Annotated in this window: 59 protein-coding genes (2 of these 59 cut by a window edge); 23 read left to right on the top strand and 36 right to left on the bottom strand. The window is 41.2% G+C overall.

Annotated elements, in window-relative coordinates; translation table 11 throughout:
* The 4 genes from JWG40_RS13130 to JWG40_RS13115 form a co-directional block, all read right to left on the bottom strand.
* Window positions 1–209, bottom strand: the 5' portion of a protein-coding gene (locus JWG40_RS13130) for a hypothetical protein (protein WP_205286240.1). It extends 175 nt beyond the left edge of the window; the window shows 209 of its 384 coding nt (coding positions 1–209); it begins with the start codon at window positions 207–209; the stop codon falls past the left edge of the window.
* A gap of 56 nt (window positions 210–265) precedes the next feature.
* Window positions 266–487, bottom strand: a complete 222-nt coding sequence (locus JWG40_RS13125) for a hypothetical protein (RefSeq protein WP_205286239.1) — start codon at window positions 485–487, stop codon at window positions 266–268.
* Window positions 488–560: 73 nt separating this feature from the next.
* The gene (locus JWG40_RS13120; protein ID WP_205286238.1) at window positions 561–1202 is read right to left on the bottom strand and encodes a hypothetical protein; all 642 of its coding nucleotides are present in this window, start codon (window positions 1200–1202) and stop codon (window positions 561–563) included.
* A gap of 312 nt (window positions 1203–1514) precedes the next feature.
* Window positions 1515–2048: a gamma carbonic anhydrase family protein gene (locus tag JWG40_RS13115; protein WP_205286237.1), complete on the bottom strand. Its 534-nt coding sequence runs from the start codon at window positions 2046–2048 to the stop codon at window positions 1515–1517.
* Between the two features lie 158 nt (window positions 2049–2206).
* Here JWG40_RS13115 and odhB point away from each other — a divergent pair, with 158 nt between their 5' ends.
* From odhB to JWG40_RS13100, 3 genes are read left to right on the top strand one after another with little or no spacing between them, the layout of a single operon-like run.
* Window positions 2207–3430, top strand: a complete 1224-nt coding sequence (odhB, locus tag JWG40_RS13110) for a 2-oxoglutarate dehydrogenase complex dihydrolipoyllysine-residue succinyltransferase (RefSeq protein ID WP_205286236.1) — start codon at window positions 2207–2209, stop codon at window positions 3428–3430.
* A 6-nt stretch (window positions 3431–3436) separates the two neighbouring features.
* Window positions 3437–4843 carry a dihydrolipoyl dehydrogenase gene (lpdA, locus tag JWG40_RS13105; protein WP_205286235.1) on the top strand — a complete coding sequence of 469 codons (1407 nt, stop codon included), beginning with the start codon at window positions 3437–3439 and terminating at the stop codon, window positions 4841–4843.
* A gap of 34 nt (window positions 4844–4877) precedes the next feature.
* On the top strand, window positions 4878–7646 hold the full coding sequence (locus JWG40_RS13100) for a 2-oxoglutarate dehydrogenase E1 component (protein ID WP_205286234.1): 2769 nt from the start codon (window positions 4878–4880) through the stop codon (window positions 7644–7646).
* A gap of 85 nt (window positions 7647–7731) precedes the next feature.
* On the opposite strand, the gene JWG40_RS13095 is transcribed toward JWG40_RS13100, so the two are convergent.
* The 7 genes from JWG40_RS13095 to JWG40_RS13065 all read right to left on the bottom strand — a co-directional run bounded on the left by JWG40_RS13095 (window position 7732) and on the right by JWG40_RS13065 (window position 13485).
* Window positions 7732–8499: a hypothetical protein gene (locus JWG40_RS13095; protein ID WP_205286233.1), complete on the bottom strand. Its 768-nt coding sequence runs from the start codon at window positions 8497–8499 to the stop codon at window positions 7732–7734.
* Window positions 8499–9620 carry a DegT/DnrJ/EryC1/StrS aminotransferase family protein gene (locus tag JWG40_RS13090; RefSeq protein WP_205286232.1) on the bottom strand — a complete coding sequence of 374 codons (1122 nt, stop codon included), beginning with the start codon at window positions 9618–9620 and terminating at the stop codon, window positions 8499–8501. Before JWG40_RS13090 ends, JWG40_RS13095 begins: the two co-directional genes overlap by 1 nt.
* 17 nt (window positions 9621–9637) lie before the next feature.
* A complete protein-coding gene (locus JWG40_RS13085; protein ID WP_002989327.1) occupies window positions 9638–10060 on the bottom strand; it encodes a hypothetical protein in 423 nt (140 codons plus the stop codon).
* Window positions 10057–11001, bottom strand: coding sequence for a PdxA family dehydrogenase (locus tag JWG40_RS13080; RefSeq protein WP_205286231.1), 945 nt, complete (start codon window positions 10999–11001; stop codon window positions 10057–10059). The genes JWG40_RS13085 and JWG40_RS13080 overlap by 4 nt, the downstream gene beginning before the upstream one ends.
* Complete coding sequence (locus JWG40_RS13075) at window positions 11002–11442, bottom strand: bactofilin family protein (protein ID WP_002989231.1); 441 nt, start codon at window positions 11440–11442, stop codon at window positions 11002–11004. It abuts the gene before it with no gap.
* A gap of 68 nt (window positions 11443–11510) precedes the next feature.
* A complete protein-coding gene (locus JWG40_RS13070; RefSeq protein ID WP_205286230.1) occupies window positions 11511–12284 on the bottom strand; it encodes a hypothetical protein in 774 nt (257 codons plus the stop codon).
* A 1-nt stretch (window position 12285) separates the two neighbouring features.
* Entirely contained in the window at window positions 12286–13485 is a 1200-nt protein-coding gene (locus JWG40_RS13065) for an LBF_1011 family protein (protein ID WP_205286229.1), read from the bottom strand.
* A 48-nt stretch (window positions 13486–13533) separates the two neighbouring features.
* On the opposite strand from JWG40_RS13065, the gene JWG40_RS13060 reads away from it, so the two are divergent.
* From JWG40_RS13060 to JWG40_RS13030, 7 genes are all read left to right on the top strand, one after another.
* Window positions 13534–15801, top strand: a complete 2268-nt coding sequence (locus JWG40_RS13060) for a lytic transglycosylase domain-containing protein (RefSeq protein ID WP_205286228.1) — start codon at window positions 13534–13536, stop codon at window positions 15799–15801.
* Between the two features lie 68 nt (window positions 15802–15869).
* A complete protein-coding gene (locus JWG40_RS13055; RefSeq protein ID WP_002973093.1) occupies window positions 15870–17159 on the top strand; it encodes a citrate synthase in 1290 nt (429 codons plus the stop codon).
* Between the two features lie 66 nt (window positions 17160–17225).
* Entirely contained in the window at window positions 17226–19148 is a 1923-nt protein-coding gene (locus tag JWG40_RS13050) for a SpoIIE family protein phosphatase (RefSeq protein WP_408611522.1), read from the top strand.
* Complete coding sequence (locus JWG40_RS13045; RefSeq protein WP_205286226.1) at window positions 19145–19978, top strand: class I SAM-dependent methyltransferase; 834 nt, start codon at window positions 19145–19147, stop codon at window positions 19976–19978. Before JWG40_RS13050 ends, JWG40_RS13045 begins: the two co-directional genes overlap by 4 nt.
* 24 nt (window positions 19979–20002) lie before the next feature.
* On the top strand, window positions 20003–20836 hold the full coding sequence (locus JWG40_RS13040; RefSeq protein WP_205286225.1) for a TrmH family RNA methyltransferase: 834 nt from the start codon (window positions 20003–20005) through the stop codon (window positions 20834–20836).
* Complete coding sequence (locus JWG40_RS13035; RefSeq protein WP_205286224.1) at window positions 20833–21900, top strand: glycosyl transferase; 1068 nt, start codon at window positions 20833–20835, stop codon at window positions 21898–21900. The genes JWG40_RS13040 and JWG40_RS13035 overlap by 4 nt, the downstream gene beginning before the upstream one ends.
* Window positions 21901–23571, top strand: coding sequence for a DUF342 domain-containing protein (locus JWG40_RS13030; protein WP_205286223.1), 1671 nt, complete (start codon window positions 21901–21903; stop codon window positions 23569–23571).
* Window positions 23572–23578: 7 nt separating this feature from the next.
* Here the strand turns inward: JWG40_RS13030 and JWG40_RS13025 are convergent, their stop codons facing one another.
* From JWG40_RS13025 to pyrB, 12 genes are all read right to left on the bottom strand, one after another.
* Window positions 23579–24343, bottom strand: a complete 765-nt coding sequence (locus JWG40_RS13025) for an LA_1326/LA_4305 family lipoprotein (RefSeq protein WP_205286222.1) — start codon at window positions 24341–24343, stop codon at window positions 23579–23581.
* Between the two features lie 5 nt (window positions 24344–24348).
* A complete protein-coding gene (locus JWG40_RS13020; protein WP_205286221.1) occupies window positions 24349–24708 on the bottom strand; it encodes an STAS domain-containing protein in 360 nt (119 codons plus the stop codon).
* Between the two features lie 54 nt (window positions 24709–24762).
* On the bottom strand, window positions 24763–24951 hold the full coding sequence (locus JWG40_RS13015; protein ID WP_205286220.1) for a hypothetical protein: 189 nt from the start codon (window positions 24949–24951) through the stop codon (window positions 24763–24765).
* The gene (locus tag JWG40_RS13010) at window positions 24948–25742 is read right to left on the bottom strand and encodes a pentapeptide repeat-containing protein (protein WP_205286219.1); all 795 of its coding nucleotides are present in this window, start codon (window positions 25740–25742) and stop codon (window positions 24948–24950) included. The genes JWG40_RS13015 and JWG40_RS13010 overlap by 4 nt, the downstream gene beginning before the upstream one ends.
* A 45-nt stretch (window positions 25743–25787) precedes the next feature.
* Window positions 25788–25988: a 50S ribosomal protein L31 gene (gene rpmE, locus JWG40_RS13005; RefSeq protein ID WP_002989271.1), complete on the bottom strand. Its 201-nt coding sequence runs from the start codon at window positions 25986–25988 to the stop codon at window positions 25788–25790.
* 10 nt (window positions 25989–25998) lie between these two features.
* Window positions 25999–27402 (bottom strand): transcription termination factor Rho, encoded by a 1404-nt coding sequence (gene rho / locus JWG40_RS13000; protein WP_205269047.1) that lies wholly within the window; start codon window positions 27400–27402, stop codon window positions 25999–26001.
* A gap of 140 nt (window positions 27403–27542) precedes the next feature.
* Window positions 27543–28709, bottom strand: a complete 1167-nt coding sequence (locus tag JWG40_RS12995) for a helix-turn-helix domain-containing protein (RefSeq protein ID WP_205286218.1) — start codon at window positions 28707–28709, stop codon at window positions 27543–27545.
* 45 nt (window positions 28710–28754) lie between these two features.
* Window positions 28755–29393: a hypothetical protein gene (locus JWG40_RS12990; RefSeq protein WP_205286217.1), complete on the bottom strand. Its 639-nt coding sequence runs from the start codon at window positions 29391–29393 to the stop codon at window positions 28755–28757.
* A 1-nt stretch (window position 29394) separates the two neighbouring features.
* Complete coding sequence (locus tag JWG40_RS12985; RefSeq protein WP_205286216.1) at window positions 29395–30384, bottom strand: adhesin OmpL37 family surface protein; 990 nt, start codon at window positions 30382–30384, stop codon at window positions 29395–29397.
* 52 nt (window positions 30385–30436) lie between these two features.
* Entirely contained in the window at window positions 30437–31663 is a 1227-nt protein-coding gene (locus tag JWG40_RS12980) for an LL-diaminopimelate aminotransferase (RefSeq protein WP_205286215.1), read from the bottom strand.
* Complete coding sequence (locus JWG40_RS12975) at window positions 31647–32015, bottom strand: DUF2203 domain-containing protein (RefSeq protein WP_205286214.1); 369 nt, start codon at window positions 32013–32015, stop codon at window positions 31647–31649. Before JWG40_RS12975 ends, JWG40_RS12980 begins: the two co-directional genes overlap by 17 nt.
* Window positions 32008–32940: an aspartate carbamoyltransferase gene (gene pyrB, locus JWG40_RS12970; protein WP_205286213.1), complete on the bottom strand. Its 933-nt coding sequence runs from the start codon at window positions 32938–32940 to the stop codon at window positions 32008–32010. The genes JWG40_RS12975 and pyrB overlap by 8 nt, the downstream gene beginning before the upstream one ends.
* 66 nt (window positions 32941–33006) lie before the next feature.
* Here pyrB and JWG40_RS12965 point away from each other — a divergent pair, with 66 nt between their 5' ends.
* Entirely contained in the window at window positions 33007–33420 is a 414-nt protein-coding gene (locus tag JWG40_RS12965) for an acyl-CoA thioesterase (RefSeq protein ID WP_205286212.1), read from the top strand.
* Here the strand turns inward: JWG40_RS12965 and JWG40_RS12960 are convergent.
* The 5 genes from JWG40_RS12960 to JWG40_RS12940 all read right to left on the bottom strand — a co-directional run bounded on the left by JWG40_RS12960 (window position 33404) and on the right by JWG40_RS12940 (window position 37459).
* Window positions 33404–34000, bottom strand: coding sequence for a UbiX family flavin prenyltransferase (locus JWG40_RS12960; RefSeq protein WP_205286211.1), 597 nt, complete (start codon window positions 33998–34000; stop codon window positions 33404–33406). The genes JWG40_RS12965 and JWG40_RS12960 overlap by 17 nt on opposite strands.
* The gene (locus JWG40_RS12955) at window positions 34000–34908 is read right to left on the bottom strand and encodes a UbiA-like polyprenyltransferase (protein ID WP_205286210.1); all 909 of its coding nucleotides are present in this window, start codon (window positions 34906–34908) and stop codon (window positions 34000–34002) included. Before JWG40_RS12955 ends, JWG40_RS12960 begins: the two co-directional genes overlap by 1 nt.
* A gap of 811 nt (window positions 34909–35719) precedes the next feature.
* The gene (locus JWG40_RS12950; RefSeq protein ID WP_205286209.1) at window positions 35720–36364 is read right to left on the bottom strand and encodes an endonuclease III domain-containing protein; all 645 of its coding nucleotides are present in this window, start codon (window positions 36362–36364) and stop codon (window positions 35720–35722) included.
* 21 nt (window positions 36365–36385) lie between these two features.
* A complete protein-coding gene (gene rpmB / locus JWG40_RS12945; protein ID WP_205286208.1) occupies window positions 36386–36676 on the bottom strand; it encodes a 50S ribosomal protein L28 in 291 nt (96 codons plus the stop codon).
* 18 nt (window positions 36677–36694) lie between these two features.
* Window positions 36695–37459 (bottom strand): LOG family protein, encoded by a 765-nt coding sequence (locus JWG40_RS12940; RefSeq protein ID WP_205286207.1) that lies wholly within the window; start codon window positions 37457–37459, stop codon window positions 36695–36697.
* Window positions 37460–37493: 34 nt separating this feature from the next.
* Here JWG40_RS12940 and JWG40_RS12935 point away from each other — a divergent pair, with 34 nt between their 5' ends.
* Complete coding sequence (locus JWG40_RS12935) at window positions 37494–38342, top strand: hypothetical protein (protein WP_205286206.1); 849 nt, start codon at window positions 37494–37496, stop codon at window positions 38340–38342.
* Here the strand turns inward: JWG40_RS12935 and JWG40_RS12930 are convergent.
* Both JWG40_RS12930 and JWG40_RS12925 read right to left on the bottom strand, forming a co-directional pair.
* Window positions 38293–38502 carry a hypothetical protein gene (locus JWG40_RS12930; protein WP_002973090.1) on the bottom strand — a complete coding sequence of 70 codons (210 nt, stop codon included), beginning with the start codon at window positions 38500–38502 and terminating at the stop codon, window positions 38293–38295. The two genes, JWG40_RS12935 and JWG40_RS12930, sit on opposite strands and share 50 nt — an antisense overlap.
* 57 nt (window positions 38503–38559) lie before the next feature.
* Window positions 38560–39456 carry an aldose 1-epimerase gene (locus tag JWG40_RS12925; RefSeq protein WP_205286205.1) on the bottom strand — a complete coding sequence of 299 codons (897 nt, stop codon included), beginning with the start codon at window positions 39454–39456 and terminating at the stop codon, window positions 38560–38562.
* Window positions 39457–39511: 55 nt separating this feature from the next.
* Here JWG40_RS12925 and sppA point away from each other — a divergent pair, with 55 nt between their 5' ends.
* From sppA to JWG40_RS12910, 3 genes are all read left to right on the top strand, one after another.
* Complete coding sequence (gene sppA / locus JWG40_RS12920) at window positions 39512–40510, top strand: signal peptide peptidase SppA (RefSeq protein WP_205286204.1); 999 nt, start codon at window positions 39512–39514, stop codon at window positions 40508–40510.
* Between the two features lie 20 nt (window positions 40511–40530).
* The gene (locus tag JWG40_RS12915) at window positions 40531–41958 is read left to right on the top strand and encodes an MBOAT family O-acyltransferase (RefSeq protein ID WP_205286203.1); all 1428 of its coding nucleotides are present in this window, start codon (window positions 40531–40533) and stop codon (window positions 41956–41958) included.
* A gap of 100 nt (window positions 41959–42058) precedes the next feature.
* The gene (locus JWG40_RS12910) at window positions 42059–42646 is read left to right on the top strand and encodes a hypothetical protein (RefSeq protein ID WP_205286264.1); all 588 of its coding nucleotides are present in this window, start codon (window positions 42059–42061) and stop codon (window positions 42644–42646) included.
* Window positions 42647–42703: 57 nt separating this feature from the next.
* On the opposite strand, the gene JWG40_RS12905 is transcribed toward JWG40_RS12910, so the two are convergent.
* The 3 genes from JWG40_RS12905 to JWG40_RS12895 all read right to left on the bottom strand — a co-directional run bounded on the left by JWG40_RS12905 (window position 42704) and on the right by JWG40_RS12895 (window position 46867).
* Window positions 42704–43144, bottom strand: coding sequence for a tetratricopeptide repeat protein (locus tag JWG40_RS12905; protein ID WP_002973055.1), 441 nt, complete (start codon window positions 43142–43144; stop codon window positions 42704–42706).
* A 347-nt stretch (window positions 43145–43491) separates the two neighbouring features.
* The gene (locus JWG40_RS12900; RefSeq protein WP_205286202.1) at window positions 43492–45909 is read right to left on the bottom strand and encodes a penicillin-binding protein 1A; all 2418 of its coding nucleotides are present in this window, start codon (window positions 45907–45909) and stop codon (window positions 43492–43494) included.
* A 4-nt stretch (window positions 45910–45913) separates the two neighbouring features.
* Window positions 45914–46867 carry an MBL fold metallo-hydrolase gene (locus tag JWG40_RS12895; RefSeq protein WP_205286263.1) on the bottom strand — a complete coding sequence of 318 codons (954 nt, stop codon included), beginning with the start codon at window positions 46865–46867 and terminating at the stop codon, window positions 45914–45916.
* Window positions 46868–46925: 58 nt separating this feature from the next.
* Between JWG40_RS12895 and JWG40_RS12890 the strand changes: the two genes are divergently transcribed.
* Genes JWG40_RS12890 through glyA form a run of 3 tightly spaced genes read left to right on the top strand, consistent with a single transcriptional unit; the run spans window position 46926 to window position 49863 of the window.
* Window positions 46926–47750, top strand: coding sequence for a rhomboid family intramembrane serine protease (locus tag JWG40_RS12890; RefSeq protein ID WP_205286262.1), 825 nt, complete (start codon window positions 46926–46928; stop codon window positions 47748–47750).
* Window positions 47747–48616 (top strand): lipoate--protein ligase family protein, encoded by an 870-nt coding sequence (locus JWG40_RS12885; RefSeq protein ID WP_205286201.1) that lies wholly within the window; start codon window positions 47747–47749, stop codon window positions 48614–48616. The genes JWG40_RS12890 and JWG40_RS12885 overlap by 4 nt, the downstream gene beginning before the upstream one ends.
* On the top strand, window positions 48613–49863 hold the full coding sequence (glyA, locus tag JWG40_RS12880; RefSeq protein ID WP_205286200.1) for a serine hydroxymethyltransferase: 1251 nt from the start codon (window positions 48613–48615) through the stop codon (window positions 49861–49863). Before JWG40_RS12885 ends, glyA begins: the two co-directional genes overlap by 4 nt.
* Here the strand turns inward: glyA and JWG40_RS12875 are convergent.
* Entirely contained in the window at window positions 49860–50663 is an 804-nt protein-coding gene (locus JWG40_RS12875) for an NRDE family protein (protein WP_205286199.1), read from the bottom strand. The two genes, glyA and JWG40_RS12875, sit on opposite strands and share 4 nt — an antisense overlap.
* 104 nt (window positions 50664–50767) lie before the next feature.
* On the opposite strand from JWG40_RS12875, the gene JWG40_RS12870 reads away from it, so the two are divergent.
* The 3 genes from JWG40_RS12870 to JWG40_RS12860 are packed head-to-tail and all read left to right on the top strand — an operon-like array spanning window position 50768 to window position 53591.
* Window positions 50768–51379, top strand: a complete 612-nt coding sequence (locus JWG40_RS12870; protein ID WP_205286198.1) for a DUF4254 domain-containing protein — start codon at window positions 50768–50770, stop codon at window positions 51377–51379.
* Window positions 51376–52434 (top strand): glycosyltransferase family 9 protein, encoded by a 1059-nt coding sequence (locus JWG40_RS12865; RefSeq protein WP_332470722.1) that lies wholly within the window; start codon window positions 51376–51378, stop codon window positions 52432–52434. Before JWG40_RS12870 ends, JWG40_RS12865 begins: the two co-directional genes overlap by 4 nt.
* 47 nt (window positions 52435–52481) lie before the next feature.
* Window positions 52482–53591, top strand: coding sequence for a hypothetical protein (locus JWG40_RS12860; RefSeq protein ID WP_205286197.1), 1110 nt, complete (start codon window positions 52482–52484; stop codon window positions 53589–53591).
* On the opposite strand, the gene JWG40_RS12855 is transcribed toward JWG40_RS12860, so the two are convergent.
* Window positions 53551–54186, bottom strand: coding sequence for a hypothetical protein (locus JWG40_RS12855; RefSeq protein WP_205286196.1), 636 nt, complete (start codon window positions 54184–54186; stop codon window positions 53551–53553). The genes JWG40_RS12860 and JWG40_RS12855 overlap by 41 nt on opposite strands.
* The gene (locus tag JWG40_RS12850) at window positions 54183–55472 is read right to left on the bottom strand and encodes a glycosyltransferase (RefSeq protein ID WP_205286195.1); all 1290 of its coding nucleotides are present in this window, start codon (window positions 55470–55472) and stop codon (window positions 54183–54185) included. The genes JWG40_RS12855 and JWG40_RS12850 overlap by 4 nt, the downstream gene beginning before the upstream one ends.
* Before the next feature lie 49 nt (window positions 55473–55521).
* On the opposite strand from JWG40_RS12850, the gene JWG40_RS12845 reads away from it, so the two are divergent.
* Window positions 55522–56841 carry an O-antigen ligase family protein gene (locus tag JWG40_RS12845; protein ID WP_205286194.1) on the top strand — a complete coding sequence of 440 codons (1320 nt, stop codon included), beginning with the start codon at window positions 55522–55524 and terminating at the stop codon, window positions 56839–56841.
* Between the two features lie 4 nt (window positions 56842–56845).
* Window positions 56846–57671, top strand: the start of a protein-coding gene (locus JWG40_RS12840; RefSeq protein ID WP_205286193.1) for a glycoside hydrolase family 5 protein. The gene runs 1151 nt beyond the window's last position; the window shows 826 of its 1977 coding nt (coding positions 1–826); it begins with the start codon at window positions 56846–56848; its stop codon lies beyond the right edge, outside the window.

Here is a 57671-nt window from a genome sequence, read left to right as displayed (position 1 = left end):
TACCAACGAGAGAGTAGCGCCAAATCATTCAGTCGACGAGAATTATTGATTCGATCATTGGCAACATCCTGGGCAAATAAGCCGATATAAACATTTAGTTCGTCATAAATGTCTCTACCAAGGATAACTTCTTCGCTTATCCCAGATTTTCCAAGATTACTGCATTGAACCAAAAGAAAGATCAAAAAAAACAAATATAAGAATTTCACCAGCTAACAATTAACCAGTTGGTCTATTTTGTCAACGAACAAAATCATTTGATTGGTTATTGAGAATACAAGGCACCCACACAAGTCCCGCAGATATCGGAATCGGCATTGGCAGATTTAGCAACAGCCACTCGTATTTTTTTTAGATCCAACCTTAAAGATGATTTTTCCATTGTATGTTTGGCGGAATCAAAACCACAAGGAAAAGATTTTACGCCGCCCTTCTCTACTTGGATATGTGCTAGTTCAACATTTTCAAAACGAATGAGTGTATACAAAATTTATCCTCTTAGACTTTAGGAAATCAAAAACCTATTCCCTGGTCAAGGGAGTTTTGTGCAGAAACAAAATCTATAACTCCACTAAGTCTCGACCGAGTGATTGAAACTTTTGAAATAACTCTGGATTTTCTTTGCAATCGTGTATAAAATCAGCCTCAAATGATTCCACTAACAGTCGTATGGAGGAGTTAGACGTCGTGTCGTTAATTCCGCCATCGAATGATTTGGAAACTATAGGCAACACTATATAGAACGGAATTGTTAACCAAGAAATGATTCTTCTTCCTTTGATGGGGTAAGTATAATCTCTGATAATTTTCCTAGATTCTCTGTCCGAGATGGTAAATGTTACATTAGAATGAGATTCTTCAAACGATGGGAATATACCTATAGTAAGCAAAAAGAGAAGCGCAGAAATTCCTGCGTTGTTTACTCCTGTCGATGTTGTGTATGTTAAATCTAATTTGGAAGTTCTGCTAAGTCCAAACAATTTTGATTTTGCCAGTTCATACTCTACTGCGGATGAATTATATAAATTGGGTTTTGCGGCTTCTTCCGAACGAATCAAATTGAATCGGATCTTTCCTTGCATCAGAGTTTCACTAGTTTCGGAACTAGAAGAGTTTCTGTTTGCTATGGAGAAATAATGTAGGTTACAGGAAAAACTGAATGGCAAGGCAAACACCAAGGCGAATGAGAAAAATAATTTCATACTTTAGAATGTTCTGCCGTAATCCAGAACCGCTGCAAGCGGATTTCCAACTGGGTACGACACCTAAAAAAATGATCAATGAGAAAACAAAGGCCACAAATGGAAGATTCGGCAGACTGAAAGTCTAAAATGTATGCATAGTCCATCTTTAGAACAGTTCCAGCTTATTCGTAAGACCGATAACGGTGAGAGGCTCTATTAACTAACAAAAACTAGTCGATAACTCCTTTCCCCGCACAAGGGATAGAAGCGGAAATCCTTTCCTTGCAAAAAGCAAGGAAAGATTGGAGCGGATAGCCCGGTCCCTTTCTGTTAGGAAAGGGATGTGCCCCCGATTCCCTCAGCGCGATAGTTTTCTTTATACTTCGCATAGTTGTTGGCAGTGCGAGTGATGATCTCCCGGTCTTTGTCTGTGATGTCTCGGATGATTTTGGCGGGGCTACCCATAATGAGAACTCCAGGGGGAATTTTTTTTCCAGGGGGAACAAGGGAGCCCGCACCCACAAAAGACCATTCGCCAATTTCCACATCGTCCATAAGCATGGCGCCCATTCCCACAAAACTATGGTCTTTTAACACACAACCGTGAATGGTCGCATGATGTCCGATCGATACATAATCTCCAATGGTCACAGGGAACAAATCTCTTGCCACATGTACGAGAGTCATGTCTTGGATATTGACATGTTTGCCAATGGTGATGGTATTTACGTCCCCACGAAGCACACATTGGAACCAAATGGAAGACTCTTCGCCAATCGTGACTTTTCCCAGTACGTCGGCAGAAGGTGCCACCCAGGCCGTAGGGTGGAGCGAAGGGGTATGGCCTTGGAAAGAACGGATCATTCCTGCTAGCGCAAGGCAATCCAAGGGAAACTCAAGGCCTTTTCGTTTTTTCCGCTTGCGTTTTTACCTTCAACTAAGTTACCGTAGTCTTAGATTCAAATGGGATCTCACTCCTCAAAAACGCTATTTTTCTCTAAAAACCTGCTAAGGAACATTTCATGGCAATAGAAATCAAAGTCCCCGAGATGGGGGAATCCGTAACCGAAGCGACTATCAGTGCTTGGACCAAAAAAGAAGGCGATGCTGTCAAAGTAGACGAAGTGCTCGCCATTTTAGAAACAGACAAAGTCTCATTAGAAATTCCTGCTCCCACATCCGGTGTTCTTAAATCCATCTCCAAAAAAGTGGGAGATGTGGTTCATGTGCGAGATATCCTCGGCGCCATTGAAGAAGGTGCTGTGGCTGCGGCTCCTGTTAGTCCTTCTGCACCGGCTCCCCAAGCAGCAACTCCTGCAGCACAACCTAACGCGGGCAAAGTGAACGAGGAACTCCCTCCTGCGGCTCGCAAACTCATCGAAGAAAATAAGTTAGATGTAACAAAGATTACAGGAACAGGTCGTAACGGCCAGATTACAAAAGAAGACGTCATCCTCTTTATGGAAAAAAGTGGGGCATCGGCTTCGAAAGCTGCCAGCCCAAGTCCTGAGATTCCGAAAGCGGTTGTTGTCGGTGTGAATAATGGCCCAAGAGAAACTGTTGTGCCTATGTCAAAACTACGCCAAACGATCGCTAACCGACTCGTGAGTGCGCAACATACAGCGGCCATCCTCACTACGTTTAACGAAGTGGATATGTCTCCGATTATGGAGCTTCGTAATAAATACAAAGACAAGTTCAAAGAAACTCACGGTGTGGGTCTTGGATTCATGTCCCTCTTCACCAAAGCGGCCGTCGCAGCACTCAAAGCCTATCCTGCGATCAATGCAGAAATCCGCGGAACAGACATCGTCTACAAAAACTTCTATGACATCGGAGTGGCTGTGGGTGGCCCGAAAGGTCTTGTCGTTCCGATTGTACGGAATGCAGACTTACTTAGTTTTGCGGGCGTAGAACAAGAGATCGCAAGGCTTGCCGGCAAAGTAAAGGATGGAAAAGTTTCTCTCGAAGATATGGAAGGCGGAACTTTCTCCATCTCTAACGGGGGAGTTTATGGTTCGATGATGTCGACACCCATCCTCAATCCTCCACAATCCGGAATTCTTGGAATGCACAATATCGTCAAACGTGCGGTAGTGGTGAATGACCAAATTGTGATTCGTCCTATGATGTATTTGGCTCTTTCTTATGACCACAGAATTGTGGATGGAAAAGAAGCCGTTCAGTTCCTAGTCAAAATCAAAGAAATGGTAGAGGACCCAACAAGACTCCTCTTTGAGGTATAAGGTTTTATGGAACAATACGATATCGTTGTCATTGGTGCGGGTCCTGGTGGGTATGTAGCGGCAGTGCGTGCCGCACAGTTGGGTAAAAAAGTAGCCATCATTGAAAAAAGAAAAACTCTCGGGGGGACTTGTCTGAACGTAGGTTGTATTCCTTCCAAAGCCCTTCTCGACTCTTCTGAAGAATATCACAAAACAAAACATAAGTTAGCCGATCACGGAATCTCTGTGAAAGATGTCAAAATCGATATCGCCAAAATGATGGCCCGTAAAGACAAAGTGGTGGGGGAAGTGACATCGGGTGTGGACTACCTGATGAAAAAAAATAAAATCACTCGTTACTTGGGCCATGCTAGTTTTGTATCTAAAACCGAAGTTTCGATTACCGCGGAAGATGGAAAAAAAGAATCCATCTCTGGAACGAACATCATCATCGCTTCTGGCTCCACACCGATTGAAATTCCTCCCCTTCCTGTGGATGGAAAAAATATTGTTACCTCTGACCATGCCATTGGGTTTGATTCGGTTCCCGAACACCTAATCATTGTAGGTGCCGGAGTGATTGGACTCGAACTCGGATCGGTTTGGTTACGCCTCGGTGCCAAAGTCACTGTGGTGGAACTTATGCCACGACTTTTCGGAACCGCTGACCAAGCCATGGCAAGCCTGGCCGAAAGACTTCTTACCCAGCAAGGGATTAACTTCCTCTTTGAAACCAAAGTCCATGGGGCGAAAGTAAAGGGCAAAAAAGTAGAAGTAGAGATCGAAGGCAAAGACGGAAAAAAATCCATTCTCGAAGGAGATAAGGTTTTAGTTTCTATTGGTCGCCGCCCGAACACAGATGGCCTTGGGGCCAAAGAAATTGGTATCGAGATGACAGACCGTGGCCGTGTCAAAGTAGAACTTAATAAATTCCAAACCAATATTCCTAATATCTATGCCATTGGCGACGTGGTCGATGGACCCATGCTTGCCCACAAAGCCGAAGACGAAGGGATCGCTGTGGCAGAACTCATCTGTGGTAAGTATGGCCATGTGAATTACAAAGCCATTCCTTGGATTGTCTACACTTGGCCGGAAGTGGCTTGGGTCGGTCTTGGGGAAGAAGAACTCAAAGCCAAAGGCATTGAATACAAAGTGGGTAAGTACATGTTCAAACCGAACGCTCGTGCCAAAGCCATGAACGAAACGGATGGACAAGTAAAAGTGTTGGCCGACAAAAAAACGGACAAACTCCTGGGAATTTATATCGTGGGTCCGCGTGCTTCCGACATGATCGCAGAAGCCGCGATTGCCTTTGAATTTGGTGCCAGTGCGGAAGACATTGCTCGTTCCACACATGCCCACCCCACTCTTTCCGAAGTACTTCGGGAAGCGGCGATGGATGCTGACGCAAAATGGTCCATCCATTCGTAATTTAACTGTTGTTTTGTTGTTTTAGGGAGAGTATATGACAACCGACCAGATGATGAGTTTATACGGCGATAACGTCGTATTGTTGGAAGAGTATTACAAGTTATTTAAAGAAGATCCGTCTTCTTTATCCAAGGATTGGGTTTCTTTTTTCCAAGAATTGGAAAGGACATCCATCCCTAACAACGGATCAGGTGGGAATGGGTTCAACGGAAACGGGTATGTCAATTATGCATCCACCGAACACAGAAAAGACTCCTCACTGAGTGACTTTGGGATTATCAACCTTCTCAATGCTTACCGAAGACAAGGCCACTTAGCGGCAAACCTCGACCCACTGGGAATCAACAAACCCAACCGCGAATTTATCGACCTCAAAATTAAGGCCCTAAAATCAAGCGACTTAGAAACAGAAGTGGATTCTGGAATTGCAAATTTAGGAAAAGCCAAACTAAAGGACGTCATCGATTGGTTTGAAAAAACCTACTGCGGATCCATCGGTTGTGAACACTACTATCTCGTCAATGATGAGGAAAGAGAGTGGTTACAAAACCGAATGGAACCACTCGCAAACAATGAACCGATCAGTAAAAAGATCGCCTTACGTTTGTTTGAGAAACTATACCAAGCCGATAGTTTTGAAAACTTCCTCGCCAAAAAATTCGTGGGGAAAAAAAGATTCTCTCTCGAAGGTGGGGAGACCATGATCCCGATGCTTGACACTCTTGTCGAGGAAGCGGGTGGTCATAAAATGGATGCCCTTGTCATCGGTATGGCTCACCGGGGACGACTCAATGTTCTTGTGAATATCATTAGAAAACCAGCGGGACTGATCTTTGCTGAATTCGAAGAAAAATTAAACCCAGGCCAACTGGGATATGCCGACGTAAAATACCATCTTGGGTATTCCAATAATGTGATGACCCATTACGGAAAAGAAGTCAAACTCTCTCTTGCCTTCAATCCGTCCCACTTAGAAGCCGTAGATCCAGTGATCTTTGGATCGGTTCGTGCCCGCCAAGAAATGGCAAAGGATATGGACCGTTCTAAGTTTATGCCAGTCGCCATCCACGGGGATGCGGCCTTTGCAGGACAAGGTGTGGTTGCCGAAACACTTAACATGATGAACCTAGATGGTTATACAGTGGGCGGAACTTTCCACATTGTGATCAATAACCAAATTGGATTTACGACTCTTCCCAGTGAATCCAGATCGACTTTGTATGCGACAGATCTAGCCAAAGGATTCCAAGTTCCGATTTTCCATGTAAATGGAGATGACCCGGAAGCCACATATAGGGTCACAAAACTGGCGTTAGAATACAGACAAAAATTCAAAAAAGATGTGATCATAGATCTTATCTGTTACAGAAGGCTTGGTCATAACGAAACCGATGAACCTACCTTCACACAACCACAGATGTATGATATCATCAAAAAACATCCCAAAACCATCACCATTTATGAAGAGAAACTACTAAAAAGAGGAGATATCACTCCTGACGAAATCCAGTTCATTAAAGATGGAATCCAACAAGGACTCGAAACTTCTTTCCAACAAGCGAAAGAAAAAGACACTCGGATCACGGTCGATACTCTCGGTGGCGTTTGGTCCAGATACACCAAAGAACCTTTGGATTCTGATGTCCATACACAGCTCCTCCAACAACAGTTAGGTGGGATTGTCAAAGCAGTAACTACCCTTCCTGAAGGATATACGGCAAATCCAAAACACATTAAGGTGTTGGAAGATCGTAAAAAAATGGGGGCGGGAGAACTGCCCATTGATTGGGGATTTGCAGAATCCCTTTCCTTTGGTTCCATTTTAGAAAATGGATTTCCGATTCGTCTAGGGGGACAAGATGCACAGAGGGGAACTTTCTCTCATCGGCATGCCACTCTTTCGGACATTGTGAACGGTAAAAAACTCACTCTCCTGAATCATATAAGCGACAAACAGGCAAAGATCGATATTGTAAACTCTTCACTTTCCGAGTATTCATGCCTCGGTTTTGAATACGGGTATTCTCTTGCCGATCCAAATAGCCTTGTGATGTGGGAAGCGCAGTTTGGTGATTTTGCGAACAACGCTCAGGTGATCTTTGACCAGTTCATTTCCAGTTCGGAAATTAAATGGCAAAGGATGTCGGGTCTTGTATGTTTACTTCCGCACGGTTACGAAGGACAAGGCCCAGAACACTCTTCGGCGAGGTTAGAACGTTTTTTACAACTTTGCGCTTTGGACAATATCCAAGTCGCAAACCTAACCACACCGGCGCAGTACTTCCACATCTTACGACGCCAAATCTTACAAAGTTTTAGAAAACCTCTTATCATCATGACACCGAAGTCCCTACTTCGTTTGAAAGATGCGGCTTCTAGTTTGGAAGATATCACAACGGGTGCGTTTAGAAAGATCCTTCCCGATCCAGTGGCAAAACCAGAAAAGGTAGAGAAGTTACTTTTCTGTTCTGGAAAAGTTTATTACGACTTACGCAAAGCCATCGATACACAAAAGTTGGAAAACGTGGCAGTGGTTCGAATCGAACAACTCTATCCCTTCCCAGAAAACCATATCAAACAAATGATTACCAGTTACGGAAAACTGAAAAAATTTGTATGGGTACAGGAAGAACCGAAAAACCAAGGCGCATGGTTTTTTATTCGGGATCGAATTGAAGCGGTGATGCCGGAGAACAAACGATTGCATTATGCAGGTCGTTCGGAGTTCCCAAGCCCTGCTTGCGGTCACGTGGTCACTCACTTAAAAGAACAAGAAGATTTAGTAAAGGATGCTCTCTCCTAAAGGGAAAACATTTAATTCACAAATTGGTATTGTTTAGAATGAAGCCTTACGCAAAATCGTAAGGCTTTTTTTTTAGGAATTCTGATTACTGATTACTCGTCGGCGCAACCAATGCTTCCAAGGAACCACTTAAGATTCCCTTGTTTGTTGCCGCGTCATAATCAAAAACATGGAGTTTGATTTCTGGTTCCGGAAGTTTCCTTCTTTTATTGACTTGTTTGTCAGGATTTTTTCCCAAAATTAAAGTTAGGTGATTTTTTGCTGAATTATAAACTAACTTCCGAAAATGAAATCCTATAGGCAGAACAGTTTGTAAGTCACCAGATTCGGGATCAAAAAGATAGACCAATTTGTGGTCTTTATAATTGAGTACTCCATCCAAATTGCTATCTTCGGTGACGGCCAAAATGATGATTTTTTTCTCTATTGCAAGGACATCTTCCTTAGGATCGTCAATGGTATTAGAAACCGATTTTTTTTCAAAGTCCCCTAGAAAAAAATCCCAAATATAAACATCATGAGGAAATAGTTTTTGAACTTTTCCATCTTTAAGATTGATAGAATACAAATTTCTTGCATGAGATAAAATCCCATCAGGACCAAACCCACCGGATTCAGTGACAAGGCCATGAGGGTAGATAAAGTATTGTTTCCAATAGATTTTCCCGTTCCCATCTTCTAAATCCAAACTATCTGTGGGTTCGGGACTACTATCTTTTTCTTTAGATTCGGGAGTTTCTACTGTGACTTCATACCCATCATCATAGAGGCGCCAGCTCTTAGACAAACTAAAAGTAAGCACCGCTAATATGAGTAAAAAAAATAGAAAGACTCCGACTCTAAATTTTTCCATTATTTGTTTGCGTTATAAGCCTTTATGGCACTAAACACTTCATCCAATTCAGAATCGGTCATATAAGCAAAAAGTGGAAAGTTAAGAACGGATTTAGAAATCCTTCGTGCATTTCCATCCTTTCCAAATCTTTCTATAAGGAATGGTTTGGCACCGGGTTGGTCAGACATGGCACCTGGATAAATATTTCCAAATCCAATTCCTTTGTCTTTTAAGACAGCTTCAATTTTGGGACGAAGTTCTGGGTCCACCAAAGTCACGTTACAGTATCCATTTTCGTCGTAACCTTTCGGGGGATGGATCACTCCAATCCCAAGGCCTGGAAGTTCTTTGTAGTATACGTTCTGCGATTTTTTACGAGAATCAATTCTAGCTTGCAGGTGTTTTAAAGATAAATTAAGGAAGGCTGCTTGCAGCGAATCAAGCCTTGAGTTCCAACCCACAAGTCCATGTTCATAGTGAGAGGTCCTTCCATGATTCACAAGTCTACGAGCCACCACAGACAACTCTTCATCGTTTGTAAATACAGCACCACCATCACCAGCAGCGCCTAACACCTTTGCCGGGTAGAAGGAAGTAGTGGAAATGAGTGCATCTTTGTACAGAGACTTTCCGTTGAACTTCACTCCAAAACACTGAGCTCCATCTTCAATGAGAGCCACATTCTTTTCTTTGCAAAATTTACGAAGTTCTTCAATTTTGGAGGTTCCCCATCCATACAAATGGACAACAAGTGCTGCCTTTGGTTTTACTTTTTCCACAGCTTCTTGAAACACTTGGAAATCCATTTGTAAATCATCGGGATTGGTATCGATCGTATAAGGATCCCCGCCCACATTCACTACCGCTTCAAAGGTAGCCCAAAACGTAGAGTCCGGTAATAAAACTTTATCCCCACGACCCACACCCACGGCACGAAGAGCTAGTTGCAAAGCATCCGTTCCATTGGCACAACCAATGGCATACTTTGTTTCTGCCCAAGTGGCAAGGCCCGCTTCTAAATCAGAAACTTCGTTTCCACCAATAAACTGTGCGTTTAGTGACATGGACTTTACTTTTTCATTCCAGGTGTCCAAAAATCCTGGTTCAAATCGTTTGATATCTATAAATGGAACTGCCATTGTATGCCCTTTTCTAATTACTTATTTGTGAATATTTGATGAAGCCAACCATTGAACTCTTTGGAATACATGGTCCAAAGAAAAAATAATGCCCAATACAGAACGGTCCCATAAGCAAGTGCTGGGATCAAGGTTTTACTTAAGTTATTGGATGCGGAATAGTAAATTCGAATGAGAACAAGAGGCCATAAAAAAAATAAAAATACGTAAATAGAATTTCCCATAGCAGAGATCCAAAGGAGAACTTCTGCTTTCGGGTTTTCTTTCCAACGGGCGACCCCTTCCCAAAATTCAGGAAAGAATTGAACCAAATAAAAGCAAAAGACTAGAAAGAAAAAAAACTTCCAATGTGACTCCAAATCTCTTCGGAAGAGAGTGAGAAGAAGACCCACAAACCATATGAATAAAACAGGAAAAGCAACGGTTTCCAATAGTGTCATGATTTATTTTCTTTCGTCTCCATGAGTCGTTCTAAACAGGAAATGAGTCCTGTGGGATCACAGATCCCTTTTCCTGCAATGTCAAAGGCCGTCCCATGGTCTGGGGACACTCGAGTAAAATCCAGTCCTAAGGTTATGTTCACACCCTTTTTCCCTTCAAGCAATTTAAATGGGATGAGGCCCTGGTCATGATAACCGGCCAAATACAAATCGTACGGTTTGGCACCCGGCAAAAAAGCAGAATCCGCAGAAAGAGGACCTTCCACGGAAAATTTTGCTTTTCCTAAGATTTTTGCTCCCACTGCCAGGATGGTAGATTCTTCGTCCCCAATCTTTCCCCCCTCACCGGCATGAGGGTTCAGTCCCAAATAAGCAATCTTCGGGTTTTTTAAAAACTGGGAACGAGAGAGTGCAGAACTCAGATCCTTCCAAGAAAACCGTTTCAGTTCTTTCACAACATCTTTCAGGGGAACATGGGTGGTTAAGGGAATTACGTTTAATTTCTCACCGGACATCATCATAAACGTAGGTCGCTTGTAATATGCGGCCAAAGTTTCGGTATGGCCTCGAAATCCTTTGACCCCTGCTTTTCCCACCCACTCCTTAGAGAGCGGAAGGGTGATGAGATCGGCTCCTAATTCCTTTTGCCAGTCCATGGCAGCCAGAAGTGAATCGTAGGCCATCTTGCCTGAGGTGGCGGAGGGTTTACCCAGTGTAAACTGGCGTGTTTTTTTAGAATCCGACCAAGGGAGAGAATAGAATCCGGGTGTGTCAATCGGTTGGGAAAGGTTGGGGAGCGAGGGAACCGTGAGGTTGTGAGGGCCACGAATGAGGTAAATGCGGTGGCGTTTCCCTAAGGATTGCAACAATGGGAAGGCAGAAACCAAAAGTTCATAGTTGATACTTGTGGGATCGCCTTCCGAAATCAGAATGGTTTTCAATTATTCTTTTGCGTTTGGTTGTTTCCCAAAAATTTTCTCAACACTTAACGAATCTTTGGAGTATTCCAATTCGATTAAGTCTTTCGCACTGTGTTTGAGGTCGTTGGAAATCATACAACGTCCTTCTAGAATCACACCATTTTGAATGATGAGTTCCGGAGTTTTGATATCGCCAAGGATTTTGGAAGTAGGGAGGAGCATGACGCGGTTTCTTGCAGTCACATTTCCCGCCACAATTCCTTCTACGATGACACTGGCAGCCGTGATATTGGTTTTGACCTTACCAGTAACACCAATGTAGAGGTGTTCGGCTTGGAGGGATTTCCCCTCGAATTTACCGTCAATTTTTAAAGATCCATTGATAAAGAATTTACCATTAAAGTAAGAATTCTCTCCAATCGTTGAATTGGTAACTTCGGTCTGATTTTTGACTAATGCCATGCTGTTACGGGTCCGTGAATGTGATTTTTCACAGTGTCCTTGTTCCCCCTGGGAATGAAAAGGTTTTTTTACCCTCGAAAAGACGGGAGTCGAATCAAATCACAAGCCTCTTCTGCAAATTCCTGAAATTCACGAAGCCCTTCCATAATTGATCTACCTTCCAAAACCGTGGCCTTTTCAAACCTAGGATTGAATTTGATCGGTTCTTCCATGTTCATAATCACATTTACCCCATCCTTGATGTCTTTATTCACCGCAGTGAGGAAATCTCGAAATTTACCAAGGGTTTCAAAGGATTCCGCAATGAAGATTCGGGATTGTTTGTTTTTCATCCGAGAGAGCTGCTCACGAAACTCTTGTTTATCGGCAGCAGCATACTCTTCAATCGTTTCCACAAGGATCTTCATGTTCCTACGTAAATTTTCCATATACTTAAGAACTGAATCTCTTTCGGTTGCATGAGAATAATCAAACTTAATATGGCCATCCCCAAGAATAGGAATATATTCTAAATCCATAATATTCACAAGGGTTCCAATTTGGTTGATTTCGCTATCATTGGAATTGGGGGATACTTTCATTACCGGATACTGCGATATCACTTTATGTTTGAGGTTTTCTGGATTTTCCTCTCTGGTTTTTGCATTTCGCATCGTCTGCTCTAAGTTATCCGGGATACCTTCCGGTGAAACCTCTTGCATACGACGTCTATAACGTTCTATATCATAGGCAACACGTTCCTTTTGCAGATCATTTTTGGCATTTCTTTCAATTTTCTCCAAATTCCTTAGCATTTTCTGCAATTTGGAGAGTTCCATAATCTGTTCTTGCGAAAGTGGCATCTTATTCCCAACCTTCTGGAATGTTTATTGATTCACCCGAAGAAACTAACGAACGTTCTATCGAGTTTGCCAGAACATTCTCACCTATCGTTTTCAAAACTCGAAAGTACAAATTTAGAGCTAAAGGTAAATACTTGAGTCGACCTGCTTTTTTATAAAAGTTTAGAAACTGTTGGTTTTCCTTTTTTACAAAAGAGATAGAGGCCAATTGTAAATTAATAAAATAAGAATATGGTTTAAGCACTAATTCGTTTTTTAAATCTTCTTCGTAACGAATTCCTTCATTACGAAAACGAACAACAGTTTCCACAAAAGGATCCAATTCATGGGATAACTCATATCCAAACCCATTTTTTTCAATCCAATCCCCACGAAGTGTTGTTTCCAAATCGTACCTATACCGAAAAAAAGTTTCTTCTGGGAAGTATCGTTTTGCATATCGTAAAGCAGAAAAGGCAGGAATTTTCCCAAGAGAAACCAAACAAAATTTTTGTTTTTCCCACTCTTCCCATTCTGAATAAAAACCGATCAGGAATTTCCAAAATCGGAAAGTCTCTTCTCCACCAAACCATCCCATTTCAATTGCATGGAAAAGAACCCCAGAGATCTGCCAATGAGAATCAAGAATTACAGCATCGGTGAGAGCTTTAAAATCTAAATATTCACGTTTACCTTGCACATATTCGACTAACGCATGTAATGTTGAATTTTCATAAGGGAGTTCGGAAGATTCCCATCCAAGCAAAAACAAAAACCTTCGGTTATCATCAGTTTGACCAAAAAATTCTTTGGTTTTTAAAACCCAGTTTCGGAAGTCTTGGATCTTTCCTGAATACAAAAGTCCAAATCCAACAAGTTCCCAATCCTCTCTTTCCATCTCATCAAACTCTCGGTTTTGACAGAGTTCCCAAATTTGCTCTAAGGATTCTGTAGGAAAAGGGGTGGGAGTGGTCAATTGCGGGTCTTTGAACCGATTGGCGACTTCATTTTCCCCTAAAATGGAACAAAGGCTGAACCCCCCAGAAAAATCGGTCGATAAATAGAAGAGATAGTTTGCAAAACGAGACTGATTGCCTGAAAAGAAGGCACGTAAACTAGGCCAGAGTTCGGAAAGACTGGCCTTTTTCGGAATATGAGGCCCTTTGTGGAATTCGATACGATATTCCGGCCATTGCAGTTTGTATTCTGTTTGTAAGCTCATAAGGAGAGGAACCTTCCCTCTCTAAATTCGTAATCATAGGAAGTATGCATGAGGCATTTTTGGTTAGCAAGTAGAATTCTTCTCTTTTTCACAACATCCCTATTTGCGGAAACTGACCTTCAATATTTAATCAAATCTCACCAGTGGGGGCAAATTCAAAATCATTTTCAAAACACAAACCCTACTCGTGAAAGTGAAGTGTATAGCCTTATCGAATTTCATGAAAAATCACCTAACGGAGATAAGGAGAAACGGTTTCGCTATTTGATTTCTCTTGTCCGCGGTGTTTTTGTCACAGAATCATCGGAAGAAGAAGTAAGAAAAATCCTGACACAAACCATGCCCTTCCAAACTACACTGTTCAAACTAAGTTATTGGAAGTTATACACAGAAATTACCCAAAGAAATTATCTAACACCTGCCGAACGAATCCAATATTTAAATCGAATGAATTTAGAAGAAGATCCGATTTGTCGCCGCCTTTTGGATGAATTGGTAAGACTTCTTGCTGCCAACAACCAATGGAAAGAAATTTTAGATAAAATTAACTCCATCCAAGAATCACATAAAAGATACCTTCTCACTGGTGACACACAATACAGATACGGGAAAGCAAAACTGATCTTAGGTGATGAAAAGTCGGCAGTAGAAGAGTGGCTAAATCTTCTACAAAGAGATGGATTATCTGATTCTACCGCGCATATGGTCGCTGCCGATTGGTCGAAATACAAAGGCTCTGGAAGTATCTTACAACTTGCCCCATCCGAGCTCACTCTCCTACTCCCTGCCATCAGTCATAATGACAAGGAAGCATTGTTTCGCACAAGACCAGAACTATTTTCCACAAGGCTTGCCTACTACGAAGGTTTCAAACACCTAACATTAGTTTTAACAAAAACTGGTAAAATTAACGAACTATTTCGTGTTTTACGTGCAAATAAGACCTTTGTGGATATGGACTCCTCCTGGATCGTCTCCCTTGCCGATATTTTGTACCAACAAAACAAATTCCAAGCGGCCATTGAACTTTTAAAAACATTCCCAGGCAAAGATGCTGGATATTATCGAGTTCTTGCTGCCTCTTACGACCGTTTGGGAGACAGGGAATTGTATTTTGAAAATCTAATTCTGTATTTAGGGAAGTATCCCTTCAATCTTTTTTACCAAGACCGACTTATAGAATATCTTGTAGATCGGAAAGGGGATAAATCAAACTACGCACCTCTGGTAAAATTTGAAAGAGCACTCGCAGAAATTCCAAACCTCCCCGTCAAAGGTCGGCTTGTGTATTGGTATTTGCGCTCTCTCAAAGAAAGCGGAGAAACAGATAAATTAAAAAAAGAACTGAAACGTTATTATGCTCTTTGCCCTGGTTCGTATTATACGCGAGTGATTCGAGAAGAATTTTTACCTATCATCAAAGAATCAAGCAAACCAGACAATCCCACATACAACAAAGAATATCTTTTTGAATACTTATCTTATACTGCGGGGATTCCGGAAGAATCCTACGCCATCCTTGGTCGCAATTTGGGATTTGTGTATCCGAAAGATTCCTATGAGTTAGGAAATAAACTGGGAGGAATGAGTTCACGAATCCAAGGGCATAAACTACTCAACCTCGCCAAAGAATACTTCCGCGTAGGAGAAGACAGTTTGGGACTAAGCCTTGTCAACTTTCACGTAAAACGAGAAAACCTTTCGGAGGAAGAAAAGGATGAAATTTTAGTGGGAATTGGCGATCTTACTTATAACACGTACTATACGGCATTTCATACAAGGTCTCTTCTTAAAAGGCATTTTATTCCCGATGACCCCATCCTCCTTCCCACTTCCCTCTCCGTTAGAATCTATCCTAGGCCCCACCAAAGTATTGTAGCGCGTTATGCAAACGAAAACGATATCTCTGAAGATAAGGTTTATGCTCTGATGCGACAAGAATCCTTCTTTAAGGAAACGGCCACCTCAAGATCTAATGCGCGGGGCCTTATGCAAATTATGCCGGCGACAGGAAAGGAATTGGCATCTAGGATGGGAATCACTTCCTATTCCCTTTACGAACCCGAAACCTCCATACGTTTGGGGACAAAATTTTTAGCCTATTTATTGAAATCCAACGGGAACGAATTGAAATGGGCATCCATCGCTTACAATGGCGGTCCTGGAAATTTAAGGAAATGGAAGAAGTCCGTTTACTCTGGCGATTTTAACCATTTTTTAGAGGACCTTCCTTACAAAGAGTCGAGAGATTACTGTCGCATCGTGGTTTCGAATTTCTACGCATACGACATCATGAAAAAATACCATAAGTTGTAAAAAATGGCTTTTCCCCTCCCTTTCCTCTGTCTATCCTTAGAAATAGACAGAGATATACAGGAGAAGATATGTCCGAAAAGGCAATTCTGAAAGTGGATGGAAAAGAGTTCGAACTTCCGATTTTAGTGGGAAGCGAAAACGAGAAGGCAATTGATATTACTAAACTCCGCCAATTGTCCGGTTATGTTACGATTGATTCCGGTTATTTAAATACAGGTGCTTGCACGAGTGAGATTACCTTTCTCGATGGAGAACAAGGGATCCTCCGTTACCGCGGAATTCCTATTGATGATTTGGCCGCTAAGTCTACATTCACAGAAGTAGCTTATTTACTTATCTACGGCAAACTTCCAAACGACGCACAACTCAAAGAATGGAATAGTTCCATCACAAAACATACAATGATCCACGAGGATCTCAAACGCCTGTTCAACGGTTTTCCAAAAGATGGACACCCAATGGCGATCATGTCATGTATGATGGGATGTTTATCTACTTACTACCAAGACAGTTATGATCCAATGAATGAGGAACACAGAGAAATCTCCATCATTCGACTCCTTGCAAAATTCCCAACGATCGCAGCTTATGCGTACAAAAAATCCATCGGTCAACCCATCATCCACCCACTCAACGAGTTAGATTATGCATCTAACTTTATGAACATGATGTTTGCGGTTCCGGCAGAAGATTATCATATTGATCCAGAAATTGTTTCTGCACTCAACTTACTTCTGATCTTACATGCTGACCACGAACAAAATTGTTCTACGTCTACTGTTCGTTTGGTGGGATCATCTCTCGCAAACTTGTATGGTGCGATCTCTGCAGGAATCCTTGCCCTTTGGGGACCACGTCATGGGGGAGCCAACCAAGAAGTATTGGAAATGTTGGAAGGAATTAAAAAAAGCGGTCTCTCGGTTAAAAAAATCGTAGAACAAGCCAAAGACAAAAATTCCAGTTTCCGATTGAATGGATTTGGTCACCGAGTTTACAAAAACTTTGACCCTCGTGCCAAAATCATCAAAGTAGCTTGTGACAAAGTATTGAACAAACTTGGAATCAAAGATCCACTTCTTGACATTGCAAAAGAATTGGAAGAAGCAGCTCTGAACGATCCATACTTTGTAGAAAGAAAACTTTATCCAAACGTAGATTTCTATTCAGGAATTATCTACCGTGCTCTAGGGATTCCAACAAATATGTTTACAGTCATGTTTGCTATGGGAAGACTTCCGGGTTGGATTGCACAATGGAAAGAGATGATTGAAGATCCTAGTTTAAAGATTGGTCGACCACGCCAAATTTACACTGGTCCCCAAGAGATCTCTTACGAAGCCGCAAAAAAACAGGCGTAAAAAACCTTAAACACAATAGGGACAGGGGACGAGGATCTCCTGTCCAAGACCTAAAAATTGAAAAGAATATCCCTGCCCCAATTCCTTTTTCTAGTTTTACTCATCCTTCTTTCTTTTACAAAACCAATTCTTTCCGAAACTCCAAGCGACATTGGGGAAAGAATCATCCACACAACCAAATTTACCTATTGGATTGATCCAACTTCCACTGTTCCTGTAGAATCTGTATTAAAAACAGGGCAATTCGAAAAGATTACTGATGATTTTGTCAACTTTGGTTTTTTGGAAGGAACTCTTTGGTTAAAACTTGATCCCAAAGATTTTCCCGATCCCATCAAATACCCATTACTTCTGATTCAAGCACATAACATTGACTTTGTGGAACTATTCCACAAACACGACGGCAATACCTTTATTGTTTCCAAATCAGGTCATATCCAACCCGTTTTTCAAAGAGAAATTCCTCATAGAAATTTTGTCTTCCGAATCGGGCACGAAAAAGAAACCATCCTTGTTGCCATTCGTTCGGAAATCTCTCTACAATTTGCATTTGTTTTTACCAACCAAAGAAATCTCCAACGAGAGGACTACATCTCACAATGGGTCTATGGACTTTTTTTTGGAAGTTTGGGTATCATCATCTTATACAATCTTGCAATTGCTTTTTTTGTAAGAGATAGGAATTACTTTTATTATATTGGTTATGTGTTTTTCTTCGGCCTCGGCCAACTTTCTTTACTCGGATTCTGGGGGTATTTTTTTGTTCCAGATTCTTATTTCTGGAAACGAATTGGTATCCCCGCTTTTTTCAGTATTTGCCTCTTTTTCTTTGTTCTATTTACATCCCATTTTCTAAAACTAAAAGCCCGAATGCCCAAAATAGCTCGGTTCTATCAAGTTTTGGGATTTTTTTCTCTACTGAATGCCGCAATTGCATTGTTTGGCGGTATCGCCCAATCTTCCATTGGGGTAAGTTGGCTTTCAGTTTTAATCTGCTTGAGTTTACTTGGAGTGCTGATTTGGGGGATTTGGAAACGCCTCAGATCTTTTTATTACTTTGCAATTGCCTTTGTTTTGTTACTTCTTACCTGCACAGTATACGGGTTACTCAAATTTGGAATTCTTCCTTCCAATCCATTTCTGGAAGAGATGTTATTTCCCATCGCTTCTCTTGCCGACATCACTTTGTTTGCCTTTGCTTTGGCTGATCGAATTCAATTATTACGTCAAGAAAAAGATATGGCCCTTGCCCAAGTCACAAGCCTAAGACGAGAACGGAAAATTTCTCGGGACATTCTCATGCAGTCCCTTCCAAAAACCATTCCCGATGTAAAAAACTTACAAATCCAAATTTATATTTTGCCAATGAAAGATGTAGGTGGAGATTTCTATGAATTCTTTTCACCCAATCCCTATGAAATAGGCATTGTACTTTGTGATGTTTCAGGACATGGAATTCCAGCCTCTCTCATTTCTGCAATGGGGAAGGTTGCCTTCACCACCCAAAAAGATAATATCTCATCTCCCAAACAAGTTTTAGAGGGAATGAATCGTGTGTTATACGGGAATTGCAATCCTCAATATGTAACGGCCTCTTATGTGTATTTAAACACATCGACAAAGGTATGGCGGTTTGGACGTGCCGGTCACCCGAGTGCTTATCTCCAAAGAGCCAGTGGTGAAATCATCAAAGTTCACCCCAAAGGAAAAATCATTGGTGTGTTCCCCGAAATTCAAATTGAAGAAACCACATACCGAGTGGAGCCCAAGGATCGAATCCTTATCCTAAGTGATGGGGTTTTGGAATGTTTTAATCCCGAAGGGAAAATGTATGGAGAATCCAATTTATTGGAATTTTTGCGAACCAATCGGGAACTACCAAACCATCTATTCAAAGGAAAACTCATACAGGATTTAGAGTCGTTTTCTAAAGCAGAAATAAAAGAGTGGGAGGACGACCTAACGTTTATTTTTCTGGAATTGGTATGACAAAAAGTTACGAACTCTTGGATTCAGGTGATTTATCCAAATTGGAAATTGTTGGTGGGTACAAACTCCTTCGTTCTTCCCCTACTTCTGCTTATGGAAAGGCAACACCGGAAATTTGGAACGACCTGCATGCACAATACATCAAAAATGATTCCGGCTCTGGACATTGGAATTTCCAAAAGAAAGTTCCCGAAAGTTTTACCATCGAATTTTCTAACCTAACCTTCAAAATCAAACTCACACCTTTTGGCCACATCGGATTATTTCCCGAACAAGAAACCAATTGGAACCGTGTTCGAGAGATTGGAAAAAAGAAACAAGGTCTAGAAGTTTTAAACCTATTTGCTTATTCAGGGGGATCGACCCTTGCTTGTTTGGATGCAGGTATGGGAGTTTGTCATGTGGATGCTTCCAAAGGAATGGTGGACTGGGCACGCGAAAATGCAAAACTCTCTGGCCTCGATACCAAGCCAGTTCGTTGGATTGTAGATGATGTGATGAAGTTCATTCGCAGGGAAATCAAACGGGGGAAAAAATACCAAGGACTCATCCTCGACCCTCCCAGTTTTGGTCGTGGATCCAAAGGAGAGGTTTGGAAGATTGAAGAAAACTTGCCGGAACTTATGGATGCCCTCATGGAACTCTCTGATTCCAAACCCGAATTTGTCATCCTCAGTTGCCATAGCCAGGGTTTTAGTCCCCTAACATTAGAAAGGATATTATCTTCACGAATCAAAACCAAAGGTACTTACCAAACATCTGAGTTATTCATTCCTGAAAAATCGGGGAAAAAATACCCTGCTGGATTTTGTACTTTCTTCTCTAGATAAAAAACTGAATCCTTTCTAAGCCCTATGCCAAATAGAAGACAATACATCACTAGTTTTTCCAACCCGAAGGTGAAGTGGGTAGCGGGCCTCAAAGAAAAAAGAAACCGCGACGAAGAAAAAAAATTCTTCATTGAAGGGTATCGGGAAATCAAAAAAGCAATCACAAGTAACCCTAACTCACCTATCCCTTGTTTGCCCGTCAATATCACAAGTTTGTTTATATCACCCGAATGTTTTTTGGGAGAAAACGAAGAACAATTAATTCAGTCTGTACATTGCCCCGTTTTTGAACTTCCTCGTAAAATTTTTGAAAAGATTTCTTATAGAGATAGGCCCGATGGACTGATAGCTGTGGCAGAAACTCCTGATGCCCATGTGCCTTGGGAAAAAATCAAATCTTTAGATACAAATCCCGTCCTTATTATTGAAGGGGTTGAAAAACCAGGGAACCTTGGTACCATTTTACGAACAGCGGAAGGGGCTGGAGTGGGTCTTGTAATTGTCACTGATCCAAGAATTGATCTATTTAATCCCAATGTGGTTCGAGCAAGCACAGGAACAATCTTTACTTTGCCTGTTTATATTGGAGAATTAAACGAAGTCCTTAATAATTTCCAAAACAAAGGTTACAAACGTTATGCGGTAACACCAGAAGGGAAAACTCTTTATACATCTGTCAATATGAAAGAAAAATCCGTTTTTCTTTTCGGAAGTGAACAGTATGGACTTAGTACTGATGCCAAACGGCTTTCCGATGACACTCTCCACTTACCGATGCTCGGAGAGGCTGACTCTTTAAACCTAGCTATGTCTTGCGGAATTGTTTTATACGAATCCATCCGACAAAGAACACGATGAAAATTTATTTTTATATCTCAGGCCATGGATTTGGGCATATCAGTCGCTCAGGAAATATCATCAAACGCCTACTTACAGTCGAATTTATTGAAGAGATCCACCTAGTAAGCACAAGAATTTCCTTTTTAGATTTCACCCATCCCAAACTAAAAACACGAAATCTCAAACTGGACGTAGGGGTTTCACAAAAAAACTCTCTCTCCATTGATTTACAAACGACCAAAGAAGAACTCCAAGACTTTGAAAAAAACAAAAACCGGCTTCTTAGGGAAGAAACCGAATATTGCAAAAAAAATAATATCTCCATCATCTTAACTGATAGCTCTTCTTTTCCTATCACCATTGCCTTAGAAACGGGAATCCAAAGTATTTTTCTTGGTAACTTTACCTGGGATTTTATTTATAAAAACTATGCCAAAGACGATTCCTATTTTGGGAATTTAAGTGAACAATTGCAGGTAGAATATGAATTTGCCACAGAAGCACTCATTTTACCCTTTTCTTGCCCCATGCCCTCTTTCTTAGATGCAACTAACATTGGTCTTGTGGGGAGAAAACCAACCCTTTCGAAAAAAAGGGCCAGACAAGTATTTGGGTTTAAAGAGGATACTACCTACATTCTTTTGTCTTTTGGAGCTTACGGTTTGGAAGGAACCGAACTACAAACGAAAAATCTAAAACCTTCCATTCAGTTAGTTGCTTATGGAGTTCCAGGAATCCAAACCGAAGGAATCCTTGTGCCGGAAGTCCCTCATTACCCCGATCTAGTAACGGCTGTCGATTATGTTTGCACAAAACCAGGATATGGGATTTTAGCTGAATGTTATTATGCAAAAACTCCTATTCTTTACACTGATCGCGGTGATTTTGCGGAATACCTTTATTTGGTAAATGCACTCGACCTTTACTTCCGGTCGGCTTATATTGACCTCACCCGAATAATTTCTTGTCAATTTGAGGAAGTGCTGACTCTAATTAATACGATCGACTCGATGACTCCGAAGTTAGAACTAAAAACTAATGGAGAAGAAGATGTCCTTTCTCACTTATTAGAATACAATTAAATGCCAGGCCCAGACTCCTATACAGACAGAATCCTCCAAGATTTAGAAGCCAACGAAAACGGTTATTTCCAAATCGAAAACTCCTCTGGTAAAGCCGTATTAAAAATCACGAAACCTGGACCCAAAGGAAAAAAAGTCGATTACAAAGATGTCTTAGCACGAGTGCAACTTTTTGGCGTAGAAGGTTATAATTCAGAACAAATCAAAAAAGCAGTTGCCTTAGCAGAAAACAAACCTGTGGAAATTGGCACCTGGTCCAAAGGTGATCCGGTAAACTCTTATGCAGATATCACTATCTCCGAAGACTATATGGAAGCCAAGATGGTCCTCCATCCGCCCAAACATGGTGGAGCCCTTCTCACAGAATACCAGTTACGTGAACAGATAGCTTCTGTTGGTATCTCTGTTGGAATCCTTGACTTGGTGATTCAAAACCAAGTCAAAAATCCCGACTTTTTTGTGCCCTATACCATTGCGAAAGGGTATCCACCTATTGCAGGAAAAGATGGGGAAATTAAAATTTACTTCCGATCCGACAACAAACCTCAGTTAGAAGAAGACGAACATGGACGTATTGATTATAAAAAAATTGGAGTCATCCAATCGGTCAAACCAGGCGATTTAATTGCCGAACGCATCCCTCCCAAAAAAGGAGAATTCGGAAAAACTGTCAATGGATCCATGATCCCTTACCAAGAAGAAAAAACCATCGACTGGAATCTTGGAGCAAACGTGGAACTAAAGGGGGACAAACTGTACGCTAAAATCGCAGGCCGACCTGTTCTATCGGCAGCCCTGGAAATCAAAGTAGATGAAGTGATCCAATTGGAAGCCGTTGACTATTCCACCGGAAATATTGACTTTCCTGGAACCATTATCGTCGAAGAAAAGATTGGAGATGGATTTTCCTTAACTACAAGTGGAAGTATCATCATTCGTAATTCTGTAGGAAAAGCATTTCTCAAGGCGAAAGGCGACATTGTTTTGTCAGGTGGGTTTATGGGACGGGGTGAAGGTTATATCGAATCTGAAGGAAATATCTATGCTAAATTCGTAGAACAAGGCAAACTTACTGCCCAAGGAAGTATTTTTGTAGAGGAAGCTGTGATGCACTCTGAACTTTCTGCCAAAGATTTTATCCGAGTTGTCGGAGGCCGAGGGGAAGTTATTGGAGGAACAGTCATCGCTGGGAACTCACTCACTTGTGCCAAACTCGGTGCCGTTGTGGAAACCAAAACCAAAGTGGCGATTGGAACCCCTCCAGAGTTACTTGATGAACTCAATCGGATGAAAAAGGAAATCGCGGACAAAGAAATCACTCTGCACAAAGTCCAACTAACACTCACAAAACTCGTGGAAAAAAGTCAGAAAAAAGATCTGACACTTGAAGAAAAAGAAACCATCACTAAATTAAAAGATGCTAATGAAAAATTCACAAAAGTTTTAGAAGCACAAACTAAACAGTTCGAAACAGCTCTTGGTTCGTACGAACCAAACCCAGAGGCCTTTGTTGATGTGGAGAGAGAAGTGTTTCCTGGAGTAGATCTTAGTTTTGGAGCAGGAAAAAACTACCGCATGGGTATCAATTCACTGGTTGGGAAAACTCATTTTTATTTGGGAACCGACGGTAGCATCCAAACGGATAGAACCGTCATCAGAAAAGAAGACTAATACAAATTTATTCTTCGTTTAGTATTCCCTCTTCCTCATCCTTTGAAATTTTCCTTTCTGGTTTGAGATCGGCATCAACTGAGTTTGTTACTTCAGTTACGGTGGTTTTCTTTCTTTTTTCAAATTTCAATTTTGCCAAATCGGCTTTATCAAAAACTAACCAGTGTTTATTACGAAATCCAGAGACTTTTTTAAAAGAAAAACCTTGGCCTTGCAATATGTATGTTGATTGTGGGAAATGTTCAAAAGGAATGTCAGGGATATTTGACCAGTCGTAGTAATTTCCTTGTTCATCGTAAGTGATTTCTTTTTGGAGTTCTCCAAACAAAATTTCTATAGAAGTTTCAGAAGACCAAATGTAAAATCCAGTTCGGGAATAATGAGAAACAACAGACTTCACTGGATTGTATTTAGAGATAACAAGAAGTAGTTGGTCTGGTTTTAGTTTTTGTAAACCATCCACAAGATCCAATGCAAACTCTTTGATTTCTTTTTCTTCAAAAACGTATTGGTTTACATCACCATAAGAACTTTCTTCCCGAAACCGAATGTTTCCAAGCAAATCCAAAACTTTTTCTTCTGTGATTTCCACAGGATGGGCAAATGTTTTAGATACAGCCGTCTCTGACTTTAAGCTGATTTTATCTCGAGCTACAGTATAAATTGCAAACTCATTACTACGAAAAAGTAAAGACCGACTCTTCACACCTGAAGCACAGGAGTTAAGAATGATGGCAAAAAGGAAAAAAGAGAAAATTCGATAGAGTTTCATTATTTTTATACCTCTAGAGTTTTTTGAAACTCTGGAAATTTGGAAAGGTATTCATCCAATGTCAAAATAGAAAGGATATGATTGAGTCCAGAGAGACGGAATACAGAGTTAAGATTTTTATTCAAATTTGTGACGAAGATTTCTACACCACGATTGTGGAGAGCCGAAGAAGCTTTAATGACAGCTCCAATTCCACTGGAGTCGAGAAACTTAACGGAATGGAAATCCATTGTCAATTTTCCAAAATTCTGACTTTCTATCGACTTCTCAAATTCTTGATAAAACTCTCTTGAGTTTTCCATCAGGACGTCCCTTTGGATCGATAGAAGCAGGTGATTTTCCTGACGGTGGCTTTGAATCAACATAGATGGATTAACAATACGTTACGATTCTCTGGATTTGTGTCAAGAAAATCGGACTTAAGAAAGAGGGGCCAAATCCGTCAGATTCATCTCTAAATCGTGCGGATACCCTTCTTTATCATTATAAACTACAATTGCTTTGTCTGATTGAATTTCTTTTATCTCCACCGTGGATCCAGTGAAGATAAAAATACCTTTGTTAAGGAAAGTTGGTTTGGTGAGTTTTGCCTTATCGCCTGGCTTCATTCCTCACCCTCTGTTTTTAAATAGAGGTCTTTGCCTGCTTTTTTCATTACATCAAAGATATACATTTGGCTGTGATCCACTCGGGTTCCAATGTCATAAATGGCATCGGTAAAATCAGCTCCTTCAATCTTAGCAGAAGCAAGTTTTGCAAACCGTAAGTCTGCACCTCGGAAATTGGCGTTGCGAAGATCGGCTCCATTAAAAAACGAAGCCTTAAGATTGGCACCTTGGAAGTTGGCTCCTACAAAACTAGAGTTTTGAAGGAAGGCATTGTGAAGATCAGCACCACTAAAATCAACCCCATCCAACTTTTCTTTTTCCAACATAACACTGGATAACTTGGCTTCCCGAAGGTGGCCTTGGTTGTGGAGAAGTTCCATCGTTTGGGATTTGGTAATGCGGTTTTCTTTCGGAACCCCTTGTCCCGATTCATAATCCTCAACAGCTTTTTTGAGAGCAGCTACTGCGGATTCTGGGTAGTTCTTTCTTCTTTCAGGAAACTCGAAGAGAGTTTCTAAAGTTTCAGGAGTGAGGTTTTTGAGTTCGAGAAGAGATTTACCTTTTGCGTATTCAGTTGCCATAGCAAGTGCTACAATACCAAACCCGCAGCCAGTTGTGGTGTAACTTGCGTCTTCCACAACAGACTCGTCGTTTAACTTTAAGTAAATGCGATAACCGTCCCCGCAACCTGTATTGCGGTAGTAGGAGACGACGGTGGCGTCGTCCATCTCACGGTAATTCATCCTTTGGTCGTTGATTTCTTTGTAGCGAGCAAAGTCCATTACTGCCATGAGTATTTCCCCTCTTTCTGTTTAGACGGATTTGGCGGATGCCAATTACTTCATTTTGTATTTTTTCTTGAACTTGTCTACGCGGCCCGTTGTATCCAAAAGTTTGGATTTTCCAGTAAAAAATGGGTGGCAGTTGGAACAAATTTCCACACTGATATCCCCAGCAGTGGATCTAGTTTCAATCACAGTACCACAAGCACATTTGATTTTGGCAGCAACGTATTTTGGATGTATGTCAGTTTTCATGGTGGCCCTTCTAGTTCGTATTCATGCTGGCGAGGAATTGGTCGTTAGTCTTCGCTCCGCGCATTTTTTCAATCAATAGTTCCATACTTTCGGTGATACTCATGGGAGAAAGTACTTTTCGGAGGATAAAGACACGAGTGAGGGTATCCTGTGGAAGGAGGAGTTCTTCTTTTCTGGTTCCTGAGCGGTTGATGTCGATAGCCGGGAAAATACGTTTGTCAGCGAGTTTTCGGTCTAGATGGATTTCCATATTTCCCGTTCCCTTAAATTCCTCAAAAATCACCTCGTCCATTCGGGAACCTGTGTCAATGAGGGCTGTGGCGATGATGGTAAGGGACCCACCCTCTTCGATATTCCTTGCGGCACCAAAAAATCGTTTTGGTTTGTGAAGGGCATTGGAGTCCACACCACCGGAAAGAATCTTTCCTGAAGTAGGAACCACTTGGTTGTAAGCCCGAGCAAGTCTAGTGATGGAATCGAGAAGGATGACCACATCTTTCCCATGTTCCACAAGCCGTTTTGCTTTTTCGATGACCATCTCGGCTACTTGGACGTGGCGTTGTGCTGGTTCATCAAAAGTAGAACTCACCACTTCGCCCTTTACATGGCGGGCCATGTCCGTTACTTCTTCGGGACGTTCATCAATGAGTAAAACGATGAGAAAAATTTCCGGGTGGTTTCTTGTGATCGCATTGGCAATGGATTGCATAAGAACCGTTTTACCAGTTCTAGGTGGTGCTACAATGAGAGCCCTTTGTCCCTTCCCTATTGGACACATAAGATCAATGACACGAGTGTCCAAATGGCTTGGATCAAACTCCATATTGATTCTTTCGTCTGGATAAAGAGGAGTTAAGTTATCAAATAAATTTCTTTTCTGAGCCACTTCCACAGGAAATCCGTTGATGGATTCAACTCGAAGCATGGCAAAAAATCTTTCTGCTTCTTTGGGTGGTCGTATAAGACCAGTCACCGTATCTCCTGTGCGAAGACCGAATAATTTGATTTGAGAAGGAGATACATAAATATCATCTGGACCTGGCACATAATTGTAGTCAGGTGACCTTAGGAAACCATAACCATCGGGAAGTCTTTCCATCACTCCCGCTGCATGCACTTGGCCGTCTTTTTCGGTTTGTGCTTGGAGAAGAGCAAACATCAGGTTTTGTTTTTTTAGTCCATGAGTGTTTTCCACTCCCAAACCTTTGGCGAGGTCTGCAAGTTCATTGATGTTTTTTTTCTTTAGTTCTACTAAATCAAGTGGCGGAGGAATGGGACCTTCGTATCGGCCTTTTTTCTTCTTAAATTGTTTCGGTGGTTCGGAACCATCTTCTTGGTCCATGATGCCGTTTGTGTATTCGGTTGGTTCTTCGGGAGGATTAACTTGAATTTCGTCTTGTTTGCGTGATGCCATGGATTCTTCTACATTGATTGTTAGAGTATTTGATTAAATTTGGGAAACCATTTGTGCAAGTTAAGTATGCAAGGGAAACAGCGAAGTGCGGAGGTGTTTTCTCAAACGGTAAGGAAAAAATCGTTTTTCCCTCATTTTCGTCAACGTCTTTTTTTTGTCTTTTTTCTCGCCGGACTTTGTTTTTTACTCTGTTTCTTCGCCGGACCTTGCGCTTTCAAAGATTTAGCCGGTTTCTTGGGGATTTTTGTCTTTGTTAGAGAAACAGTTTTAGTCTTCTCCGCTGTTTTTTTGGGCTTTTGTTCCGGTTTTTCCGAGCGCTTTCTTGGGATTACTGTTTTCACTTTGGTTTCATTGCGAAACCGTTCCGAGAGTTTTAAAAACCGAATTCTGTTTTGTAATGTGGTTCTTGGAATACCCAATTCCGATGCTGTATGAGAAATATTGTTTGAGTTTCTTTTTAGCGACTTATGGATGTAATGCGCTTCCATTTCTTCTAAAACAGATTCTAAAGGAAGTTTAGAATGGAAGGCCTCGTCTACATTTGGAAATTCAGATTGCCCATTCCCCCCGGAAGGATTGGTAAAAGAAGATGGAGAAAAATGATATAAAAATCCAAATACTTTTTTTTCCTTTTTCAAAGTTACAATACGTAATGTAACCCGAAGTTCTGTTAGGTTTGCATACAGAACACTAGTATCGGCATCCTTACCTAAACTCATATCATGGTCTTTTAAGTAGGCCGCGAGAACTTCTCTATTGAGATTGTGAAGGTATTTTTCTGCCAATTGTAGCGAATCACGAAACAAAGGTTTTGTGAGGATTTGATTCTCGAAAGTTTCGTTATAAAAAACAGTAGATCCAGTGACATCTGTCGCAATGAGTCCATCTGGGAAATGAGAGAGAATAAGCTCCATAAACCACTGAACAGAATCAGTGTTTTCTTTTTTTCTTTCCAGTTTAGATTCAATTTCTTCTAGTTTGGGATCACGAACATGAGAAGAATCTAATTTGGTAAAGGCGGCAAGGAACCTAGGTTTGTCCCAATTATCTTTTTTTTCTCCATCCAGGCCAATGACTGGGATCTGGTTGGATTCTTTAAAATACAAAAGTAAGTTTTCGTGAAGTTCTGTTTCGAGGATGTCCAAAGGAATTTCGTCCAAATCTTCTCTTTCTCTTCCCAAATCGGACAACTCACGGTGGACACGATCTTTGGAGAGGAGACCTAATAACTCACCCTCATCCGAAATGACGGGAAGGTGGGTGGCTCTTGTCAGCAAAAAATGACGATAGAGTGATTCAAACTTCACTAACCAGTCATTCTTTGGAATTTGATACCTGTGAAAATCGAAATTTTAGTTTTCTTGAATCGTGTTTTGCTTTTGTTTGTGAAGGCCCATCCAAATCGGTTGGACCCAAACAGAATCAGCGGTTTGGTAATCTTCGGGGATCTCTGCTTTTTGAGACCGTAAAGACATAAGACTGTAAACTAGCGAACGTTTGTATGTGTGAAGAGAAAGTTGGTAATTTCCAGACAAAAAGTATTCTTTTGCATGGTCTTTTTCTGTTTTTGCCATCACAAGGTACCTTTGAATTTTTTCTTTGGTATCCCATTCCAATGGTTTGGAACCTGACTTATCTTCTCCTTCAAGGAGAATCCATTGTCCCATGGCTTTTTGGTAGAGCGTGGTCGCCGATTCTTCCATGGGAAAACAGAGTTTCCTTTGTGTGGCGTGGATGTCTCCCTCGGCAATGGAAAGAGTTTTTTCAATTTCTACTCGGTTCCCACCACGGTAGGTTTCTTCTACTTGTGTGCGCATCGCCTCAATCGAAGTTTTACCAATCTCTGGTTCCAACTTCAATTGTTCTTTGATGTCGAGAACCAGTGTTATTTTTCCATCCAATTGTTTTTTACGTTCCCTATAAGACATTGTGGTTTTGGCCACAAGTGTGAGTGCAAAAACAAAGATGATAACACTGGTAACCCACTTCATATTATTTTTTCTTTTCTTCTGGGTAGATCGCTTTACCGTTTTCATCAAACTTAGGAGTCGGAGGAACTGACTCTCGTCTTGCCCCTTCCGTTTCTTTGATTTGAGCATTGGCTTCCATTAGTAGATCCAATTTTTTGGAAGTGATGAGTCCGTAGTTGTCATCATGTTGTTCCAAAAGATCCAAAGGTTTTGCATCTGGATTGCCTGGAGGAACCACAGTTCTTTCCATTCGTTTGTTTTCAATGAAGTTGATGAGCGTATCTCTCACCTTCTCGTAGTTACGTTGTTTTTCTTCGTTACGAGCATCTTTTAAATCTTCATTGGAGCGGTATTGGTATTCTGGTTTGTCTTCGTCCGGCGTTTTGCTATAAATCATCGCAAGGATGGCAAAACGTTTGGCACGGCGTAAAGTGAGAATCCCTTCTTTATAAAGAGTGAGTTTGTAACGATACTGATGAGGGCTTGAGTTAAGACCTGTTGTATAAAGATCTTCGGCCGAACGGAGGTCACGAAAACCTAAACGTAACAAGGCTTTGGCGTTATTGTCATTGGAACGAATGATGGTAGGAGCTGCGGCTTCGAGAAGTGCTCTTGCATCTTCAATGTATTTTTGAAGGACAATTTCGAAGATGGCTTTTAGTTCCCCTTGGGCTTGGCGGAGTTGGCGAAATCCATAGACATAGTTACTTTGTAAGTACCACATGTTCCCACTAAAGTCCGATTGGTTGGCTGCTTTGAGAAGTTTGAAATAATCAAAGTCCAAGTTCTTTTTGGAAGGATCTGGAGCGGGTGCTTCTGCACCTGGTTGGGCTGGTTGGACTTCTTCTTGAGAAGGAGCCAAATTGCTCAGAGCCACATTGATAAAATTTAAGTTTTCTTTGTTTTCAAAGATTAAAATCCCCAGATTCGTTTGTTCTGGAGATACTGCGCTGATATGTGAGATATGACCCACGACCATTGCAAAAAAGAGGATGAATTTCCATTTTCCCATAGCTCTACCTTGTTTTATATATCGGAGCTACAGGAAAAACCAGGACTAAATTTTACATTTTTTGGATTCGTTCGATGGCAGAAATGACGTCTTCGCGCTTTCCAAAGGCAGAAAGTCGAAAATAGCCCTCTCCTGCCGGCCCAAATCCCGAACCAGGGGTGCCCACCACTTGGGCCGTTCCCAAAAGTTCATCAAAAAATTCCCAAGATTTGAGACCTCTTGGAGTTTTTAGCCAAATGTAAGGAGCGTTCATTCCCCCAAATACAGTGTAACCTGCCTTTACCAATCCTTCTCGGATGAGTTTCGCATTCTGCATATAGTAGGAAATTTGTTCTTTGATCTCTACTTGGCCTTGCGTGGAAAAAACTGCCTCGGCTCCTTTTTGTGTTACGTACGACACTCCATTGAACTTGGTGGTGTGGCGGCGGTTCCAAAGAGAATTAAAACTCACCTCTTCCCCCGCTTTTGTTTTTCCTTTTAGGTCTTTGGGAATCACAAGGTAGGCGCAGCGTGTTCCTGTAAATCCAGCCGTTTTGGAAAAAGATCTAAATTCCATAGCCACTTCTTTGGCTCCTGGAATTTCATAAATGGATTTGGGAATTTCTGGATCTTGGATAAAGGATTCATAAGCCGAATCGTAAAGAATGATACTTCCCATTTTTTTGGCAAAGTTGACCCATTCCGTGAGACGAGCTCTTGTGGCCACCATTCCTGTGGGATTGTTCGGATAACAGAGGTAAATGATGTCTGGTTTTTCTTTGGGAAAGTCTGGTTCAAAATTGTTTTCTTCTGTTGCCGGCATATAAATGATATTCGCATATCGTCCGTCCGCACCCACTTCTCCCGTACGACCTGCCATCACATTGGTATCGACATACACGGGATAGACGGGATCGACGACTGCAATTTTACTATCTAATGAGAAGATTTCTTGGATATTTCCACAGTCACATTTAGATCCATCAGAAACAAATACTTCGTCTTCAGCGATTTGGACGCCGCGTGCCGTATAATCGTGAGCGATGATCTTTTGGATGAGAAAGGAGTATCCTTGTTCTGGACCATACCCGTGAAATCCGCCAGCACTTCCCATTTCTTTGGCCGCATCGACCATAGCATTTACAATTGTTGGTGCCAAAGGCAGAGTGACATCTCCAATCCCAAGACGGATGATTTGAGCATTTTGGTTGGCATCGGAATAAGCTTTGACCCTTCTTCCAATTTCAGGAAACAAATATCCTGCTTTTAATTTTAAATAGTTTTCATTTATCTGAGTCATCTTCTTCTTTATTTTCCTCTATCAGTTTTCTCGATCTAAATCCTTCATGATAACCGTGTTCATATAACACGTCTTCTTCGCCCCAAGTCCAACAATAGAACCCAGTGCCGTGGTCAAAATCAACAAGCCACAAGCCTTTGACATCGATATTCATTGTCAAAATTTCATTCGTCCAATGTTTGATTATCTCACCGATTTCTTCTTCTTTTGCTTCCAAAACATTTTCTGGCAATAGTTTGTTTCTGACATCATCCGCAAGAACACTGGCCCTTAAATAGTATTCCCTTGTGATGTCTCGCACAAGGGGTAGGACTTCTCTGGCTTCGGTGAGTGTCCAAATCTTTTTAGTCAAAATCCACTCCGAGACTAAGACAAAGTAAGGCCATCCGAACCACCACACCATACTTCGCCTGACGGAAGTAAGCTGCATTGGGAAGGTCATCTACGTCGGTGGAAAGTTCATTCACACGAGGAAGTGGATGGAGGATGGTTGTTTCTTTTTTGGAAGCAAGCACCAGTTCTTTATTCACTTTATAAATATCTTTTAGTTTTTCATACTCTCTATGATCGGGAAATCTTTCTTCTTGGATCCGGGTCACATAGGCAACATCCGCATCCCAAAAGGCTTTGATGTCTGTAGTTTCTTCCCAAGTCATGGAAAAACCTTCTAAGTTCTTTTTGTACTTTTCAGGAAGCCGCAATTCTTCGGGACTGATGAGATACAAATGCACCGGATAATGACGCAGCAGATTGATAAGAGAGTGGATGGTTCTTCCGTATTTCAAGTCGCCAATAAAGGCGATGTTTAGTCCATCGATCTTTCCTTTTTCTGAAACTATCGTGTATAAATCGAGAAGTGCCTGGGTGGGGTGTTGGCCTGCCCCGTCTCCTGCGTTGATCACAGGGATGTTCACGGCCCCTGCGGCAATCCGTGAGGATCCTTCTACTGGGTGGCGGATGACTGCAATGTCACAATAGGCTTCGATCATCTTCATCGTATCATACAAGGTTTCCCCCTTAGAGATTGAGGAAAATTGGAAACCCACGGTGGAGATAAGCCTTCCCCCGAGCCTTTCCATGGCCGCTTCAAAACTCATTCTCGTCCGGGTGCTGGCTTCAAAAAACAAAGAGGCCAGGAGTTTCCCATGTAGGATTCCAAAGGCTTTACCTGATTCATGCAGGGCATTCATCCGGTTTGTTTTTTCAATTAGGTAATTGAGGTCGTCTTTGGAAAATTGTAAGGTGTCTAAAATGTTTTTGTGGGAATAAGAGTACATAGGGCGGAAATCTTTTCTCTAGGGTTTTTGGTATCGAATAAATCGAAAACATATTTTTTGGTATTTATGGTCGAGACAATTCAGAACAAACTCCGGGATATGGAACTTGTCACCCAACACTTGGTCCAACCGGACGATTTAAACTACCACAACAATCTATTCGGGGGGAAAATGCTCTCCTGGATCGATGAAGGGATGGCAATGTATGTGATGAATAAAATTCGTTATACCAATATTGTCACGATGAGTATGGACAATGTGGTATTTCGCTCGCCGGCTCGGGCTGGTGACATCATCCAAATCTACGGAAAAATCGTAAAATACGGAAAATCTTCAGTCACTTCCCGGACTTTGGCCATTACCAACAACCCACAAACAGGAAAAATGTCTGCCGTGATTGAAAGTGACATCACCTATGTTTGTTTAGGCGAGAATGGAAAACCAACCGCTTACTTTCGGAACTTTACCCCAACCACTTAGGAAACAGCGTTTGATCAATTCCGAGTAGATTAAATATCCTTCCCGCAATAAAATCTCCAAGGTCGTCCAAAGTTTTTGGTATTTGGTAGAACCCGGGGGATGCAGGAAGGATGATAGCCCCCGCCTCGTCCAATGCCAAAAGATTTTTCAGATGGATGCGGTTGTAAGGAGTCTCTCTCGGAACTACAATGAGCCGCCTTCTTTCTTTCAGCGAAACATCGGCAGCTCTTTCAATTAAGTTCTCTGTAAGGCCTTGGGACATCGAAGCCACAGTCTTCATACTACAAGGAACTACAACCATCGCATCCCAACGATTGGATCCGCTGGCAATATCGGAGCCAATATCAAAAAAATTGCGTACGTGAAATTTATGTTTGGGTGTGGTTTTCCATTTGGTTTCCACAAAAGATAGGACATCTTCTGCGGACTCCACTTTCGTTTCATACTCTTCGGAAAAAATGCGAAGTGCTGCGGGACTTGCCGTGATATAGGTTTCGCCCTCTACTTCAGACAAAGCACGAAGAAACCTGGCGGCATAAATACTGCCACTCGCTCCCGCAAGACCCACCACCAGTTTCATTAGAAACTAATTCCCGAAGAGACTTTGAGTAAAAATTCATTCCATTTATCAAAAAGAATCGCAAGGAACAAAACGACACTGATCCAAGAATTGATTTGGTAAAAAACCATCGGTAAGTCTTTCGACTTATACTGATAAGAGATTTTATGTTCATACAAAACTAAAACTCCAATCACGGATAAAATCAGAAAATACATAACCCCAAGGCCGGCACTGCTTCCGGCAAAGATAAAAAATACAAAAGAGAGGATATGGAGAAGAACAGCAATGGCTCTTGATTTGGTTTCACCGAGGCGAGAGGGAATGCTATGAAGATTTTCTTTGACATCAAAGTCCATATCCTGAATGGCATATAACACATCAAAGGCGGAGATATGAAAAAGAAGCCCTAAAGAAAAAAGGATCGGAACTAAGTTAACCGTTTCTGTGATGGCAATCCATGCACCGAGAGGAGCCAGAGCAATCGCAAATCCCAAAACCAAATGGCAAAAAAGAGTGAAACGTTTCGTGAGCGAATAGAGAAATAAAACAAAGAGAGCTGGGAAAGAGAGTAAAAAAGCCAGTTTGTTTACAAAGAAACTCGCAAAGATAAAAATGAAGGAGGACAAACCAATAAAAAGAAGGGCTGAGAGTTTAGAAATTTTTCCAGAAGGAATTTCTCGGTTTTGGGTGCGTGGGTTCTTTTCATCAATTTCTGAATCCACATAACGATTGAACCCCATGGCGGCACTGCGAGCACTCACCATACAAACTAGCACTAGGGCCGCAATTCGAAGTAAGTCTCCCGTATCCAAAGTGGATTCCAAATAGGCGAGGAGGAAACTGATCCCAGCGAAGGGCAAGGCAAAGAGTGTGTGGGAAAATTTTACCATTTTAGCGTAGAGAATTAGGTTTTTAAAGAAGTTCATGGCATCCTTTCTGCCCATAGATTAGACAGAGAAAAGGTTTTTTGGTTCATTCTGATTCGATTTCTTCCGTTCTTAGAACCAAGGTCTTAATTTATGAATATCCGTCTTTCTTTTCTTGGTAGATTCCCCGTATCCTTCGTTACATTCGGAATTTTTATTCTTACCACACTCACCGCAAACCTGAGTGCCCACCCCAGTTTGGAAGACCGACCCTTACGAATTTTTTTCCATTGTGGAAAGGAACTCTTCACAAGAATGGATGAGGAAGGTCGTGGGGGCCTCAGTGCTCTCCTTGGATTTGTCGAACGAGAAAAGATGGATTTGGATTTAAAACGAGGGAAAGGATACATGTTGTACCCTTTTCAACCCAAAGACAAACCCTTAGAATTTCCCTTCGATGGATTTACACTGGGAAAACCAAAAGAGATGAATCATGGCCCCGTTAAACTTGGTTTAGGCTCTATCCAAGAAATGATCGATGTCAAAAATATTGAGGATTATGATGGTTGGATTGTTTACGTTGGGGCCGACGAGGAAACAAAAATTCCCCTCCTTCCTTGGCAAAACCACCCGGAGCTTCCCCTTTTCCTTCTTGTGGAAGGAAACGCGCAAGCACGGTTTCGGTACCTATCTAATGTCCACCAAATCGAATGTCCTAAAGATTATGGAAGGCTTGGAACTTTAAACTTATTCTTTCGAAAACGAAATTTGATTCGATTGGATTATAAATTAGAATCGATTAACTTAACCGATCGGAATCGTTCTTGGAAACAAAGAAAGGAATCAGAATCCGAAGATGGGCTAGACAAACCTACTCCGAAAACGAAGGACATAGGGAAGAAAGAGGACAAGTCGAACAAAATGTCCGGCGTGCCTGGCAGTTCTTACGACCGAGAAATATTAGGTACAGAGATAGGTTTCGGCAAATCTCCTTAGGAGTGATTTTCAGCATCTCCCGTTCAATTTGTACGGGGTCCGTTTTTTGGGTAAAACCCAATCGTTTGGTCAAACGTTTCACATGGGTGTCGACTACGAACCCTTCCACCACTCCATAAATTTCGGCAAGCACTACGTTTGCAGTTTTTCTTCCAAACCCAGGGAGTTTGATGGCCTCCTCCATTGTATTGGGAATGATTCCGCCATACTCATTCAAAACCATACGCGCAAAACCTTGGATGCTTTTGGCTTTGTTTTTATAAAATCCTGTGGAGAAGATTTTTTTCTCTATGGCTGCAAGTGGTGCATTAGCAAAAGATTCGAGTGTGGGGAAGGTACGAAAGAGTTCAGGTGTGACAGTATTCACACGTTCGTCCGTACACTGGGCACTGAGAATGACCGCAATGGCCAATTCATAAGGTTTGGAAAAATGAAGGGGAGTTTCTACTTCACCGAACTCCGCCTCTAGGAGACGGTAGACTTCGGTGATAATATTGGGTGTTTTTTTGGATCGTTTCAATCCACAAGCAAACTAAAAAAATTAAGCTGCTGGTGTTGGTTGTGCTTTTGGAGTGATTCCAGCGTATTTTTTAGGAGTGATGGCAGAGATATCGCCACCGTGGTCTTTAATTGCCACTTTCAAACCTTTTTTACGAAGAGTTCGCAAAGCACGTGTAGAAATCTTAACGCGAACCCAACGGTTCTCGTCTTCCAAAAAGATTTTTTTTGTGATTACATTCACCTTCCAGATACGGCGATTCTTTTTATGAGAATGGGCTACGTTGTTCCCTGCCGTTGTTCCTTTTCCGGTTACTACACATGTTCTAGCCATAATTATTACCTTGTTTCGCTATGTTTTTGTACCCTCAGAATGGGTCAATTCGAAACGAATCTTTTCCTGAAAGAATCGAAGGGCGTCCACAGGTGTGTCGGCAAATCCAAACAATTGTAAGTCCTCTTCTGAAATCAGGCGCATCTCGGCTAGTTTTTTGAAATTGATCACTTGGGTCCAAAATTCTGTCCCATACAATAGGATGGGAATTTTGGATTTTTTTCCCGTCTGGACAAGAGTTAAGGTTTCAAAGAGTTCATCGAAGGTTCCAAACCCACCAGGAAAGGCAACCATCCCCCGACAAGTTTTCATAAACCAAAGTTTTCTCATAAAGAAATAATGAAACTCGAAAGTCAGCTCTGGATCCACATAAGGATTTACATGTTGTTCGTGAGGGAGAACAATATTGAGAGCTACTGATTTGGACCCGGCTTCTCTAGCACCACGGTTTCCAGCTTCCATAATTCCCGGGCCCCCCCCGGTGCAAATATTCAAATTTCTAGAAGGATTTTCTTGTTTCAAAGTAAAAGCCCACTCGGAAATCAATCTTGAAAACTCAGATGCCTCCTGATAGTAATGACCTAAAGATTCGAGAGGGGAAGTTGGATTCTGTTTGGGTGATTCGGGTGAGGGAATTCTTGCAGATCCGAAGACCACAATGGTATCTGTGATTCCATGGGTCTGGAATTCCGATTTAGGGTGAAGGTATTCGGAAAGGATACGAATGGGACCGGCTTCATTCCCCCATAAAAAACTTTGATTCTCAAAGGCTAAATCATTCATCTTGTTATCATAGATCGACCGAATGGTATAAAAAATGCGGAAATTCCAAAAAACACTCCCCGTCTCTATTTCTTTAGAACATCTCCCAATGCCTGAGACCGATTTGAAACAAATTTGTTTAGATTGGGAAGTGCTGGGATTTCCTTTCTTTCGTCCGGCCGTGGTTATGGATTGGAAAACAGAAACTTTGCCTTTGGGTAAAGCTAGAATGAATCTAGATTTAATTCTAACACTGCGGTTTTGGCAAAGTTTAAGTGATTGGATCTTACCGACATGGTATTCTCGAAAACAAACAAACCAACTAACGAAAATATTGCGGGATCAAGTTTTTTCAAAAGATACAAAAAACAAACCAAACACATTTTCTCAAGTTTGGAACCGCTTTTGGACCACTCCCCTTTCCCTAATTTGGCTAGATTTAGGATTCACTAAGCTAAGAATGGATTTAGATTTAGAACAGGATTTCTTTTCGAATGCCATTCCTCTTTCTTTTGATGGCGAAAAGAAACTCTACTTCCGAACAGGGTATCTAAAAGCCATCCACTACCGATTGACTAAAAAAGAATTTAAATCACCCTTTCCGAAATTTGCAGAAGTGTATATCAAAACCAGAGACAAACATAATGATGAAAGTTTAGGTAGGGTTTTTTATCGTTTCCTAGGATACATACTCGAAAAAAAGAGCGACGAATACCTGTTACCATACTGGGGATTCTCATCGATCCTACCAGATTCCATACGGAACCAAGTTCCAGAAGAAATCTGGAACTTCCAGCGGGCAACAAACCCACTCCAATGGAAAGAAAAAAATCTTTCAGGAAAGGAATTAGAATTTAGGACTGTCTACCCGGTTTCCACTTCTTCGCCAAATCATCCAAGATGATAAAACGAGAGTTTTTACCAATGACGACCTCATTGATTTTTTTATCTTGTAATGCTCGGTAAACAGAGGTTCGGCTAGTGTTTTTCTTTTCAGCGAAGTATTTGATCTCTAATAGATTTTTACTGATTTGTTTGCATGTATTCACTAGTGCATCTGACATTGTTGAACTAACCTCTCTCGTGTTAGACAGTTTGTTCGATAAAGAGATTCTAATTTTTTAAAAACGATCCAATCGAATCGAAAATTCTATCTGTTTTTCTGTCTTCGGTGCTATGGTTTTAGGATTACCACCAGGGAAATGTAAAAAATTCCCAGTTCCCGTCATAGGTTCAATCGCTATAGATCTTCGATCTTGTGGAGTATAGACTTGATAAAATTCACCACCTTGGATGATGAGTTTTTCTTTTTTATTCATTGAGAAAAGCCCAATATAGGAATTTTGTCCATGGATGGCCGAGTAAAGATCATCCAAATTCTTTCCCATCAAAGTTTCTTCAGAGTTAAGAACGACCACCTCCTTCTGTATCCTTTCTGGCAATAAATAGTCCCCTAACTTCACTTGGTGAAATCCAGAGCCAAATAAAAAAAGATCATCAATGGATTCATCTTCATTCCAACGAAAGTAAGGATGGATTCCGAGCGCAAAGGGAAATTCTGAATCTGATTCGTTGGTCAAACGATAAATGATTTTTAACTCTGATGGATAAAGTTGGTAACATTCTTTCACCTGGATTTGGGAAAGAAGAGTGCCTTTCCAAATGGATGGGATTTCCATTTCGAATTCTGCATAAGACTCGTTTTCACCAACCTCTTCTTTTATTAAATGCCTGGGAAGGTTATGGTAGAGGCCATGTAGGGGAATTCCATTCCCATCGGTAAGCCAATGGGTACTTGGATAGAACGGTTCTCTGGCCCAAGGGTTGGGTTCCAGACGGTTGACCCAGGGAAACATAAGAAAAGACCCAGAAGCAAAAAAAGGATCGGGAGCCTTATGCCCGGAAACGACAGAAACTGACTTTCCATCCACTGGCGATAGAAGATGCAAACCGAGCCATTGGCCACCACCCGTGGGGTGGGTTTCAAAACAAGACTGTTTTGTTTTCAGTTGGTACAAGATTTATCTCCCAAAAATGATTGAAGTCACAGTTTGCGATCTTAGAAAGGTTTGTATGCCTTCAAGAAAGCTTTTTCTTTTCATTTGTATCGTTCTTCTTTCGGTTCTTTTTACCGAATCTTGTGTCATTGGGAACAGTCTTAACTTATTACCACAAAGTGGCAAGGCTGATTTCGAAGAGAAACTCATTGCCGGAAAGGATCAAGAAAAAATCGTCATCATCTCCATCGAAGGAATGATTTCTGATGAATCTAAAGAATCCTTTTTTGGTACTTCCACGGAATCGATGGTTGCTCGGATCAAAGAATCCTTAAAATATGCAGAGCGAGATCCCGATGTAAAAGCGGTGATTTTAAAGATCAACTCACCCGGCGGAACGGTAACAGCCAGTGACATTATCTACCAAGAAGTTCTCAAATTTAAGAACAGAAAGTCCATTCCTGTATTTGCTGGATTTATGGATACGGCAGCAAGTGGAGCATACTATATCGCAATGGCAACAGATGCCATTGGTGCTCACCCAACAACTGTTACAGGATCTGTCGGTGTCATTATGTCTGGGATCAATGTAAAAGAAGGTTTGGATAAAATCGGAGTAAAAGATCAATCCTTTACTTCTGGCCCAAACAAAGCTCTTGGTTCTCCTACAACAGAGATGACTCCAGAACAAAGAAAAATCCTTCAATCCATCATTGATAGTTTGTATGGTCGTTTTTTTGAGATCGTTAAAAAAGGAAGACCCAATGTAGGAGAGACTCGCCTCAAAGAAATTTGTGACGGAAGAATCTTCACTGCGGAACAAGCTAAAAAAGAAGGGATGATTGATTTCATTGGCTACTTTGATGACTTTGTTTACCAAATCATGCAACATCCAAAATTCCAAGGGAATCGCGCTGGAAATCCTCGAGTGATCACTTACCAAAGAGGGAAAGGTCGAGTGGAAAATATCTACCAAGCGACAGAAGGTAATAAAAATCCTTTTTCTTTAGGAATTGCTGATAAAATCTTAGGAACAGGGACCAACGCTAAATTTCTTTATCTTTGGGATCTATAATTTTTAAGGCCACCTAATCAATGTTATTTAATTCTATTCCCTATTTACTACTTTTTGCGTTTACATATTTAATTTACTGGAATATTCCACAAAAAGGAAGAAAACCATTACTGGTTATATCTTCCTTAATTTTCTATGCGTATTTTAGTTTTCCGTTTTTGTTCCACTTCCTAACCGTAATTCTTGTCAACTATGGATTTAGCGAATGGATCTTTCGCAAAAAAGATAAAGGGGAAAAATACAGCCATTTACTATTTGCCATCGTAGCATTAAACCTAATCAATTTAGGTTTTTTCAAATATTTTTACTTCATCACCGGTTCTCTATTTTCACTCACTGGTTACCCAGCTTTTAAAGAGATTTCTGGATCATGGAGTATCTTTTTACCATTGGCCATTAGTTTTTACACCTTCCAAATCATTGCGGTGCAAGTAGACATCCATAGAGGAATCATTGAAAAAAGAATGTCCACCGTGGATTATTTTTTATTCATACTTTTTTTCCCACAATTGATTGCGGGTCCCATCATGCGCTCCCAAGATTTCCTTCCGCAACTAGACCATCCCACAATCGATGCAGACCGAATGAAAAAAGGTCTATTTTTGATTATCGGTGGTCTTTTTAAGAAAGTGATCATTGCAGAAAACATCGCACCCATCATTTCCCCGATCTTTATGGATCCTGCAAAATTTGATAGTTTTTCCATATTTTTCAGCGTTCTTGCCTTCGCCATACAAGTGTATTGCGACTTTTCTGGATACACTGATATGGCACGTGGATCAGCCAATTTACTTGGGTATGAAATTCCCGAAAACTTCCAGGGACCATTTTTTTCCCAATCATTTCGGGAACTGTGGTCTAGGTGGCATATCACACTTTCTTCTTGGTTACGCGACTATATCTATATCCCTCTCGGGGGTAGTAAGGGCAGTATCTTTCGTTCCAATGTGAACTCTTTCATTACTATGTGCCTTGGGGGACTTTGGCACGGAGCCAACTGGGCCTTTGTGTTTTGGGGAGCTTATTTAGGTGCTCTGATATGGGTGGAAAGGTCTCTCTACTTAGGTCGCGGGAAAAAGAAATTCCTTCCTGACACGATTCCCTTTGTGGGAATCATACGAACCATAGTGATCTTTATCGTATTTACCTTTTCTGGTGTTTTTTTCCGAGCAGCAGCGAGAGGTGAAGAATCGATGAGTGTGGCTTTTGAGATCTTTAAAGGTGTTTTAACATTCCGTAATACCGGTGAAACATTAAGCCGGGTTGATGAACTTCCCACCTTCATTGCACTCGGACTCATGTTCAACTGGTTCCAATATTCGAACTTTGTATACGAAAAGCTAAAACCTTACCAAAATATCCTCCTTCCCTTTCTATCAGTAGTGATTTTATTATTACTTGGAATCTTTGGCGACGGTGGACAAGATTTTATCTACTTCCAATTCTAAATTGTCTCTCCTTAAAAGTAGAGACAAAGGGAAAGGGCCGGAAAGAATCTATATCATTCTTTCCGCAATTGTACTCTTAAATCTGCAATGCACTCCCAAGATGGAATGGATCCGTTCCCTTCCTCCTAATACCTTTAGAGATCACAAAATTTTACTTGGAACTTATTCACGACCGGCGGAAAAAAAATCAGCCTTTGGATCCAAACAATTTCAGCTATATTGGAAAGAAGAAATCCATTTACAATCCAACGCCAAATTCACAAAAATCTGGAGCGAATGGAAAGTTTATGAAGATCATTCTGAATTCCATTATAAGGAAGGATTAGGGACTTTTGAAAAGTCAGGGGACTGGGTTTTATTGCAAACCAATTCTATCAATGAATTAGAATGTAAATCTGATGAAAAAAACAAAGCCACCCCGAATAACAAAGATTGGTTGAAATACTTCCCTTGTTCTTCTACCAGATCACCTAACATACGCTCGATAAATCACCGATTATTGTATTATTATGATGGGAATTCTCTGTACCCGTTACAGTATGAATCAGGCTACACGGAAGCTAACTTTGGAATTGCTTGGGAGTCAGACCTTCCCTACACCAAGTCTAAGTTGTTTGAAATTGCTAAATTGAAGTATGGGAAAAAAGAATTCCAACCCCACGTGTACAACCACGTGAAGTTGGATTGATTCGAAGAAGAATCAAAAAAGGGTAACCATCTCTAGAAAGAATCATTACATATTGTTTTATCTAAAAGCCACAACCGCACAAGCACGTGCGTATTCTTTATGTTCTACATTTGCTTTTTGTTCGAATTTAGTAATTCCATGTTGGCGAAACGCTTCACTTGCTTTTTTAGCATGTGTCGAAGCTTCGCAAAAGTTCCCTGCTTTGGAATGCGCAAGGCTTGCTAAGTATTGGATAGAAGCAAAACTTTTGTGTTCGCTCATTCCAATCGCTTCTCTAATTTTGATGGCTCGCGAATAATGCCCAGAAGCCAAATCAAACTCCCCCATCCCCTCTTCTTCGCTGGCAAGTTTTACAAGTTCATTAGAGATTGCGGTCAAAGTTTCTTTATCGTATTGGCTAATGAGGGAATCGAGATCTTCATTCATAAAAGAAGACTCTCCGGCAGAAATGGAAGCGGTAAGTGCCAAAACCAGAATGGGTAGAATTGCTTTTTTCATATTCCCTCCGAACCAACAGTTCACCTACTATAGTGCAACTATCGTGCCAGGACCAAAAGCCTCCCAAATGCAAAAGAAAGGCAAATAGGGAAATCCAAAGAGCGAAAGGCGGCCCAAAATGCTTAATTTTTACGCAGAATGGTGAATTAGAAATAAATTGCCTAAAAAAGGGATAGGACCGTTCGTTTCGAAGGAAAAGAGGAGAAATGTTTTTTTAGAGAGCGGAGTGGATAGGCAGTTTGCAAAAAGGAGGAGAGGGGAATCTGATTTAGAGTTAAGTTAGAAACAGGAATCTCTCCTCCCCTTTTGGTTGGAGAGAAGAAATGCTGTTTGTTAAAACTAATAACTTATTTCAATTCCTCATCTGAGATTTCTAATTCTCTTTGGAGAAAGTCAGTCAAATCCATGGAACGGTAATGGTCACGGTCTCCATCACATTGTCTCCCTCCTGGGACAGACAATGTGCGACCCGCAATGGTAATCGGCTTTAGAAACAAATTTCCTACCAAAGGACAATTCGGTCCTGGTGAAAGTCCATTGAATGCACAAGTAGCTCCCTTCACGACATCAGCAGGAATTTCTTCCGATTTGCCATTCGGATAGAATACTGGATATGGACCTTCGTTGTACCAGCGTGAGTAGATTTTTCCCCAAATCGGTGCGGCCACTCCCGCCGCCGTAACTCCTTTTCCAAGAGACAATGAAGACTTATCAAATCCCATCCAAACAATCGATGTGTATTTCGGGTCAAACCCAGCATACCAAACATTGGTATAGGAAGAAGTGGATCCAGTTTTTCCGCCGGACTCTCCTTTGTAGTTTCCTTTGTCAGCAGCACGAAGTGCTTGGGTCGGAGTTCCACCCATGGCAACACCAATTAACATTTGTTTTATGATATAAGCTGTAGCCTCGGGAATGATTTGAATGGAACCATTTTTTGCTTCTTCGGCAAGAGTTTCCTGGACTTCTTTTTCTTTATTATAAACAACAGTTCCACTTTGATTTAGCACATAACGAACACTAAAAGGAATCACATCCTTTCCTTTGTTTGCAAGAATCGAATAACCAAGTGCCATTTCATAAGGGGTAAGTTCCGCCACACCAAGGGCCAAAGCGGGACCAGTGGGAAAGCGAGCTTTATTCGTTTTGGTTACCTTAGATGCAAAATCAATGACAGCATCGGTTCCCGTTCTCATTAGCACTTGGACAGAAACAATATTTAAAGATAAAGATAGGGCACGAGAAAGAGGAACCATCCCCCTAAAATCACCCGAGATGTCTTGCGGAGAATACCCTTCCCCTTCTTCGGTGATTGTTGTGAGAGGAGCATCCATAATTCCCGTTCCAGATCCCACGGCTCTATTTTGGATGGCTGCTGCGTAAACAAAGGGTTTGAAAGCAGATCCAGTTTGGCGTCTTGCTTGCATGGCTCGGTTGAACTGATTTTTGGGAGAAAACCGAGAACCACCCACCATTGTCTGGATATAACCCGTTTGGTGGTCGATTGTGACAATGGCACCTTCTACGTGTAAGTTCGAAGAAAACACAAGGGAAGATCTTTGGAATTCTTTGACTGCCGAACTTTCGTTTTCCGAAGGAGTGAAGTCAGTCAGAAGTTCCAAAGCTGGTGCCATTTCTTTTTCTAAATGAAGACGAAATACTTGTCTATCATCCAAACTTGTTACGTAAGGAACACCCACAGGAAAAATGGATCCAAATAAATTATATAAAGAAACTAGGCCACGGTCTGCACGACCCACATAACGAAAGTTTGCTCCGAAGGCATATTTATCTTGTTCGATTAGGCCTTTCCTAAGTTCTTCTTCTGCGATCTCTTGTTTTCTAACATCGATGGTTGTATACACACGTAAACCACCCGTATACAACGCTTCTTCCCCAAGTTCCTTCTCTAAAATTTGGCGTACCCATTCCGTAAAATATGGTGCTCGGTTGAGTTTTGCTCCCCAAGTGGAACGAGAAGGAGATTGTGTGATGACAACAGGCCAATACCGATCCCAAAAATCATCATGGATTTTTTGCACTTGGTCTTTCGGGATGAATCCATTTTTTGCCATCAGGCCCAAAACAACCAACTGTGCTTGTTTTGCTTCTTTCGGGTTTTTAAACGGGGAATAGGTAACGGGAGCTTTGGGAAGCCTTGCTAGCATAGCTGCTTCTGCAATACTTAAATCTCTTACATCTTTTTGGAAGTAAACATTGGCTGCTGAAGAAAGCCCTGTGGTCCCGTGACCTAAATAAATTAAGTTAAAATAAATTTCTAAAATTTCTTCTTTGGTATACTCTTGTTCAATTTGTAAGGTCAGGAGTGCCTCTAAAAACTTACGACCAAAAGTTTTTTTCCTTTGTTGTAAGATGGTTTTTGCTAACTGCTGGGTGAGAGTGGACCCACCTTGGACAATCCGTCCAGCGAACACGTTTTTAATCGCGGCCCGAACAATGGCTAAAAAATCGATACCAAAATGGTTAAAAAAGTTATCATCTTCCACAGAAAGGAAGGCATGGATGACATGAGGAGGAATGTCGCTGTATTTTAAAAGTTCTTGTTTATGGCGATAGAGCTCTGCAAATAAAACCCCATTCGAATCATAAAGTTTTGTAGGAGTTGTGGGTTGGTATGAAGCCAACTTTTGTAACTCTTTTCCTTTATTTACCTCAGAGAGGATGTATCCAAAAAAGAATCCCCCAAAGAGAGCAATGCTAAAGAAAGTAGTAATAGTGATTCGAAGTGTTTTTTCTTTGTTCATAGTATTATAGGTGGAATCGCAATCCTTCCCTTGCTAAATGAATTTTTAGTTTCTTTTCGCCTAACTGCTCTTTGTGGAGTTTGGCATCATTATAAATTTCGTAAATTTTTTCATCGGAATAACTTGGTTCGTGATGAGTGAGAACTAAGTTCTTCACTTTCCATGAAGTGGCGCAGTTCACAGACATAGTATACGCCGTATGTCCCCAATCAAACTTGGAAAAAGATTCATCTAACGTGTATTGGGTGTCGAGTATGAGTAAATCCGCCTCAGCAAAGAAAGGATGGCATTCATGGATTAGGTCCATGTCCCCTCCTGTAAACTCAGCATCTGTGGCAAAAATAAAAATTTTTCCGGCCCTGTTTGTAAATTTGTAAGCAAAAGACCCGCCCGGATGTTTTAGTGGGTAACACTCTACCTTCAATCCAGAGGCAAATTCCAACACATCTCCAGGAAAAAAAAGTTTAAAGTCCTTCCCCGATCCCGTTCCATCCAAAGGAACCGGAAAGTATTCTGGTTCTTGTTGTTTTTGGAGCCTAGATTCTAAATCCGAATAAGGAGAATAAAAATTAAGGTAGAAGTCGGGAAAATAAATGGGTTTAAAAAAAGGAAGGCCTTGGATATGGTCCCAGTGGGTGTGAGTGATAAAGAAAGAAACTGTCCTTTTTAACTTAGTAGAGAGATATTCCGAGACAAGTTCGTCCCCTAAATTCCTGAGGCCCGTTCCCATGTCCAAAATATAGACTTCGCCTTCGTCGTCTGTGACGGAAACGCAAGTTGTGTCTGATCCTGTGACAAATTTTAGATGGTATGGGAGGTCTTGCCAAAATTCTTCTGCCGAAATCTGAACCCCTCTTTGCCTGTAGAGGTCCAGAATATCGATAATTTTTTTGCGGTAGTCTTGGTTTCGGAGGGGACTCGCTATGGAGCCGCGGACTCCGTAGAGTTGCACAATCACTTCCTCGATGCTAGGAAATCGACTTTCCTTGTCACTCAAGATTTGCGACCTTGAATTTATGGCCTCTCGTTACCCAGGATATGAACTCCGATTTGGACCCCCCATGGTTCCCGTTGTACGCACTCTTATGATTATCAATGCAATTCTCTTTCTTTTGCAGATGGCAACAAAACTGGCTTTTCATTCCCCCCTGATGGAACTCTATTTCGGCCTCACCCCGGAACTAGTTTTCCATGGTTGGGTTTGGCAACTCCTCAGTTACGCTTTTCTTCATGGAAGTTTCCTCCATATTCTTTTTAATATGCTGAGCCTTTGGATGTTTGGTTCAGAACTGGCAGAAATTTGGGGAGAACGTGCTTTTTTAAAATTCTATCTTTTTACAGCATTTCTTGGTGGGGTATGTACCATTGCTGCCCATTTTTTTGGCATTCCGCAAGGCTTAGTGGTTGGTGCCAGTGCCAGTATCTATGGACTTCTCGTTGCTTATGCGATGACTTGGCCCAACCGCGAACTTTTAGTTTTCCTCATCTTTCCTATGCGAGCCAAATACTTTGTGATGATTGTGATGCTTATGGTTCTTTTTGCCCAAGGGGAAAAAGTGGCCCATTTTGCCCACTTGGGGGGAGCCATTGGTGGTTTCTTTTTCATGAAAGTCTATACTGGTTGGAAAAACACAAAGGCTTCGGTTCCCACATGGTCCTTATCACGGTATTTACAAAAACGTAGGTTTAAACGTTACCAAGAGGAAATGGCCAAAAGAGAAAATGCAAAAACGAAAGTGGATGAACTTTTGGAAAAAATTTCCAAAAATGGAATGGAGTCCCTTTCCCGCAGTGAACGAAAATTCCTAAACGAAGCTTCGCAAAAATACTTCAACGAGTGAATTCCAAAGTATTTTATTTTCCACAAATTCCTCCGAGATCACCTTACTATAATTTGGCGATTGAAGAAACATTGTCTCTTCAGTTAGTTTCGCAAAATCTCACTGCTGGAGTTAGGCTTTGGAAAAATCCTGATTCCATCATTTTAGGCCTTTCAGAAAACCCTTTTCGCAATATCAAAGAAGAAGTCGTAAATAGATACGAAACAGAAGCCCGCACCAAAGGATTCCAAAAAAAGCCAAAACCTAATTTTTGTTATATTGCAAGACGGGCATCCGGGGGAGGGACAGTATTCCATTCTCTTACAGGCAATATAAACTACTCTATCTATGTAAATTTAAACGAAAGAAAAGAACTCTTTCCTGTCAAAGATTCCTATGATATTTTACTCGGCATTGTAGCCAAATCCTTAGAAAAACAAAACATCCATTGTTCTCCCAAAGGTAAGTCCGATTTGGTTTTAGAAAAAAATGGAATTTTTAAAAAAATTTCCGGCAATGCACAGTTTCGAAAACGCAACTGTATTGTGCAACACGGTACTTTAATCTTGGAAGAAACTTTAATTGATCGAGTGGCAGAAGTCCTCCACCATCCGCCAGAAGAACCTGACTACCGCAAAGAAAGAACCCATAGAGACTTTCTCACTTCCCTGCCTGATTTTTTCTCCGAAGATCTTTGGGCAAAAGATCTGGTTTCTGAAGTTTTTTCCTATTTAGGTGAAAAGGTCCCCGAAGATTTTTCAAAAATTTCCTTCTTTGGCCCAGACTTTTCTACTTTTCGGAAACTCGTCCTCCAGGAATCTGAATCTATTCGTAAGAAGAAATACCAAAATCCAGACTATACACTCCACAGAGAAATTCCCACATGAGTTATTTAGAAAAACAAGATCCTGAAGTTTACGCTGCATTAAAAAAAGAAGACGAACGCCAAGAACATTCCCTCGAAATGATTGCGAGTGAGAACTTTGTTTCGCGCCCGGTGTTGGAAGCCTACCATTCCACTCTCACCAATAAATATGCCGAAGGGTACCCTGGAAAACGTTACTATAATGGTTGCGAAAATGCAGACAAAGTAGAAGAACTCGCCATCGAACGTGCCAAAAAAATGTTTGGGGCTGAATACGCAAACGTTCAACCGCATAGCGGGGCTCAGGCGAATATGGCGGTTTTTCTTGCGACTCTCGAACCAGGAGATAGTTTTCTTGGAATGAATTTGGCGCATGGGGGCCACCTAACCCATGGTAGCGCGGTTAATATCAGCGGAAAATATTTCAAACCCATCCCTTATGGGGTAGATGAAAAAACAGAAACTATCAATTACGATGAAGTGGCAAAACTTGCCAAAGAACACAAACCAAAACTCATTGTAGTCGGTGCTTCCGCTTATCCGAGAACCATTGATTTTAATAAATTCAGAGAGATTGCGAATGGAATAGGTGCCAAAATAATGGCCGACATTGCACATATCTCTGGTTTGGTGGTTGCGGGCGAACACCCAACTCCGATTGGTGTTTGTGATTTTGTTACGACAACGACTCACAAAACATTACGTGGGCCAAGAGGAGGACTCATCCTTTCCTCTTCTGAACACGAAAAGATTTTGAATTCTCGAGTATTCCCTGGAATCCAAGGTGGCCCACTCATGCATGTGATTGCTGCAAAAGCAGTAGCATTCGGTGAAGCCCTAAGACCTGATTTCAAAACTTATATCCAACAAGTGGTGAAAAATGCAAAAGTTCTTTCGGAAGTATTCCAAAAACGTGGATTCCGAGTGGTATCTGGTGGAACGGACAACCATATCGTTCTTTTAGATGTGTCTGTCAAAGGACTCACAGGAAAAGATGCAGCGGATGGACTCGATCATATTGGAGTGACCGTAAATAAAAACGCGATTCCTTTTGATAAAAATCCACCGGCGGTAGCATCAGGAATTCGATTGGGAACACCGGCTCTTACCACACGTGGATTAAAAGAAAAAGAAATCGAAGCGGTTGGAAATTTAATCTGCGATTACCTGGATCATTTTGGTGATGCCACTTGGGAATCCAAAGTGAAACAAGCGGTGAAAGAAATCACTTCCGCTTTCCCGATGAAACAATTCCGATTGGAAGACTAAGTTTCGTTAAACTCCAAAACCTCTCTCCGTTCCGTAAATTCATTCGAAAGCGGATCGGAGAAAGTGCGCTCCACTACCTCCACCGATTCTTTTCCATAAAATACCAAAGTCGAGGCTCGGGTTCCGTAACCAGGAACACGAATTCGGATCGAAGACAAATACCTTTCTTTCTCCATACCAAGCCCTGTATCTGGAAGGAGTGAATCCTCTTTCACCAATTCAGAATCAGCCAAAAACCGAAAGAATTCTTTTGATACAGTGGAGATCCAACGGGAATCTTTTGTTATGGCATCAAATGCTTGTTTGACGCTTGATTTCAATTTTTCTGTTTTGGGCCAAGCTGTTTTCCAATTCGCATTACTAACTGCATAAAACCCAGGTTCTAAAATCTCAGACTCTAAAGGATCCCCACCCACAAAACTCGCCACCTCTCCATCAAAGACAAATAAATTAAAACCTTCATAGTCCTGAGCCGTTCTTAGAACTTCCTCTCGGTATTTGTCTGAATTCAAATCCTTGGATGAATTTAAAAAATCCAAAACAAGACCACCGCGTGATTTCGGTTTTGGATGCGGCGGTTTCTTTAGATTTCGCACATTGGTGAGAAAGGCCAACTTGCCAAGAGAACTCACACCAAGCCATGTTCCCCCAGCTTTTAAGTCCTTACCTCCGATGATCTTGGGACTGACTTCCCATCGGTGGAGAGGTTCCGTGGGTCTTTCAAAAAACTCATCCCTGTTGGATACGACAACAAGAGGAAATTCGGGATGGACCCTGTAGGCGATCACAACTAAGCACATGAGAATTCAAATGCCGGAACGAGATGGCAAAAGAAAGCGAAAAACCTGGGAAATATTTGGATTGAACGCCAAAAACCATATTAAATCATGAATTGCATTACGATATGAAAGCATTGGAAGCCATAAAAGCCGTCTCTATTTTCCAGGAATCCGTTCTGGATTGGCATAAAAAAGAAGCCCCTCATCCAAATCCTTATCCTGAAGGAAGTTTGGAGTCCACCCTCTACCAAAAAAACCACATTGATACCATCCAGTGGCATATTGAAGATGAAATCCGTAGACCAGACATTGCCTTGGAAGATGTCGTGGCCCTCAAACGAAAGATCGACAAACTGAACCAAGACAGAACCGATATGGTGGAAAAACTCGACGACTTTGTGATCGAAATGTTCCGCTCCGTCACAGCAAAACCGAATGCGCGGTTGAATTCTGAATCGCCCGCTTGGTTACTCGATCGTATGAGTATCTTAGAACTCAAAATTTACCATATGGAAGAACAAGTTGCAAGAAAAGACTCTTCCGCTTCCAAAGAACATATCGCTAAATGCCAAGCAAAACTAGATATTCTCCTAGACCAAAGAGAAGATTTGAAAAAATGTTTGGATGAACTTTTTCTCGACTATTCCGAGGGAACAAAACGAGTGAAAGTTTATCGTCAAATGAAGATGTACAACGACCAGAATCTAAATCCGTCTTTGTATAAAAATCAAAAATGACAAACCTTTTAGTACTACGATTTTCGGCGATGGGGGATGTGGCATTAATGACACCCGCTCTCATTGCCATAGCAGCTAAATATTCCAATATTCAGCTGACAGTTGTTACTAGAGGAAACTTCGCACCATTTTTCTACAATATTCCTAATCTCAATGTATTAGGAATGAATCTAAAAAAATACAAAGGAATTTTAGGTCTTTGGCGGATGTATCGTGATATCGCCAAACTTGGTCCATTCGGCCATGTAATTGATTTACATGGCTCTGTTCGTTCTCGTTTCATTGCCTTTTTATTTCGTAGTCAAGGAGTCGCTTACTCCAAAATCATCAAAGGCCGTCGCGAAAAACTAGCACAAACACGACGTTATAATAAAAAACTAAACCAACTCCCGCACACAGTGGAACGTTATTTAAATGTATTTCGCAAAGCAGGCTTTGATGCACCCATTCGCAAAGGCCCCTGGCTCAATGTCGATGGGGAATCTAAAATGTATGCCAAGGACTTTCTTAAATCCGTAGGGATTGATAAAAAAGAAGGCCAATGGTTTGGATTTGCACCTTTTGCAGGACATGCTCTAAAAGAATGGAGTTTTGAAAAATGCAAACGCCTGGTGGAAGTTTTGCTCGATGAATTTCCAGACTGCAACGTATTCCTGTTTGGCGGAAAAGACGAAGCGAAAGAATTAGAAATCCTTCGTAATGATCAAAAACGAGCTCATATTGTGCAAGGTGGGAATTTAGGAATCCGCGGAGAACTTGGGATTATGGATCGCTTAGATGTGATGATTGGAATGGATAGTTCGAACGTTCACATCGCTGCACTACTCAAAAAACCCGTGATTGGAATTTATGGAACGACCCATCCTCTTTCTGGATTTGGCCCCTTTGCACAAGAAGATTCGGGAGTTTTACAGGTGGATTTACCTTGTAGACCTTGTTCCATTTACGGAAATACAAAATGTTGGCGAGGGGACCATGCTTGTATGGAACTCATTGACCCACTAGACGTTGTTCGTCGAATCCGCCTCATCCAAAATGTAAATACACTTTGGTGATGCGCTAATCATCGGAACGTCAGCCATTAGAAAGAAAGGAGAATTATATGTCATTCCGAAGGGAAAAAATTTCATCTGTTTCTTCTAAGACCTATAAATCCAAACCAATCTCGTTTCACTTTTCTATGGTGATCCATTCCCGATTATATAGAACCATCCCCAAAAGAGGTTTTTTTCTATCCCTTACACTTTCTATTTTTCTTTCTCTTTTTTCAGTTCCATCACAAATTCAGGCAGAAGAGTTTTCTTCCGAGTTTCAACCAGTCATTCTTCCTTCTCCTAACAAAGCTGATTACGAAGAACAAATCAAATGCCAAGAGTTGTATTGTAAAAAAATTCCTTACTCAGAGGACGGAAAGTATTTGTCTGAGGTTTGGGAAGAACTGGGAAAAAACGGTGGGAAAGTGGTCATTGATTATTTAGATTCCCCTCTTTCTCTCAATGAATCGCGAATGGATGATATCACAGAATACTTACGCGAAATTGCCAAAAGGGACGGTCATGTCAGCTTAGAACCATTTTATATCGCCACAAGAGGCATTAGCTTTACGGATGTTCCTATCGTTAAAGATCTTTTTGGGCTCAGTTATAATTTATACAAACGAATTCGTTCGGCACTCAAATTCGGTAGGATGGGGAATTACAATGCCAAGGTACTCTACCATCCCACAACCGGAAAAGTGTTACAGGTATTTTTCTTTCATAAAAATTATGGGAATCTCTGTAACACAGTGTATTCCACCTGTGATCGCATTGAATACATTGATGATGATTTGTTTGATAAACAACTTTCCCTAAGGCTAAGTGAGGCAAATGCAAGAGGAATTGAAATTCGTTTCAACCAAACACCTGCCATCCTCCCTCAAATGAAACTGGATATTGGAAATCTTTTGGACACCAACAGGTCGGCAAGACTTTACAAATGGCTGATCATAACTAAAAAAACAGATACCAAAACAGTGACTCGGGAAAGGTTTCTAGGTGTTGAACTTGCGATCAAAGCTTTGGATTATACCTTAAGTGCATACGAAATTGTAGAAGCGATCCAACTTTATTTGCCTGCTCGCACCAAACAGGCAGAGATTGTTTATGAAGATACAGAAGAAGGCCGAATCCTTAAGTCTGTGGTTTTTTATCCAGCTCCTGATAAAGATTAGTTTCTAAATTCGACTTTCGAATCTTTACCATCATCACAAAAACAAGGCAAGCAATTCCAGCAGACGCAGGAAATAATAAAGTTGTTGGATTCCATTCCGCTAAAGCAATGATCGCAAGGAAATTACGAAACAAAAAGATCAGATAAAATCCAATGGGTTCAGAGTTGGGAAGAAGATATCCTTTTCGAAAGGTGGGAATGAATCCCAAAATATCGGCGATAGACAAAACAATCACGGCAGCGAGTGGATGGGAAAAATAAAACCAAAATGGCAAACTCGAAAGCGCTAACCCAAAGAAAAACCAATCCGATTTTGTGATATTTATATCACCACGTTTGCGATAAGCAAAAACGGCCACAAGGATAGTGATGATCCCAGAAACACCGATGGGAATACTTCCGATACCTCCATTGCCAGCCACTTGTGCAAAGAACACGATAAAGGTGGTTGCTCCCCAGATAATCCAAGAAAAGACATGAGGCCGAATGTTTCCTAAACGAATCCCCTGAATGTAAGGAATGTATGCATAAAAAGTTAATAGAATAGCGCAGCCCGAAATTACGGAGCGCAATTCAACACTGACTAAACCTGTCATTGCATAAAATCAAAAAACAAATCAAAGATATTGGATTTTTTAACTTTTCCCTTCATAGCTTCAATGACTTTAGAATATACTTCTTCCATCGCATCGACACATTTTTCCATTTCATGACCTGAAGCGATTTGAATGGAATTTTTGGAAAACTTAGCATACTCTTCTGGGTTACGAATGATTTCTAAGGCACCTTGCGCGATTCCTTTAGAATCAAAAGGTTTCGCAATGTATCCGTTTTCACCATGACGAATGAGTTCAGGCAAAGCAAAAGAATCCACTCCCACAGCTGGAAGTCCGCAGGCAATTGCTTCCAAAACAACAAGGCCCTGTGTCTCCATGGTAGAGGCAGTCAAAAATACATCATACTTCGGATACTCTTCGTGTAACACAGCATTGGGGATAAAGCCTTTAAAACTAACCGCAGTTTGGATTCCCAAATGTTCCGCTTGTCTTTGTAAGGAAGGAATGGCCGGGCCTTCTCCAATGATGACAAGTGTTGCCTTGGGGTAGTGTTCATGGATGGTTTTAAAAGCATTGAGTATCACATCACAATTTTTTTCATACGAGATTCGACCCACATGTAAAAACTTCGGTGCGTCCCCACCAGTATAGGTTTTGGGAGTGCCCTGGAACCGTTTTAAATCCATTCCATTGGAAACTACTGTGATAGGACGAGTGATTCCATATTCGATGAGTTGTTCTTTGATGAGGTGACTTGGTGAGATAACCACATCACAACGGTTATATATATCATTACAAATTTTTAAGATGATTTTTTTACGAATATTGAAGTTATCAAATTTCACAATTTTATCTAACTCATCGATATTCAGTTTTTTCTTAAACTTATTGGCTTTAAAAAATAGTTTATCCAGTTTGAACAACCGATAAAAAGAAACATACATTTCCTGTTCTGCCATTAGTGTATGGTAGGTTCCTATGGTGGGAACCCCAAACCTTTCGGCTGCGTTTACCGCGTAAAGACCCAGAAGCCCCGGGGTATGGATGTGGATGAGGTCGGGTTTGAAGTCTTCAATGATCCGTTTGATTTTCCCCGGAGAAGGCAAAACTACTTTGATATCGGGGTAACTCGGTAGGTATCCCGAGCGAAATCGTACAACTTGGATGTTGTCCGTCATCCGATCAAAATCCCCATCACCGTATTTGGGAGCACAAATACAAAACTCGTGCCCACGCAAAGCCAAAAGTTCAGAAAAATTCTTAATCGAAACAGCGACTCCGTCGGTTTTTGGCAAAAAAGTATCGGAAAAATATAAGACTCGCAACTGTTACCTCTTTACAAATTGGAGAAAAGCATTAGTCTCATCCAAAGTTATGTTTTACCGAATCTATCGCTTCTTTCTTGCCTTGTCCATCATTTCCTGTGCCCTTTCTGTTTCTCTTAGCCAACTTTTCTTACTCCTTTCTTTTGTTTTTTTTCTCCTACTTCCGGAAAAACCAAAACTTTCAAGTCCCTTGGTCAAAATTCTCTTCTTATTTTATCTTTGGCAAATTGTAACTGTTTTGTATCATTTCTCCGCCTCCGGTTTCGATACAACGTCCATTAAACACGCGTTTCGTGATGAAATGAAAGATATTTTTCTTGTGACTGCTTTTATCTCAGTCCAAGGGATCAAACCAGAAGACAGAAAATATCTGTATAAAACTTTTTTTATTTTTGCTCTTGTGATCGTAACCACAGGTTTTATCTCCATTTTTTCCATGACAAGACTCTCTCGTTTGATTTCCGATCTTTATAAAACTTCTGCCTCCTGGCCTTACCAACACCATTATGGCAAAATCTCCAATCTCAACATTTATCTTCCCATAGGACTTATGAATACCCACTTGACCTTTGGTGGGTTACTTGCCTTTATCTTTCCTGGGTTTGTCTTTCGGTTGTATGATTCTTGGTATAAAAAAGATTCTTTTTCCAAAATCTCCATGAATGCCATATTACTTTTGTTAGTATCCGTAGTGTTTTTGTTCAACAACGCCAGGTCTTCGCTTCTTGGAGCTTTGGTAAGCACAATCTTTGGTATTTATATCCTCATATTTATCGACAAAGACATTTCCAAAAAAATGCTCAAACGAATCGGGATCTTTAGCCTTCTTTTTTTTGTCTTAGTTTTTACTGGTTACAAAACAACATCCGCTGTCAAACGGGTAGTTGATCCCTTGTTTGGTGGAGAAAAACATACAGATTCAGGTAGGACTTTTATTTGGGATTCCACCTTCCCTCTTATCGAAAAAAATCCTATCTTTGGGATTGGATCTGGGAACTACCAAAAAGAAATCGAGACCTCAAGAAAAGAAAGGGAAAAAGAAAACAAAGAGCTTAGTTTTTTTTACGAAGTGACTCAACGTGGTCATGCCCACAATGACTACTTCCATTTAACAGCCGTATTTGGTGGACCACAAGGAATTCTCTATCTTCTGTTATTTGGGACCATCCTTTATACACTTTTAAACGGAAACATTCCCAAAAACATTCGATTTATGACTTATGGATTGGTTGGGTTTTTCTTTTCCGGACTTTTGCAATGTTATTTTCAAGATGATGAAGTTTTGATTGTGTTTTACTTTTTACTTGGGTATCTCAATCTCTACGCCGAATCAGAAAAAAAGACAACCGAACTGAAGAAAGAAGGATAAATCAATGGCACAAAAAAAACTCTCCCCACAAGGCGAATGGTTTGTAGATGTTAGCGGAAGAAAAGTAATCCTACGCGGAATCAACTTAGGGGGCGATACCAAAGTTCCTTACCCGAATGGGGGAACCCAATTCCCTACCGATTTTTCAGACCATAAAGAAGTCAGTTTTATCGGCAGACCCTTCCCCCTTTCCGAAGCAGATACCCATTTCACAAGGCTCAAACAATGGGGGTTTAACGTATTACGTTTATTAACCACTTGGGAGGCTGTCGAACACAAAGGCCCCAATGACTACGACGAAGCCTATTTGGATTATTTTACAGAAATCGTTCGATTGGCTGGAGAATACGGATTTTATGTTTTTGTTGATTTCCACCAAGACGTTTGGTCACGGATGACTGGTGGTGACGGAGCCCCCGGTTGGATTTTTGAAAAACTAGGAATCGATTATCGCAAACTTTCGGAAGCTGATGCAGCCATAGTCATGCAAAGGACTTACGACTACACAAGACCAGGCATTCGTCAGGAAGAAAACTATCCACTTATGTGCTGGTCACAAAACTATCGTTATGCCGGAAATGCTATCCTTTGGACTTTGTTTTTTGGAGGAAAGGATTTTGCTCCGAACTTTCTTATTGATGGAAAAAATGTTCAAGATTATTTACAAGGCCACTACCTAGGTTGTATGAAACAAATTGCGGAAAGAGTGAAAGACTTTGATTTTGTTTTGGGTTTTGATTCTCTCAATGAACCAGGCAAAGGCTTTATCGGTCGAGCCATGAACGATCGTGGGCTCACAAATACTGACGAAGATCCCGCCAAACCAGGGC

This window comes from Leptospira abararensis (assembly GCF_016918735.1).
GTDB classification, from domain to species: Bacteria; Spirochaetota; Leptospiria; order Leptospirales; family Leptospiraceae; genus Leptospira_A; species Leptospira_A abararensis.
This window is presented reverse-complemented; position numbering and strand designations above follow the sequence as displayed.

Bases quoted from the DNA above. Each gene is read 5' to 3' on its own strand.
- JWG40_RS13015 (WP_205286220.1), bottom strand. From the start codon at position 24,951: ATGAAGCCAGGCGATAAGGCAAAACTCACCAAACCAACTTTCCTTAAC.
- JWG40_RS13030 (WP_205286223.1), top strand. From the start codon at position 21,901: ATGCCAGGCCCAGACTCCTATACAGACAGAATCCTCCAAGATTTAGAA.
- JWG40_RS13060 (WP_205286228.1), top strand. From the start codon at position 13,534: ATGAGGCATTTTTGGTTAGCAAGTAGAATTCTTCTCTTTTTCACAACA.
- JWG40_RS13020 (WP_205286221.1), bottom strand. From the start codon at position 24,708: ATGTTGATTCAAAGCCACCGTCAGGAAAATCACCTGCTTCTATCGATC.
- sppA (WP_205286204.1), top strand. From the start codon at position 39,512: ATGCCTTCAAGAAAGCTTTTTCTTTTCATTTGTATCGTTCTTCTTTCG.
- JWG40_RS12875 (WP_205286199.1), bottom strand. From the start codon at position 50,663: ATGTGCTTAGTTGTGATCGCCTACAGGGTCCATCCCGAATTTCCTCTT.
- JWG40_RS13075 (WP_002989231.1), bottom strand. From the start codon at position 11,442: ATGGCATTAGTCAAAAATCAGACCGAAGTTACCAATTCAACGATTGGA.
- JWG40_RS12855 (WP_205286196.1), bottom strand. From the start codon at position 54,186: ATGACAGGTTTAGTCAGTGTTGAATTGCGCTCCGTAATTTCGGGCTGC.
- JWG40_RS12935 (WP_205286206.1), top strand. From the start codon at position 37,494: ATGCGGAAATTCCAAAAAACACTCCCCGTCTCTATTTCTTTAGAACAT.
- odhB (WP_205286236.1), top strand. From the start codon at position 2,207: ATGGCAATAGAAATCAAAGTCCCCGAGATGGGGGAATCCGTAACCGAA.
- JWG40_RS12865 (WP_332470722.1), top strand. From the start codon at position 51,376: ATGACAAACCTTTTAGTACTACGATTTTCGGCGATGGGGGATGTGGCA.
- JWG40_RS12965 (WP_205286212.1), top strand. From the start codon at position 33,007: ATGGTCGAGACAATTCAGAACAAACTCCGGGATATGGAACTTGTCACC.
- lpdA (WP_205286235.1), top strand. From the start codon at position 3,437: ATGGAACAATACGATATCGTTGTCATTGGTGCGGGTCCTGGTGGGTAT.
- JWG40_RS13090 (WP_205286232.1), bottom strand. From the start codon at position 9,620: ATGGCAGTTCCATTTATAGATATCAAACGATTTGAACCAGGATTTTTG.
- JWG40_RS13070 (WP_205286230.1), bottom strand. From the start codon at position 12,284: ATGCCACTTTCGCAAGAACAGATTATGGAACTCTCCAAATTGCAGAAA.
- JWG40_RS13065 (WP_205286229.1), bottom strand. From the start codon at position 13,485: ATGAGCTTACAAACAGAATACAAACTGCAATGGCCGGAATATCGTATC.
- JWG40_RS12910 (WP_205286264.1), top strand. From the start codon at position 42,059: ATGGAATGGATCCGTTCCCTTCCTCCTAATACCTTTAGAGATCACAAA.
- JWG40_RS12905 (WP_002973055.1), bottom strand. From the start codon at position 43,144: ATGAAAAAAGCAATTCTACCCATTCTGGTTTTGGCACTTACCGCTTCC.
- JWG40_RS12870 (WP_205286198.1), top strand. From the start codon at position 50,768: ATGAAAGCATTGGAAGCCATAAAAGCCGTCTCTATTTTCCAGGAATCC.
- JWG40_RS13115 (WP_205286237.1), bottom strand. From the start codon at position 2,048: ATGATCCGTTCTTTCCAAGGCCATACCCCTTCGCTCCACCCTACGGCC.
- glyA (WP_205286200.1), top strand. From the start codon at position 48,613: ATGAGTTATTTAGAAAAACAAGATCCTGAAGTTTACGCTGCATTAAAA.
- JWG40_RS13095 (WP_205286233.1), bottom strand. From the start codon at position 8,499: ATGGAAAAATTTAGAGTCGGAGTCTTTCTATTTTTTTTACTCATATTA.
- JWG40_RS12845 (WP_205286194.1), top strand. From the start codon at position 55,522: ATGTTTTACCGAATCTATCGCTTCTTTCTTGCCTTGTCCATCATTTCC.
- JWG40_RS12860 (WP_205286197.1), top strand. From the start codon at position 52,482: ATGTCATTCCGAAGGGAAAAAATTTCATCTGTTTCTTCTAAGACCTAT.
- JWG40_RS12890 (WP_205286262.1), top strand. From the start codon at position 46,926: ATGGCCTCTCGTTACCCAGGATATGAACTCCGATTTGGACCCCCCATG.
- JWG40_RS12930 (WP_002973090.1), bottom strand. From the start codon at position 38,502: ATGTCAGATGCACTAGTGAATACATGCAAACAAATCAGTAAAAATCTA.
- JWG40_RS13010 (WP_205286219.1), bottom strand. From the start codon at position 25,742: ATGGCAGTAATGGACTTTGCTCGCTACAAAGAAATCAACGACCAAAGG.
- JWG40_RS12940 (WP_205286207.1), bottom strand. From the start codon at position 37,459: ATGAATGATTTAGCCTTTGAGAATCAAAGTTTTTTATGGGGGAATGAA.
- JWG40_RS13120 (WP_205286238.1), bottom strand. From the start codon at position 1,202: ATGAAATTATTTTTCTCATTCGCCTTGGTGTTTGCCTTGCCATTCAGT.
- JWG40_RS12915 (WP_205286203.1), top strand. From the start codon at position 40,531: ATGTTATTTAATTCTATTCCCTATTTACTACTTTTTGCGTTTACATAT.
- JWG40_RS13025 (WP_205286222.1), bottom strand. From the start codon at position 24,343: ATGAAACTCTATCGAATTTTCTCTTTTTTCCTTTTTGCCATCATTCTT.
- JWG40_RS13045 (WP_205286226.1), top strand. From the start codon at position 19,145: ATGACAAAAAGTTACGAACTCTTGGATTCAGGTGATTTATCCAAATTG.
- rpmE (WP_002989271.1), bottom strand. From the start codon at position 25,988: ATGAAAACTGACATACATCCAAAATACGTTGCTGCCAAAATCAAATGT.
- pyrB (WP_205286213.1), bottom strand. From the start codon at position 32,940: ATGTACTCTTATTCCCACAAAAACATTTTAGACACCTTACAATTTTCC.
- JWG40_RS12980 (WP_205286215.1), bottom strand. From the start codon at position 31,663: ATGACTCAGATAAATGAAAACTATTTAAAATTAAAAGCAGGATATTTG.
- rpmB (WP_205286208.1), bottom strand. From the start codon at position 36,676: ATGGCTAGAACATGTGTAGTAACCGGAAAAGGAACAACGGCAGGGAAC.
- JWG40_RS12960 (WP_205286211.1), bottom strand. From the start codon at position 34,000: ATGAAACTGGTGGTGGGTCTTGCGGGAGCGAGTGGCAGTATTTATGCC.
- rho (WP_205269047.1), bottom strand. From the start codon at position 27,402: ATGGCATCACGCAAACAAGACGAAATTCAAGTTAATCCTCCCGAAGAA.
- JWG40_RS12955 (WP_205286210.1), bottom strand. From the start codon at position 34,908: ATGAACTTCTTTAAAAACCTAATTCTCTACGCTAAAATGGTAAAATTT.
- JWG40_RS13055 (WP_002973093.1), top strand. From the start codon at position 15,870: ATGTCCGAAAAGGCAATTCTGAAAGTGGATGGAAAAGAGTTCGAACTT.
- JWG40_RS13100 (WP_205286234.1), top strand. From the start codon at position 4,878: ATGACAACCGACCAGATGATGAGTTTATACGGCGATAACGTCGTATTG.
- JWG40_RS12990 (WP_205286217.1), bottom strand. From the start codon at position 29,393: ATGAAGTGGGTTACCAGTGTTATCATCTTTGTTTTTGCACTCACACTT.
- JWG40_RS12985 (WP_205286216.1), bottom strand. From the start codon at position 30,384: ATGGGAAAATGGAAATTCATCCTCTTTTTTGCAATGGTCGTGGGTCAT.
- JWG40_RS12900 (WP_205286202.1), bottom strand. From the start codon at position 45,909: ATGAACAAAGAAAAAACACTTCGAATCACTATTACTACTTTCTTTAGC.
- JWG40_RS13035 (WP_205286224.1), top strand. From the start codon at position 20,833: ATGAAAATTTATTTTTATATCTCAGGCCATGGATTTGGGCATATCAGT.
- JWG40_RS13085 (WP_002989327.1), bottom strand. From the start codon at position 10,060: ATGACACTATTGGAAACCGTTGCTTTTCCTGTTTTATTCATATGGTTT.
- JWG40_RS13040 (WP_205286225.1), top strand. From the start codon at position 20,003: ATGCCAAATAGAAGACAATACATCACTAGTTTTTCCAACCCGAAGGTG.